We start from the raw sequence: 54798 nt of genomic DNA, 5'->3' as shown, positions 1-54798 counted from the left end.
GGCATGCCGTCGTCCGCGCTCAGCCCGGACGGCACCGACATGGCGCAGTGCCCGGCCAGGTTGGTGGGCAGCGTGCACAGGTCCGAGAGGTACATGGCCAGCGGGTCGTTGACCTTCTCGCCCAGCTTCCACGGGGTGAACGGGCTGGTCGGCGAGACCAGCACGTCGACGGTCCGGTAGGCCTTGTCGAAGTCCTGCGCGATCAGGTTGCGGACCTTGTTGGCCTGACCGTAGTAGGCGTCGTAGTACCCGGCCGACAGCGCGTAGGTGCCGATCATGATGCGGCGCTTGACCTCCGGGCCCAGCCCGGCCTCACGGGTCATGGACATGACCTGCTCGGCCGAGCGCGAGCCGTCGTCGCCGACGCGCAGGCCGTACCGCATGGCGTCGAAGCGCGCCAGGTTCGACGACACCTCCGACGGCAGGATCAGGTAGTAGGCGGGCAGCGCGAATTCGAAGTGCGGGCAGGACACCTCGATCACCTCGGCGCCCAGTTCCTTCAGCTGCGCGACCGCGGCGTCGAAGGAGGCGATGACGCCCGGCTGGTAGCTGTCGGAGTGAAGTTCCTTCACCACACCGACTTTCAGGCCCGTCAGGTCTCCCTTGGCGCCCGCGCGAGCAGCGGCGACCACCGGCGGCACCGGCACATTGCGGGAGGTGGAGTCCTTCGGGTCGTAGCCCGCGATCACCTCGTGCAGCAGCGCGGTGTCCAGCACGGTGCGGCCACACGGCCCACCCTGGTCCAGCGAGGACGCGCAGGCGACCAGGCCGAAACGGGACACGGTGCCATAGGTCGGCTTGGTGCCGACGGTCGCGGTGACCGCGGCCGGCTGGCGGATGGAACCGCCGGTGTCGGTGCCGATGGCCAGCGGCGCCTGATACGAGGCGAGCGCCGCGGCGGAGCCACCCCCCGAACCGCCCGGAATCCGGTCGGTGTCCCAGGGATTGCGGGTCGGGCCGTACGCCGAGTTCTCGGTGGACGAACCCATGGCGAACTCGTCCATGTTCGTCTTGCCGAGGATCGGGATGCCCGCCTCGCGCAGCTTGGTGGTGAGCGTCGCGTCGTACGGCGACACCCAGCCCTCCAGGATCTTCGACCCGCAGGTGGTCGGCATGTCCGTGGTGGTGAAAACGTCCTTGAGCGCCAAGGGAACACCGGCCAGCGCCGAGACCACCTTGCCGCCGGCGACCTGACGATCCACCTCGGCGGCGGTCAGCAGCGCCTGCTCGCCGGCCACGTGCAGGAAGGCGTTGATCTCCCCGTCGACCTCGGCGATGCGCTGGATGTGGGCCTCGGTGACCTCGACCGAGGAGACCTCGCGCGTGTGGATCTTGTCCGCGAGTTCGGCCGCGGACAGCTTGGTCAGGTCTGTCATTCGCCCTCTCCCAGAATCTGCGGAACCATGAACCGCTGCTCGTCGACGGCCGGCGCCATGGCGAGCGCCTGCTCCGGAGTCAGGCAGGGCTGCTCCGCGTCCGGGCGCGTCACATTGGTCTCCGGATTCGGGGATGCGGTGGCGGGCACGTCCGCGGCGGCGACCTGCGAGATCTGTGCGACGTGGGTCAGGATGGAATCCAGCTGACCGGCGTACAGATCGAGTTCGTCGTCCGTCAAAGCGAGCCGGGACAGCCGGGCGAGGTGAGCGACCTCGTCCCTGGAGATGGCGGGCACCGCGGGACCCCTTTCGGCATGGTTCGAGCTTGGTGATTGGCCATTCGACAGCCTAGTGGGTCGCCCCGAGCCAGCGGTCGCAGGTGTGCGCCAGACCTGGCACCATCAATGTGTAACCGATGGGTAAGTGGCCCGCGTCACAGGGAATGGTTCGATTCGATAACCAGCTCTCGAGGGTGTAAGTATTGCGGGACTCGGGTACCCGTCCGAAAGTTTCGGTCGCACAGTAAAGAAAGGAAGGCACGTGTCTTATCTGCTTCGCGTGCAACTTCCGGATCGCCCAGGGAGTCTCGGGTCGCTGGCATTGGCGCTGGGTTCCGTCGGCGCGGACATCCTCTCGCTGGATGTCGTCGAACGCGGCGACGGCTTCGCGATCGACGACATCGTGGTGGAGGTGCCCTCGGGCGCATTGCCCGACACCCTCATCACCGCGGCCGAATCCCTGCACGATGTGCAGGTCGATTCGCTGCGCCCGTACTCCGGGATGTTGGACACCCACCGCGAACTCGAGCTCATCGATCAGGTCGCCAATGCGCGCGACGATCGTTTGCAGGTGCTGGTCGACGGCGTGCCGCGGGTGCTGCGGGTGGGCTGGTCGACCGTGATCGACATGGGCCCGCAGGGCGCGTACCGCGTGGTTGGCTCGCAGAGCGCCCCGTCGACCCAGGCGGCGTCGGCGCCGTGGATGCCGCTGGAGAAGCCGACGGTCCTCGACGGCGAGGCCGACTGGCTGCCGCAGCTGTGGAAGGACATGGACACCAAGCTGGCCGCGGCGCCGCTCGGCAATACCGGCAAGGTGCTGCTGCTGGGACGTCCGGGTGGTCCGGATTTCCGGCCGTCGGAGGTCGCGCGGCTCGGCTACCTGGCCGGCATCGTCGCCACCGTGCTCGGCTGAGCCGCACCACCTTTCTCGCACCGCGTTTCACGCCCCCTCCGGAGATCCGGTGGGGGCGTTCTCGTCTGCCCGGCCGCTGTTCACCGTGCCGTATCTACGTACGAACTTAGTAGATTCACAGGATTTACCTACTATTCATCTACGTAGAAGACCTACGGTCTTACTTAGTAGATAAGTCACCGACGTGACCAGAACCGGCAAGCAGATCAGCAATGACGCCATGCAGAGAGGCAGGACGCCATGCCGCAAGCCCATCGATCACGCCCGACCCTCCGACGCGCAACCCTCGTCCTGACCCCCGTGGCCGGACTGGCCGCAGCCCTGCTCGCAGCCGGGCCCGCCACCGCCGAATCCCAGTCCCGCGGCACCATTTCGCCCGGCGCCTCCGATTCGGCCGGACCCCGATCCGGCGGCGGCCGGGGCACCATCACCCACGGCGACGACCCTACCGGCATCCACGCGAGCGACCCCTTCGGCTACCGCCACTCGGACATGAATCCCGTTCTGCAGAACCAGCATCCGCGCTCCCCAGGCAAAGTCCCCGCCCCTTCGCCGCAGCCGTTCGACACCGGGGCGGGCAACTCGTCCGTCTGGACGCCGTCGTGGAACGCCGACGGCTCCGGCTACACGGTATGCCCCCCGCTAGCCAACTACTGCTGACCCCGCACCGAGCCACGGGAGCCCTCATGCCGAAACCCGCGACACCCCCGCCGACAACCACCAGCACCCGTCGCCTCGGGCGCGTGGCCGCCGCGCCCCTGGCAGCGGCGGCGCTGGCGGTCGCCGGTCTTCCGCTAGCCGCGGCCGCCGAGGCCGAACCGAGCGAGCGCAAGTCGCGCGCCGGCGCCGGATGTCTCTGGGCGGGAACGACCCACCCGCAGGACAGCACCGTGGTCGCGGGCGGCACCACCTTCCGCTGCGGAACCCAGTCGGGCGCGCCGTACTGGTTCGCCGGGGCCGCCACCGATCGGCCGAGCACGGTTCCGGCCCCGGGCGCGACCGCCAGCCCGGTCGGCCAATTCAGCGCCGGCGCAAGACAACCCGGCACCAGCTACACCGACTACTGCGTCGGCAACCAGCTCATCCCGGGCACCGACGATGTGTACCAGGTGGTCCGCCTCCCCGGCGACGTCATGCTCTGGAAGGCCGCACACCCGATCTCGCAGTGGGACTTCGACAGCGCCCGCCCCGCCCCGACCTGGCGCACCGCGTCGCTCTGCATCGACGGCGTCCTGACCTGAGCGGGTGCAGCCCGCAATCCCGGCGCGTTCGCGGACGAAATCCACCGTCCGAGATCGCGGCCCGAACATACCGGGATGACAGACACTTCCGTCGCCGCTTCCCCGGGGCATCGCCCGCGCACCCGTCGCGGGCCCGCGAGGTTGGCCGGTTCGACCGCGTGACGGTCGAGCCGGTCCGCCGCGGCCGGTCGGTGAGTCCGCCGCCGCCCTTTGCCCAATCGACGATGCCGGGCGTCCGGCCCGGCCAGGTCAGCGTGCCGCAGCGATCTCCAGGCGCATCACCGTGAGCTGCAGGCCCGAGTCGGTGCGCCAATCTCGTTCCGGGGCATGGGCGAAGCCGAGCCGGTCGTACATGCGCCTGGCGTCCTGCATGGTCGGCATGGTGGTGAGCACCACCGCGTCGAAACCTTCGGTGCGGGCGGTATCGATCACCCGCCCCATGAGGGCGGTCCCGATTCCCAGCCCGCGGGCCCCCTTGGACACCGCGAGCATCCGGAACTCCAACTCCCCCGGCCGCGCGATATCCGCGAACGGCGTGCCGGGCCGGGCCATGGTCAGCGAGCCCAGGAGCTCGCCGTCGCGGACCGCCACCACAATCTCGGCCGCCGCCGCCCGGGTGGCCGTATCCGCCAGCTCCTCGACATAGGGGCTGCGCGGATTCACGTGCCCCTCACCGACATACACCTCGACGGTCAGCTCACCGATGGCCGGGTAATCCCCGGACTCGGCCACCCGAATCTCCACGCGGCCGTCCCGTGACCGCTCACTGCGCACATTCATCACCACAACTCCATCCTCAATACCGCCCCGCCGCACGCGATTGCCTTTACCGATCGCCCAGCCCGGGCGACGGTGTCGGCGAGCTCCCCGGCAAGGGGGCCCGGCGGATTCGCGCACCCCTCACCGGCATACACCACGACGATCAAGTCGCCGATGGCCGGGTAGTCCCCGGACTCGGCCGCCCGAATCTCCACGCCCCCGACCGCATTGCCGGTCGCCCCCGCACCGGGCGCGTACGCGGTTGCACGAGGCGCCGCGCCGGTGCGAATCGATCTCTAGGACACCGCCTCCGGGCTCTCGGACTCCGGTTCCGGGACTTCCGACACCGCCTCCGGGCCGCCCTCGAGCAGTTTCACGAAACCTGCCTCGTCGAGGATGGGGACACCCAGTTCCTCGGCCTTGGCGGCCTTCGAGCCGGGTGCGTCGCCGATCACCACGAAAGCGGTCTTCTTGGAGACGGATCCGGCCGCCTTGCCGCCGCGGACGAGGATGGCCTCCTTGGCGCCGTCGCGGGTGAAGCTCTCCAGCGACCCGGTCACCACGATGGACAGGCCCTCCAGGTTGCGCTCGATGGACTCGTCGCGCTCGTCCTCCATCCGGACGCCGGCGGCGGTCCACTTGTCGACGATCTCGAGATGCCAGGGCACCGTGAACCATTCGGTGACCGCGGCGGCAATGGTGGGGCCGACGCCGTCGGTGGCGGCCAGTTCCTCGGCCGAGGCCTCCCGGATGCGGTCCATGCTGCCGAACGCGGTGGCCAGGGCCCGGGCCGCGGTGGGACCGGCATGGCGGATGGAGAGCGCGACCAGCACGCGCCACAGCGGGCGGTCCTTGGCGGACTCCAGGTTCTCCAGCAGGCATTTGCCATTGGCCGACAGGGTGCCGCTCTTATTGGTGAACAGCGTGGTGGTGAGCAGCCTGTCCTCGTCGAGGGAGAACAGGTCGCCCTCGTCGGCGATGGCGCCCGACTTCAGCAGGTCGATGGCGGCCTCGTAGCCCAGCGCCTCGATATCGAACGCGCCGCGCCCGGCCACGTGGAATACCCGCTCCCGCAGCTGCGCCGGACAGTACTGCTGGTTGGGGCACCGGATGTCGGCGTCGCCCTCCTTGGCCGGGGCCAGCTCGGTGCCGCACTCGGGGCAGTGCGTGGGCATCACGAATTCCCGCTCGCTGCCGTCGCGGGCATCCACCACCGGGCCGAGCACCTCCGGAATCACGTCCCCGGCCTTGCGGATGGTGACGGTGTCGCCGATGAGCACGCCCTTGCGCTGCACCTCGGAGGCATTGTGCAGGGTGGCCATGGCGACGGTGGAGCCCGCCACGGTGACCGGCTGCATGACCGCGAACGGCGTAACCCGGCCGGTGCGACCGACATTCACCTGAATGTCGAGCAGCTTGGTGGTGGCCTCCTCCGGCGGGTACTTGTAGGCGATGGCCCAGCGCGGCGCGCGCGAGGTGGAGCCCAGGCGGCGCTGCAGGCTGAACTCGTCGACCTTGATGACCTGGCCGTCGATCTCGTGCTCGATATCGTGGCGGTGCTCGCCCCAGTAGTTGATGCGGTCGACCACCGCGTCCGCGCCCTGCACCCGGATCGTGTGCGCCGACACCGGCAGACCCCAGGAGGCCAGCGCGCGGTAGGCCTCGAACTGTGATTCCGGCGCGAAGCCCGCCAGCCGGCCGAAGCCGTGGCAGATCATGCGCAGCCGCCGCCGCGCCGTCACCGCTGGATCCTTCTGCCGCAGCGACCCGGCGGCGGTATTGCGCGGATTCGCGTACGGCGCTTTGCCTTCCGCGACGATGGCGGCGTTGAGCGACTCGAAGTCGGCCAGCGTCATGAACGCCTCGCCTCGCACCTCCAGGAGCTTCGGCACCGGGAACTCGTCGCTGTGGATGAGCTCGTGCGGAATGTCCTCGATGGTGCGGGCATTGAGGGTGACGTCCTCACCGGTGCGGCCGTCGCCGCGGGTGGCGCCGCGCACCAGCTTGCCGTCCTCGTAGACGAGGTTGAGGGCGACGCCGTCGATCTTCACCTCGCACACGTAGTGCAGATCGGTGCCGGCATCGGCCTCCACCTTGGCGATCCACTGCCGCATCTCGTCCTCGTTGAAGACGTTGTCCAGCGAGTACATCCGCTCCAGGTGATCCACGGGCTGGAATTCGGTGGTGAAGCCGCCGCCGACCAGCTGGGTGGGCGAATCCGGGGTGCGCAGATCCGGATGCGCCTCCTCGAGCGCTACCAGGCGGTTGAACAGCTCGTCGAACTCGCCGTCGGAAATGATCGGCGCGTCCCGCACGTAGTAGCGGAACTGGTGGCCGCGAACCTCCTCCGCCAGCCGCTGCCACTCGACGCGCTCGTCCCCGCTCGCCGCGGTGATCTCCATGCCCGATTCGCTCACACCAGGCACTCTATCCCGCCCCGCCGACAGGTTCGATCACCATTCCCGCACGTCGCACGCCTGATGCGAGGTATTTCCGGCCTCGGGAACACGCCCGCAACCGGCCGGGTTCCACTCGGTATGGACCTCGCCAAGGCAGTCGATTTCGCGCGCTCCCACCGCAAGTCGGTGCTCACCACGATTCGCCGCGACACCCGCCCGCAGCTCTCCAATGTGCTGCACTGGGCCGGCGAGGACGGCATCATCCGGATCTCCATCACCGCCGACCGTGCCAAGTACCACAATCTGGTCCGGGAGCCGTGGGCAGCGCTGCACATGAGCAGCGACGACTTCTGGTCGTACGCGGTCATCGAAGGCGAGGCCGAGGTCTCCCCCGTCGCCGCCGATCCCGGCGACGCCACGGTCGACGAATTGGTCGCCTACTATCGCGCCCTCAGCGGCGAGCACCCCGACTGGGACGACTACCGCCGCGCCATGGTCGCCGACCGCCGCGCCGTCGTCCGTCTCGCTCCCGCCCGCGCCTACGGTCTGCTCCGCTGAGGTTCGCGCACTGCTCCGCTGCGGTTCGTGCACACCGGCATTCGGCCGCGGCGCGGTCCGTGCCGGTCGCCCCGGTTTCGAACCCGGATATCGCGAAAGTTGCCCTCCGGGTGCCGCCCTCGCGGAATGCCCGAATAAGGTGAGTCGCATTTCCGACCCGCGACCGGCAGGATGTCCAGGGTGTTGCGTAGTTTTCAGGTGTCGAATCATCGGTCCCTCGCCGAACCGCAGGAACTGCGGCTGACCCGGGGTAGCGGGCCGGTCGCCACACCGGTCACCGCCGTCTACGGGACGGCCGCCACCGGCAAGACGGGCCTCATCGACGCGCTCGATCGCATGCGCGACGCCGTACTGAATTCGGTCACCGGGTGGGATCCCTACTCCGGTCCGGTTCGGACGCCGCACCTCGGATTCTCCGATCGCCCTTCGGAATTCGTGGCGAACTTCGTCGCCGAGGGATGCCCGTACACCTACGGGTTCCGGCTCGACAATGCCGACGTGGCCGCGGAATGGCTGCACTCGCATCCGCACAATCGCAAACGCGTGGTGTTCGAGCGTGCCGGCGACGACATCCGCATCGGGCCCATGTTCGAGGCCGCGCGCTACGGACTGGGTGCCGTGGTGCCGCTGGTGCGCCCGAATGCCTTGCTGCTCAGCCTGTCCGGGCAGCTGTACGCCGAGCCGCTGGTCCCGGCCTACCGCTGGTTCCAGTCGCTGCTGGAAGTGCAGTGCGGGCAGCCGGATCCGCAGGAGGTCGCGCATCGGGTGGGCTCGCACATCTCGCGCTCGACCGACCATGCGGTGCGGCTGCTGACCCTGCTGCGCTCCGCCGACCTCGGCATCACCGATCTACTGCTGCCGTCCGACGACCCCATGTACGCCGACTACCTGCGTGACCTGGACACCGATATCGCCTCCACCACAAAGGAAATCGAGTCCTGCACGGTCTCGGCGAACTACGCCGAGGAGATGTTCCTCGAGCACGGCATCACCGTCACCCTCTTGCAGCGCGAACTGGCCAACCTCTATGCCGCCCGGGACGCGCTGTACTCCCGCATGGTGGCCCGCCGCGGCGTCGGCCTGGGCCTCACCCACGAGGGCATCGAAACCGCCTTCGACATCACCGACGAGTCCAGCGCCACCCTGGCCATGCTGCGCCTGCTGCCGCCCATGCTCGACGCTCTCGACACCGGCGGCGTGCTGGCGGTGGACGATATCGACGCCGCCCTCACCCCCGAGACGGCCGACAGCCTCATCCAGCTGTTCCAGAATCCCGAAACCAATACCCAGGGCGCGCAATTGGTCTTCACCACCGCCAACCGCACCCTGATCGACCGCGGCAACGGCCGCTCCCAGTCCAAGCGCACCACGGTCTGGCAGCTGCGCCGCCACAACGGCATCTCCGAACTCACCGCCCACTAGCCGCACCGGTCGTCACCCGGCCCCGGCCGGGCATGAACTCCACGCCGCCTAGCATGGAGTTCATGCTCCTGCAGCTCATGTTCGTCCTGCTGATCGGCGGCGCACTGGCCGCGGCCCTGGTGTACTACCGCCGCGGCAACGGCGGCGGCTCACGAGCCTTCCCCGGCGACCCGCTCGCCGCCTCCTGGAACGCCTCCCCCGCCGGCCTCGAATCCGGCACCCTCCACGTCACCGGCGTCAGCCCCCGCCCCGACGACCTCGGCGAGCAGTACGTCACCATCTCCGGCAGCATCTCCGGCCCCACCGTGTTCGCCCATGAGGTCTACGGCCGCTTCGCCTGGGACGTCGGCAACTGGCCCTCCATCGGCGACCAGATCCCCGTCACCTACCCCTCCGGCAAGCCCGACAAATGGCAACTCGACCACCCCGGCGCCCGCCCCTACTTCGGCTCCAAACGCCCGAAGAACCAGGGCTGAACGCACCTCGGTTCCCGTTCCACGCCGCACGCCGGGGGTAGGCCGGACTACCTCGTATCTCGAATGAAATCCGGCCTCGCAACCAAGTTCGATTTGGCCGGCGGGGCTCAGCGGCGGATGGCGGCGATGGTGCCGATGCGGGGGTCGAGGGGGGTGGTGGGGCGGGGTAGGTGGGCGGTCATGTCGTTCCAGGTGCGGAGTTCGGTGGTCCAGCCGATGGTGTTGAGCCAGTGTTCGATGTCGGGGTCCTGGGTGGGGGTGGGTCGGGGCGGTGGTGGGGCGTCGTCGCCGGAGACGAGGCGGCGTAGGTCGCGGTACCGAGGGGCTTCGCGGTCGATGAGCATGCGGCCTGCGCCGAAACGGCTTCCGGGGGCGGACAGTTCGGTGAGGGTCAGGACTACCTGGCGGTTCCAGTCCCGGTCGAGGTAGCCGAGGGAGCCCTCGTCGACCCAGCAGGTCGGGACGGTTGGGTCGAAGTCGGTGTCGAGCAGGCTTTTTCGCCAGTTCTCGCGGAGGTCGGCGATGACTACGTGGCGGTGGCACGTGGGGGTGGCGGCGGTGGCCGCCAGGACCGGTTCCTTGAAGGCGAAGAGTTCGGGTAGGTCGATCTCGTAGATGTGCAGGGCGGGTGGGAGGTCGAGGCGGTAGGCGCGGGTGTCCAGACCCGCACCCAGGAGGACGATCTGGCCGCAGCCGGCCTCGATCGCCTCGTGGAATCGTTCGTCGACGAGGCGCACGCCGATGGTGCGGCCGTCGTAGAACTGGTCGGCCAGGGCTTCCATCCGCGCCCAGCGTTCGGGGTCGAAGCCTTTGCGGGCCGCGGCGACGAAGTCCTTCGCCTGCGGGTCGTCGTAGAGACGATCGTCGCGTTCGGATTCCCGCGCCCGGATGATGGCGACCCCGATGGCGGTCACGGCTACGCCGTCAACCGGCACTGTCGCTGCTGTCTCGGTCATGTCCTGCTCCCCACTGCGCAAAGTAACTTGCCGACCGGCTAGGTATCTGCCGGTGACGGAGACGCTAGGCTTTCCCTTGCCGGTCGTCAAGCAAAAGGGGCCGGTCGTCAAGAGAACAAGCGTGGGGGTACCGAGGGAAGGACTCGATGGACGGGCGTCGCAGTGATACGCGGGAGCGGATTCGGTCCGTCGCCATGGAGCTGTTCTCCGAGCGCGGCTATGAGAAGACCTCGCTGCGCGAGATCGCCGAGCGCCTGGGCGTCACGAAAGCCGCTCTCTACTACCACTTCCGGACCAAGGAAGACATTGTCGCCAGCCTGTCGGAGGATCTGCGCGGCGGCGTCGACGAGATCGTGCAGTGGGCCGAGGCCACGCCGCCGGGGCCGGATCGGGCCCGCGAGATCGTGATTCGCTACGGCGCGCTGCTGCACAGCCTCGGCAAGGACATGATCCGGTTCTGGCACGAGAACCAGCCCGCGTTCCGGGACCTCGGCTTCGGTACCAGCCTGCGCTACCAGTTCCGGGTGCTGGCCGACCTCATGACCGCGCCGAGCACGGAGCCGCTGGCCACCTTTCACGCCCGGCAGGCACTGCTGGCCATCAGCTGGAGCCTGTCCATGATGGGCGATCTGGAGCTCTCCGACGAGGAGAGCAACCAGGCGGCGGTGGCGATCGCGCTGGACATCCTGACCCGGATGTGAGCCGCGCCGCCGGAACACCCTGCGGCACAGCGTCACACTGCCACCCGGCCTTCACTCGAAGGTGAGCGACTCCGGCTCCTCGGCGTAGGCGCGCGCGGTCTCGGCGGCCAGGCTCAGCGCGCGGCGCGCCCAGGACAGCGGGGCACCGGCCAGGCCGCAGGCCGGGGCGACCAGAACCTGCTCGGCCAGCAGGCGCCGCGGGAAACCGAGCCGATCCATCAGGCGCACACCGGGTTCCGCGATATCGCGCCAGGTGACGGGCGCGGCCGGGGCGGTGGTGGGCACCAGCCCGAGCACCAGATGCTTTCCGCTGTCCAGCAATTCGCCGATCCGGTCGAGGTCGGGGGTGCCGATGGAGGCCATGTCGAAGCCGACCGCGGCCGCCCCGCTCTTGCGCAGGAACCCCAGGGCGGGCCGGTCGGCGCAGGTGTGCACCAGCATCGGCACGGACTGGCTGCCCGCGACGATGTCCAGGATGTGCAGCGCCTCGGGTTCGGGCATGGCGCGCACCGTGTTCAGGACGCTCACGCCCTTCAGTGTGCCGTTCAGCACGGCCGTCAGGTCCGGCTCGTCGATCTGGAGTACGACCTGCGCGCCCAGCCGCTTGCCCACCTCCGCCACATGATTCGCGATGCCCTCGGCCAGCGACTCCGAAAGATCGCGCAGCGCACCGGAATCGGTCAGCACGCGATGCCCACCCGGCAGCTCCACCTCCGCGGCCACCGACAGCGGCCCGGCCACCTGCACCTTCACCGGATGGCCGGAGCCCGCGAAACCGCCGGTCTCCCAGGCCTCTTCGAGCGCGTCCAGATCGGTGCGCAGCAGATCGTGGGCCCGTCGCGCGACCGCGCCCGGCCGCGCCGCCAGCCGATATCCCCGCGTGGTGCTGTCGAACTGCATGTCCACCAGCAGGCCCGACACCCGTCCGACCACGTCCGCGCCCACACCCCGGCCGGGCAGTTCGACGAGATGCGGCAGCTGTCCCAGCTCCCCCACCACGGTCGCCGCCGCCTCCCGCGGATCGGTCCCGGGCCAGGAGCCCACGCCGGTCGCGATGCCGCCGCGCAGTACCGCCGTGTTCGTGTCGTCAGTCATCCCAGCCATCCCGTATCACCCGGCCGTCCGTTCCGAAAACCCCTCGTACCAACCGAACTCGTGACCTCCACGTCGACCCGGCCACCCGGCGTCCGCTCGCCCCGTTTCAGAGGCGTCGACGAACTCCCGCCCGGACCGAACCGGATCGCGTGCGAGCCGTCGCGCACTGCGCGGCGAAGCGGGCTGCCGAGCCGCGCGAGGTCACTCGTCGGCATCGCCGCGTTCGGTGCGGCTGCTCGAATTCGTGTACCAATCCCAGCAGGTCACGTTGACGAACCAGTCCCAGGTTTTGCCCGCCCGCTCGGCCGCGTCGCCGGGCCCGGTCGCGGGGCGGCCGCGCTCGGCATACGGTGTGACCTTGACGACCACGCCGGCCCGTGCCCGACTGCGGCCGGCGCCGTGCGCCGCGTCCGTTTTCCCGTCCGGGCCGGGTTGCGGCTCGCCGGGCCGGAATTCGCCGGTGTCGGTGCGGGCGATCTGCTCCGGCGCGGCGCTGCCCGCGGCGTTCCGGCCGAGCCTGGCCCGCCCCGGCGCGCGGCGCGGGCGCAGGCGCAGTGGCTGCGGCATTCCGGTGCGCCAGACGACCCGGGAGGTCGATCGAATCTGCGCCGCTACATATGATTTCGCGCGTCCGCGCGTGTGGCGGTCGCTCACCGGGCGCTATCCGAGACCAGTTCGCTTGCGTACGAATGAGGTTCGCGTTCGGTGCCGGAGATGGTGCCGCTGCCCAGCACCTCGTCCCCCGCCGGGTCGGGGCGGTAGAGGACCACGGCCTGGCCGCGGGCCACACCGGTGAGCGGTGCGCGCAGCCGCACCACCAGACCGCCGTCAACGGCCTCGGCGACGGCCGGGGCGATGCCGCCGTGGGCACGCACCTGGGCCACGCATTCCACGGGGCCGGAAGGACTTTCACCCGAGGTCCAGATGGCGCGGTCGGCGCGCACCGTCCATACCTCGAGGTCCTTGGCCGAGCCCACGTGCACGGTGCCGGTGTCCGGGTCGATGCCGGTTACATAGCGCGGCTTGCCGTCGGCGGCAGGGCCGGGCAGGCCCAGGCCCTTGCGCTGGCCGATGGTGAAGCCGTGCACGCCCTCATGGTCGGCGAGCTTGGTGCCGTCGGCGTCGAGCACCGCGCCGGGGCGGATGCCGATCTTGGCGCCCAGGAAGGCCTGGGTGTCGCCGGAGGGGATGAAGCAGATGTCGTGGCTGTCGGGCTTGCCGGCCACCGCCAGCCCGCGCTCGGCGGCCTCGGCGCGGATCTGCGGCTTCGGGGTGTCGCCGACCGGGAACATGGCGCGCGAAAGCTGTTCGGCGGTAAGGACGGCCAGCACGTAGGACTGGTCCTTGTCCTCGTCCACGGCCCGGCGCAGCACGCCGTCCGCGAGCCGCGCGTAGTGCCCGGTGACGACGGCGTCGAAGCCCAGGGCCACCGCGCGGTCGGCCAGCGCCGAGAACTTGATCTTCTCGTTGCAGCGCAGGCACGGGTTGGGGGTCTCACCGGCGGCGTACGCGGCGACGAAGTCGTCGATCACGTCCTCCTTGAACCGGTCGGCGAAATCCCAGACGTAGAACGGGATTCCGAGCACGTCGGCCGCCCGCCGGGCGTCACCGGCGTCCTCCTTGGAGCAGCAGCCGCGCGATCCGGTGCGCAGCGTGCCCGGGTTCGCCGACAGCGCCAGGTGCACGCCGACCACCTCGTGTCCGGCGTCCACCGCGCGGGCGGCCGCCACGGCGGAATCCACGCCACCACTCATCGCGGCAAGTACTCGCATCTAGAAGCCTCCCTTCGCTCCGGCCAGTCCGGCCGCCTTCGCCCGTTCCACCACCTGCGGCAGCACTGCCAGCAGGGCATCGATATCGGCGTCGGTCGAATTGTGTCCCAATGAGAATCGCAGGGATCCGCGCGCCAGCGCCGGTTCCACGCCCATGGCCAGCAGCACATGGGAGGGTCCGGCCACACCGGCATTGCACGCGGATCCGGTCGAGCATTCGATCCCGGCGGCGTCCAGCAGCATGAGCAGCGAGTCGCCCTCGCAGCCGGGGAACGTGAAGTGGGCGTTGCCCGGCATGCGCTGCGCGCCGGTCGCCCCGTTGAGCACCGCGTTCGGCACGACGGCGCGCACGCCCTCGATGAGCCGGTCCCGCAGCCGCTCCAGGTCCATCGCGCGCACGGCCAGGCCGGCCACGGTCTCGCGAATCGCGGCGGCCAGGCCGGCCGCCGCGGGTACGTCCGAGGTGCCCGAGCGCAGATCCCGCTCGTGCCCGCCGCCGTGCAGCAGCGGCACCGCGGGCACCTGCCGCCCCAGCAGCAGCACGCCCGCGCCGTGCGGCCCGCCGACCTTGTGCCCGGCGAAGCTGGCCGCGGCCAGCCCGCTGGCGGCGAAGTCGATGGGCAGCTGCGCCGCGGCCTGCACCGCGTCGCTGTGCATGGGCACGTCGAATTCCTGTGCCACCGCGGCCAATTCCTGGATCGGCTGGATGGTGCCGACCTCGTTGTTGGCCCACATGACGCTCACCAGTGCCGTCTCGGCGGCGTACTCGGCCAGCGCGTCGCGCAGCGTGCGCGGCGAGACGATGCCCTGGGCATCGCACTCCAGCCACGTGATGCGCGCGCCCTCGTGCTGCTCGAGCCACTCCACGGTGTCCAGCACCGCGTGATGCTCCACCGCGCTCACCAGGATCCGGTTCCGCCGCGGATCGGCGTCACGCCGCGCCCAGTAGATGCCCTTGACGGCGAGATTGTCGCTCTCGGTCCCGCCCGAGGTGAAGATCACCTCCGACGGCCGCGCCCCCAGCCCCGCCGCGATCGACTCCCGCGCCTCCTCCAGCACCCGCCGGGCGGCCCGCCCGGACCCGTGCAATGACGACGCGTTCCCCGTCATCCCCAGCGCAGCACACATCGCCTCGACAGCGACCGGGAACATGGGTGTCGTGGCCGCGTGATCGAGGTAGACCGTCTGGGCACCGACCGGACCCGGGAAAGCCGACTTCATGACCGTCCAAGGATAGCCGCCACCGTCGAGACGATATTCCCGCCATGCCCGCAGCAGCTCCCGCCCCCATCGTCGCGACCACCGCGCCCGCACGCTCCGCCTCCACTCCCGACGCCGGCCTCCCGCCGCCGACCGCCCTGCTCGAGTCCTCCATCAAGGCCACGAATCGGCGACGGGCCGGGTTCGCCCGCGTCCCGCCCGGTCCGTTGGTTCACCCGTGCGGCCGGGTGCGGAACGGCCCGCCGGGGCGGACCGGCGGGCCGTTGCGGTCGTGTGATCCGAATCGGATCAGCCCAGGTTCGGCAGTTCACGCACGCCGTGGGCCTTGGCGGCATCCAGCTTCTGCGGGTTCTCGTCCAGCAGCTTCAGGATGGTCGGGGCGATCTGGGTGGTCTGCACGGCGTCGGTCACGACCGTCTTCTTGGCGCCCGGGCCGGAGACGATCAGCGGGACATTGCGGTCGGCCGGGTTCGCGCCGCCGTGTTCGGCGATCTTGCCCTTGCCACCGGTGTAGACGGTGCCGACCTGTGCGACGCCGACCAGGTCGGGGTGGCGGGGGTCGTTCTCCGGGGCGCCCAGGTACGAGGCGGCGTCGGCGCCGGCGTGCACCTCGGTCAGGCCGGACTTGGTGTACGCCTTCGGGTTTCCGCTGATGTCGTTGCCGGTGCCGTTGTTGGCCAGCAGCCACTGCTTGGCGAAATCGGCGGCGGCCTGCGAACGGTCGTTCAGCCACAGCAGCATGGCGTCGTCGTTCACGCTGAAGGCGACCAGGTCCTTGGTGGCCTCGGGGTGCTTGGCCTTCCAGGCGGCGTTGAGGGCGGTCATGATCGGGCCGTCGTCGATGCGGGTCAGGTCGCTCGGCTTGGTGGGCGACTGGCCGTGCTTGGCGGAGACGATGACGGTGGTGTTCTTGTCCTCGCCCTTGGTCTTCAGCTCGCCGAGCAGCTTGCCCAGCTGGCCGTCGACGTAGTCGAGCGCACCGGACAGCAGCGCGCCGGGGGTCACGCCGTCGGCCTGGTAGCCACCGGTCATGCCGTCGGAGGTCGGCAGCTTCTGCGCGACGGAGACGGTCTGGAAGTTCATGCCGAAGACGGCCGGCTCACCGACCTGCTTGGTGTGGCCGTGGTCGTAGCCGTCGATCTCGTTGAGGACGGCCTGCACCTTGTAGCCGTCGTACTGCTGGGTGGACTTGTCGTCCTTGGTCCAGTCCTGGCCCGCGATCGGGGAATTGGAGTTGATCTCGGGGGTGAAGAGGTCGTCGATGGCGTTGCCGGCCTTGCCCTCGAGGATCGAGTAGGCGGGGTGCTTGTCCGACCAGGCGGTCAGCTTGCCCGCGGCGTGCAGGACGTCGAAGACCGAGTTCACCTGGAGGTACTGGCTCGGGTAGACCGGCTTGCAGGTGGCCGGGTCGACCGGCATGGCCGCCGGGTTCAGCAGGGAAGCCGGGTTGCCCGTCATGCCCAGGATGCTGCCCGGCAGGCCCGCCAGGCCCTGGCCGGCATCGATCGAGTTCTGGTTCTTGTCCATCGCCTCGGTCATCGCGACCTCGGCGCCCTTCGGGGTGTGGGCGCAGTCGGTGGTGCCGGCGGGCAGCAGGTCGCGATTGAAGGTGTCGTCGTAGTAGACGCCCGACTGTCCCGCGGTGGCGCCGGTGAACTGCGCGACCATGCCCGGGAAGGAGTCCGACGGGTTGGTGGTCTGCGCGTTGGTGTACTCGGCGCCGTTGTTCGCCAGCGAGGCCAGCGCGGAGTTCGGGTGCTGCTTGACGTACCACGCCAGGTCCGCCTGGTGCATTCCGTCGATCGAGATCAGCAGCACGTGGTCGGCGTCCTTGCCCTGACCGGTCTTGCCGCCGGGGGCGGCATGGGCGATACCGGCGCCGGTACAGACCAGCGCCACCGCACCGGCGGCAGCGGCGACCCGAATGCTCTTGCGGGACATGAATTCCTCCTGATCACGCGACACCGAACTCTGGTGTCACGGCGTTTTGCGGATGAAGTGATCGAAAGACAGCGGTCAGGCGTCGTAACCGGTTGCGGCAGTGCGTACTTGGCCGACATAGACCGAGGAGTGGTTGTAGGCGAGGATGGCCTGCCGCCAGCCCGCGGCGGTGGCCAGATCGCCGCCGGCGGCACACAGGTAGCGGCCCGCGGCCAGCGCGGCGTCGTCGATATTGTCCGGGTTGCCCGACAGGTCGCCGGTGGCAACGGGTTTGGCGGCCTCGAGCGCATCGGCGAGGGCGCGATAGTCGGCACCGGCGCGAACGCCCCAGTGCTTCCAGGTGTCCGGGATGAATTGGAACGGGCCCATGGCGCGGGCGTAGACGGTGCGTCCGGCCCGGGCGGTCGAGGCGGGATCGAGGATGACGGCATTGCCGCCCGTGCCGTTGAGGGCCACACCGCGGATCGGCGGCTGCACCAGGCCGTCGGCCGCGATGGTGGCGCCGCCGAAACGGGCGTGATCGCTTTCCACGCGGGCGATCCCCGCCAGCGTGGTCCAGCCGAGGTGGCAGCCGGGCTGGGCCTTCGCCAGCACGACCGTGGCGTATCCGTACGCCTCCAGCGCGCGGAGCGGGATGCCGTCCTTGTCGGCCCGTGGGCGAGCCCACTCGCGGAGCTGGTCGAGCTTGTTGTCCATCGCGTCGAGCCGGATTTTCGGGATCGGGCCGCCGGAGCCCGGAGGAGCGGGTTCCGGCGCCCGGCCCGGCCCTGCGGCACACCCGGCCACGGTGAGCGCGACCGCGGCGATGAACAGGGGCAACCGAGCCCCGCCCAGGCCCCGGCCACCCGTGCCGGGCACGTACGAATTCGTCATGGTTCCGCGAAATTCACTGGTGCGAACAAGGTTTCGTTCCGTACGCCTAGCCGCACGGGTGAGGGGCGGGCGGGGGTACCGGCGTTTTGGATGCCGGGGGCGTGGCCGGCTTCGAGGTCGCGGGCACCGGGGGCTTCGAGGTCGCGGGCACGGGCGGCTTCGGCGCCGGGGCGGCCGGTGGCACGGGCTGCGGCTTCGCGGTCGGCGGATGCGCGAGGGTCGCGGATGCCAGCGGCTGCATCGGATTCCGCGGCGGCGTTGCGATGCAGTGGGGCGAGGTCGGCGGCGGGGCGGTCGTCGTCACCGGGGCGGGCGTCACCGCGGGCGTGGTCGTCACGGGAACCGTGGTCGTCACCGGCGATGTCGTCGTGGGTGCCGTGGTCGTCACCGGCGATGTCGTCGTGGGTGCCGTGGTCGTGGCGGCCACCGGAACCGTCGTCGTTGTCGACGGGGGCGTGGTGACCGGAGCCGTGGTGGTGACCGGAGTTGTGGTGGTGACCGGAATCGTGGTGGTGGACGGGACGGCAGTGGTCGTCGTCGAGGGGTCGGTGGTCACCGTGACCGTCGTTGTGGTGGTGGCAGGGTCCGATGTGGGAGTCACCGACTGCGAAACGGTTTGCCCCGGATCGGAAGACTGATCCGCCTGGAACGAGAGGGTCGCGCTCGCGTCGATGGAGAGGCTGGGCGCGGCGGTCGCGGTCGGCGTGTCCGTGGTCGTGACCGGCGTATCCGTGGTCGTGGCGGGGGCGCTGGTGGTGGTATCCGGGGTGGTGGTGTCCTGGGCGGGATCCGTTGTCGCGGACGCGGGTTCGGTGCCCGGATCGGTCGCGGCGATCGGGTCGCCCGTGGCGTCGGGTGTGGAGCCGTCGGTGGGGACCGGAACGTCGCTCGGGGTCAGTGAGCTGTCGGCGAGACCGATCTCCGGCGTGGTCGACCCGGACTGCGCGGCCGTCAGATCGGCGTAGCTCTGCGAATCCGGCGCCTTCGCCGCTTCGGTCGACGCGGCACTGGTCGCCGCCGGATCGGTCCCGTGCGTTTCGGCCGCGGCGACCACGCCGACGACGAGGCTCGCCAGCGCGGCGCCGGCCGCCACCTTCGGCAGATGGCGGCGGACAGGACGCGACGCGATCAGGCGAGCCATCAGCTGCCATTTCCCCGGGGCCTCGGCGAGCTCTCCCGGGGCCTCGGCGAGCTCTCCCGGGGCCTCGATGAATTCGGTCGGCACCGCATCGACGGCATCGACGGCACCGGCATTCGGCTCGATGGCCGGTTCGGGCGTGTCCGATTCGTCCCGATCGGGTTCGTTGCTGTCCAAGGTTGTCCCCACTGTGGATTCTTTCTCCGCGATAAGTCGCCGCACCAGCGCCCGTGCGGAGGATGAACTGGATGGCCACCGGGGCCGAAATTCAAAACTCGTTATGAAACGGCTTTCTGGCGACCAAGACTGTGCAATGCACTCGGACAGCACGCAACTCAGCCCCGCACTGCGCACCACAAACCACCGGTGCCCCGCAACACAGCAGCGACAACGTGGCCGAGATCAGGCAGAAATCTTTGCGCAACAGGGGAATCGAGCACTACCGGCGGGATGGATCAACCAATCGGTACGTCGAAGGACGCAGCAGCACCCGTCGGCTGGGAAAAAGACAGCTACCACCGATCAGGCGCGCCGAGTCGCCCCCCGGCGGTTCCGCTGGAGATCACCAAATTCGTTGTGACAAAACAGGTTTCACACCGAACTCGGCACCAGAACGCGAGCTGATCGATTGACCGAGCGACACAAATTGTCACACCTTCCGTCCGAACGCCCACACCCATCGCCCGCACAACCAGGCAACGCGAGATATGAGCTTCGGAGCTCTGTTCACGTTTTTGCCCCATTACCCAAATTTCAATGAACAAACGGTGCATGAAAGGTGTCGGAAAACCGTTGGCATCAGCGAATATTCATGTTGCGAACGCTGTGATCTTTCCGACAGTGCGCCGTTTCGGCCCGTCGGGTAAAAGTTCTTCAGCGAATCCGATTCACACCGCTCGGCCGCGCAAGGCTTCGTAGGACGTTCGATAGAGAGGCTGGCCGTGCAGATCGCCGCACCGCTCCCCCACCCAGGCCAGTCGGTGTTTCCTCCGATCCCGCCCACCCAGGTCCGCCGCGGCGCCGGCCGGCTCTCGTGGGTCTGCGAGCGACCCGAGATCGGCGGATATCTCCGCCGGCAACGTGAGGCGCTGGGATTGACCCAGGAGGAGGTGGCCCTGGCCGCGTCGACCACGCTGTCGTCCCTGCGGAAGTGGGAGGCGGGCCTGCGCAACCCGAGCACCGAAGGTCTGGCGGCCTGGTGCCGCGCGCTGAATCCACCGGACTGGATGCTGCGCAAGATCGTGTCGCTCGCGCTCGGTGACATGGATACGCTGCGCACGGAACCCTGGCCCCGGACCATCGGCCGCGAGGATCTCGCTCATCTCGAATCGTTCTCCGGGCCCGCCTTTTTCATCAGATTCCCGCATTTGGATGTCGTCGCCGCCAACGGACCCGCGCGCCAACTGATTCCGAGCTTGACGCCGGCCGACCTCGGTCCGGCCCGGCCGGTCAACCTGGTCGAATGGATCATGACCGACGCCGCACGAGAACTGCTGGTCAACTGGCGCTACGTCGCCGTTCGCGTGATCCATGCCCTGCGGGTCATGGGTCCCGGCACCGTTCCGCAGCAGCGCCTCGACGAGATCTTCAACGCCTGCCATTCCCGATCGCCGAAGGACTTCAAACGATTCTTCGCCACCGACCCGGTCGAGGACGAACAGGGCGGCGACGCACTATTGGTGCGAAACCTGGAGCAGGGCACGGTCGATCGGTATACCTACCGATCCTTGCGCCCGACCCAGCCGATGCGCCCGTACGACGTCGTCCACCTGATCCGGAGCACCGCATTGCGCGATGCGGGCGCGTAGGCCGCACCGGATCGACCACACCGAACACGTTCCCGCCGCCCCCATCCCGGGGGTTCCGATCGTGCCAGACTGCGGACCACACGTGCCGATCTCGGACACCGGTGGTGCAGCGCCGGGCCGGGTGCACCAGAATTCGGTGCGGCCGACACCGACTCGCGGACCGGCCCTGGTTTTCAACGCGGTCGACCGCACACGCACCGGTACATGGGCAATGGGGTGGTGTGCGGCGCGGCCGCGACCGATCCACACGAAAGGTCGATACGTGCCCAAGCACCTGATCACAGTGGCGTCGATTGCGCTGGCGGCGGTGGCCCTCACGGGCTGCGGCAGCCACCACAGCAGTCCGCTCACCCCGCCGACTTCGACGACCTCGGTACCGGTTTTCGGCGGCGGTCAGATACCGGATGTGATCGATGTGCCGACCACCACCCCGTCCACGAGCAAGGCCCGGTGATGGCCGGGCGGTGACCTCGACCGGTTGCCGGCCGCGCCGGAGGCGACGCTCACGCCCATACAGCCGAGCCTCTGCGCGGAGAGCGCCGGGCCCTGGGCGCCGAGTTCGCTTGTCCCCATGCGAAGTCCGTTTCGGGGCACGCGAATCCGGCAGCACCTGATGAGCCACAATGGCTCGCTCCGCTCGGTCGCGGCGATACTAGCAATGGTAGAATTCGTGTCGCTGATATGCTTGGAGTCTGTAGCTAGATAACTTTACGGCCGATACGATAAGTCGATGACGATTCAGAAGACGCCATGACGATCCAGCAACGGCGGGAGCGGGAACGGGCGGCCAGGCGTCAGCTGATCATCGACACCGCACGCAGACTCGCCGAGGACGATGGCTGGGCCGCGGTGACCACGCGCCGGCTGGCCGATTGCATCGAGTACAGCCAGCCCGTGCTCTACAGCCATTTCACGAGCATGGAAGCCATCGTGGCGGCGGTGGCCGTGCAGGGCTTCGCCGAGCTGGCCGACGATCTGCACGCCACGAGTGCGGGGCGCGAGACCCCCGGGCAGCGCCTGGGCGCCCTTGCCACCGCCTATGTCGAATTCGGGTTGTCCCAGCCGGCGCTCTACGACGCCATGTTCGTCCAGGCCACCGATCTCGCCTTCGGCAGCGCCGAGGCGCCCGAGCAGTTGCGCCGCGCCTTCGACGAAATGCGCTCGGCGATCAGGGCATCCCCCGGCGACATCGATCCGGACGCCGACACCGACACCGAGGTGTTCTGGGCCGCCCTGCACGGCCTGGTGACGCTGGCGCGCAGTCACCGCCTGCGCACCGCGTCCATCGGCGTCCACCTGACGGTGCTGCTGGAGCGTTTCACCAACCTCGGAATCCACCGACCCTGAATCCGTGGCGGGATCCGTGGTCGGCACGGATGTCGCCGGACCGGCCGAAACTTAGCGTTATCGGCATGACGAACACCGCCACCACCACCGAGATCAACGTCAGCCTCGAGGCTGCCGACCCCGCCGCCACCGCGGCCGCCTATGAAGCCGCCTTCGGCCTCGGCGCCCGGCTGGCCTTCCGTCCCGCCACCGCCCCGGCGGAAGGCTTCCGCGGATTCATGCTGTCGCTGGTCGTCACCCAGCCCGGCACCGCCGACAACCTCATCGCCAGCGCGCTGCAGAACGGATTCACCATCCTGAAGCCGGCCAAGAAGAGCCTCTGGGGCTACGGCGCCGTCATCCAGGGCCCGGACGGCACCGTCTGGAAGGTCACCACCTCCCAGAAGAAGAACACCGGCCCCGCGACCCGCGAGGTCGACAGCGTCGTCCTGCTGCTCGGGGTCGAGAACGTGAAGGCCAGCAAGCAGTTCTACCTCGACCGCGGCCTCACCGTCTCGAAGAGCTTCGGCAGCAAGTACGTCGAGTTCGCGCTCCCCGACTCCCCCGTCAAGCTCGCCATGTACCCCCTCGCGGCCGCCGCCAAGGACGCCGGCGTGCCGCCGACCGGCTCGGGCCCGCACGGAATCGTGGTCGGCGGCGCCACCGCCTCGTTCGTCGACCCGGACGGCTTCGAATGGGAAGCAGCCGCGAATCGCCCGTGACGCCTTCGGGTTAGCGATCGGCCGGGCGGTCGCGACTAGGATTACCGCGGCCTGTCCGAGAGCACCGTCCGACCCGATCGGACATTCGTGTGAAGGAATTCGCCATGCCGTATGTTGTTGACTTCGTGAACGTCTCGGCCGAGGGACTGGAGTCGTCGCCGGTCGCACCCGCGCTCGCCGGATTGCGGGCGAACGAGGCCCGGTACTTCAAGAACAAGTACGACCATGTCTTCACGGTGGAGCCCGCGGAGAACGCCCAGCAGACCATCGAGTGGGTGAACCGGATCCTCGCGGAGGAGCGGTCCCTCGTCATCTCCTCGAAGCCCCTCGAGGCGACGGCCTTCCAGGTCGAGGACATTCGAATCGCCTACGTGTTCTACCAGAACGGCCTGTCGATCAATGTGATGTACACCGTCGACGACGCCAAGAAACGAGCGGTCGGGTTCAAGCTCTCCGACGGGATGGAAGTCCCCGCGGAGCTCGCCTCGCAATTCAAGTTCGCGCGGCAGAAGTCGAAGCTGGCCGGCACCATTCGCGGCTCGTACTTCGTCATCAAGGGCGAGTACTGACCCCGGTGGGCCTTACCGCCCCGCAGCCGACGAAGACCTGCGGGACGGTTCGGCCACTGCCCGATCAGCCGAACGGGTACTGACCGGCGCCGGCGTAGCCGGTGCCACCCATACCGATGATGTCGGTGAGCAGCACGAGCATTCCCTGCCCGATCGACAACGCGTCGTTGCCGATCGTTCCGAGGTTCTGCGCAAACGTCTGCATGTCCACCTCCGCTGTCGGTCGATCCGAATGGTGCGCACGGGAACGTAGCCAATCCGGGTCACCACCGGCAAGTCCGGTGTGGCGCGATCTGCCGCACCCGGATGCTCCGAAATCTGTTCTCTGCCAACAACATTGCCCAGCCTCAGCGGACGCGACAACGCGACACGCCGACATTCGGACAATCAGGGCCACAGCAGACTCACAGGACCGCGCGCGCCCCGAACGCGGCTAGGTCACCGAATCGAGGGACGAGAAGACCACCACGTTGGACTCGTAACTCTTGGCAGCCTGGTCGAACTGGCCGCCACAGGTGACCACCTGCAGCGTCGCGCCGCCGCGGGGACCGAAGACGAGCTGGTCGGGAAACTGGGATTTCAGGTACATGCGGACATCGGTGACCTTGAAGTGCGCGGTCTTGCCATCCGCGCGCTTCACATCGATCATGTCGCCCGGCTTCACCTTCTTCAGATAGAAGAAGACGCCGGTGCCCTTGTAGGAGTCGACGTGGCCGAGGATGACCGCCGAGCCCTGCTCGCCCGGCGCGGGACCCTGCTGATACCAGCCGGCCTGCAGGTAGTCGGTAGGCACCTGGACCGAGCCATCGGCATTGAGCCCCACCGCGATCAGCGACCCCGAGGCCTTGATCGAGGCGATGTCGAACGACACCGGAGTGGACCGGCTGATCGCGGCCGCCGTCTTCACCCCGGAGGCGGACGCGGCCGCGGTGGTCGTGCTCGCGGCCGAATGGCTCGCGCCGGAGGACGAACAACCGGTCACCAGGGCCAGGATGATCGCCACCACGGCGACGAGCGCACCACGCAGTGGTCTACGGATTCTCAACGCGCCCAAGGTATTTCCCTTCGCGGTGCTCACTGCGCACTCACCTGGGCAGCCATGCCGCCCGCGCCGGTTTCGGGCGCGCCCTTGGGAATCACGTAGCCGCCCGGCGGAACCTGATCGGTGACCGCCGTGCCGCCCGGGATGCCGGTGGTCGCACCGACCGGAATCGCCATGCCGTACACCGTGTCCGCACCGGCCGCGGCGGCTCCGGCCGTCACCAGATCGATGCCGCCCAGTGCGCTACCGCCGATGTCGGTGTTCCCGCCGGCCTGTACTCCGCCACCGGCATTGCCACCGATCTGCGTACCGCCACCGACCTGCACACCACCGTTGGCATCCCCGCCGATCTGCGTACCGCCGCCAACCTGCACACCACCGTTGGCATCCCCGCCGATCTGCGTACCGCCGCCGACCTGGACGCCACCGTTGGCATTGCCACCGGTCTGGACGCCGCCGCCGACCTGCACACCGCCATTCGCGTCACCGCCAACCTGGGTGCCGCCGCCGACCTGCACGCCACCGTTCGCGTCACCGCCAACCTGCGTACCGCCACCGGCCTGCACGCCACCGTTGGCATCCCCGCCGGTCTGCGTACCGCCACCGGCCTGCACACCACCGTTGGCATCCCCACCGGTCTGCGTACCGCCACCGACCTGCACGCCACCGTTGGCATTGCCACCGGTCTGCGTACCGCCACCGACCTGCACGCCACCGTTGGCATTGCCACCGGTCTGCGTACCGCCACCGACCTGCACACCGCCATTCGCGTCACCGCCAACCTGCGTACCGCCACCGACCTGCACGCCACCACCGGCATTGCCACCGGTCTGCGTGCCGCCACCGACCTGCACACCACCACCGGCATTCGCGCCGGCGCTCGGCTGGACGGACGCACCGGCATTGCCGCCGCCTCCGCCTTGGACGCCGACGCCCACGTTCACCCCGCCGGGTCCGATGCCGACGTCCACACCGAGGCCCGCGCCCGGGGCGGGCTGTGTCGTCGCGGTCGGGTCCGCGCCGGCCAGCGGCGCCCACAGTGCGACTGCGGCCGCGGCGATCACCATGACCGGGAATGTCCTAGCCGACATTTTCGAATTCGCTTCCAGACGTTGTTGTTCGGTTGCCTTCCCGTCGAACAGACGGGTTGGTGTGTTACCGACAAGTCGCCCCTGACCGCGAGAACTATGCCGTTTCAGGCGCATTTGAAACTGGACGCCTGCTCAAGCCCCTAATGCACCGAGCCCCCACCCGAAGCCCCTAATTTGCTCCACTCCACCGACCGTGCCGATGGTATTCCGGTAGGGCGGACAACCGCCCGTGGAACGGTGACGGGTCAGCGGGCGGCATGCTGGGACGTGGTCTCCCACGCGAATCCGTCCGGATCGGTGAAGGTCGCAGCGCCGCCGACCACAAGGCGGTGAGACCCGCTGCCGTCGGAGGAGACCCCGGCGTCCTTGGCCAGGGCGCGACGCTTGTACAGGGCCAGCTTCACCGGGCTCGAGCCGGTGTCGAACTCCACGTACATCGGCCCGAAGCTCTTGGCCACCGGCAGCCCGTGATCGACATAGAAGCGCTTGCTCGCGCCGATGTTCTCCACACCCAGCAGCAGCACCATGGAGTCGAAACGCTTGGCCGCCGGACCGCTGTTCTTCTTCGAGGAGGTCGCGACCTTCCAGATCGCGCCGTCCGGGGCCTGGACCACGCCGCCGTAACCCCACATCGACTTGGCCGCGGGCTTGAGCGCGGTCGCGCCCGCCGCCAGCGCGGCATCGAGATAGGCGTCGGCGTCGGCCGGCTGTGCCACCGTCAGCGAGAGCGTGTACCCGCGGAATCCAGTGCTGGGCTCCTGGGTGGCCCGGAAGCCCAGCAGCTGCGAGTCCAGCCCGAACGCGGTGGAGTAGAAGGCGGCCGCGGCGTCGATGTCCGCGACGTCGAGGGTGATGTGCTCGAGGGAAGTCATGCCGGCAACGCTACGGTCGCGCCACTGACCAGCGCTTCTCGATTCCTGATCAGTCCCGGGCCACTCGCGGGCGAGTCACTCCCCGGCGGTCGCCCGCGGTGCCTCCGCACGTCGGACCGCACCCGTGCCGACGGCCTCGAGGTGCTGGGAGCCGTGGATGACGTCGGTGAAGGCGCGGGCGACGGTGTCGCCCTCCAGGGTCTGTTCGCAGCGGCGGGCCAGCTCGTGGCGGTCGGTGCCGGGGAGCAGCTGCGGCTGCAGAGCGATCTCGGCCACGACGCCCTTGGAGCGCAGGACGCGGCGGAACGAGTCGGCCAGCGAGTCGATGCCGACGAAGCCGGGGATCGTGGACAGGTCGCCGGCGCGGTCGAGGTAGCGCAGGCGGATGGGCTGCACCGGGGTCTCGGAGTCGATGGCGGCCTGGAACAGGGCGGGACGCAGGCTGCCGTGGGCGCGGCCGCACCAGGTGGTGCCCTCGGGGAAGAAGGTGACGCGCTCGCCGGCGCGCAGGCGGTCGGCCATGGTCGTGATGACCGACGGCAGCTGCCGCAGGCGTTCGCGCTCGATCGGGATGACACGGACCCGCTTGGCGATATCGCCGAGCATCGGCCACTCGACCAGGTCGGCGCGGGCCACGAAGGACATGGGCTCGACCGCGGTGAGGGCCACGATGTCGGTCCAGCCGGTGTGGCGGGCCGCGATCAGCACACCGCCCTCGCGACGGTCCTCGGGGGCGCGGTTGTCGACGATGCGGACGCGAATTCCGCAGCAGGCCAGCAGGGCTCGCGCATAGCGGCGCTGCAGCCCGGCGCGACGGCGGCGCGGGGTGGCGTAGTGCGCGATCGGGAAGCTCAGCAGGACCCCGGCGATGCCGGCGATCCGGGCGGCCACCCGCAGCGTGCCCGCCTCAGCGGGAGCGTCGACACACGAAGGGCCGCAGGGACTGTGGGGCATCCAGGCGTGGGCGGAGGCCTCGGCCGGCGGGCACGAGAGCGATCCGGTCTCCGGGGAGAGCAGTGCGGGCATCATGGGGCATCACCGGGCATCCAGGCTGTTGGCCGCGCTCTGCAGGCGCTCCAGGTAGCGGGTGTTGATGGTCTCGAGGCCGAGCAGGGCGACGAAGTCGGCGACCGCGAAGTCCGGGTCGTGGGCGGGCTCGCCGCAGATCTGCGCGCCCAGGCGTAGGTAGCCGCTCAGCAGCGGGGGTAGCTTGGGGCGGGCGGGAGCCGCCAGCTCGTCGAGGGTGCGGCCGTCCACCACCACCGGGTTGTAGGGGCGCACATGGCGTTCCGTCTCCAGCGCGTGCTTGCGCAGCAGCATGTCGCGCACGCCGCGCACGTTCACGCCGGGCTCGTCCTCGGGCGTCATCCGCATCGGCACCGACACGCAGCCCATCACCCAGTCGTATCCGGTGAGCTGGATGTAGTGCAGGATGCCCGCCCACATCAGCGTCAGCACCGAACCGTTGCGGTGATCGGGCACCACGCAGGCGCGGCCCATCTCCACGATCCGGTGACCGACGGGATCCAGTGCGGCCAAGTCGAATTCGGTGGCGGTGTAGTACCCGCCGGCGGCGGTCACCTTGTCCGGGGGCAGCATGCGGTAGCAGCCGACGAACTGCTCGGTGAGCTCGTCGCGCACCAGCAGGTGATCGCAGTGGTCGTCGAAACGGTCGGCGTCCAGGCCGGTTCCGTTGTCGGGAATGGTGAAGCCCGGCTCATTGGCGAACACCTGGTAGCGCAGCCGCTGTGCGGCCTCGCGGTGCTCGGCATCGGAGGAGACGACCAGGGAGTACTGGGACCGTCCGGTGGTGCGGGGCGCTTCCGGGGCGGGCTTCGACGCGGCTGCCAGCAGGCTGGAATTCGACGCTGCCATGGTGGTCATGGGCTTGATCAAGCCAGTCCCAGACTGCCTTGGAGCGACCGCCGGATTACCTGCCGATGCCAGTCCGGTGAACGCGACGCAGACCGCACCGGGAGTTCATCCGACCGCCTCGCAACGTTCTCTACCAGGACAAATGCTCGTATCCCGCCGGGGTACCGGCGGCTCTGGAAGGCCGCGCGGCGAGCCCGGAAGACGTTGCGGCGAGCCCGGACCCGCGTCCGCGAGCGGTCGGCAACGCGGAAGAAATCAGCCTACGCTCCCCGGGTGAGCCTCGCATCGCGGGGGTCCGGGTCCGGAACGAGGGAGGGTCAGTTCCGGAAGAGCAGGGCGGAATCGCCGAATTCGTGCCAGAGATACCCGGAGTCGAGCGCCACCCGGTACGCCTCCCGCACCACCGCCCCGCCCGCCACGGATTCGAGCAGATGCAGATGCGAGGCGCCCGGCGCGTGCCAGCCGGTGATCAGCCCGTCCACCGCCCGCGCGGGACGATCCCCGTCGAGCACCAACTCGGTCCAACCGGCCATCGGATGCACCAGACCGTCTGCGGCGGTGGCGGTTTCGAGCGCCCGGGTGACCGTGGTGCCCACCGCCACCACCCGCCCGCCCGCCGCATGCGTGGCATTGACCAGCCGCGCCGTCATCTCCGGCACCGCGAACCGCTCCGGACTCGGCGGCTCCCCGGACTCCGGCGACGAAACCCCGGTGTGCAGCGTGATCGGCGCGAACCCCATCCCGCCCGCCACCAGCTCGGTCACCAGCGCCTCGGTGAAAGGCCGCCCTGCACTGGGCATTTCGGCACTGCCCGGCTCGAGCCCGAAGACCGTCCGATAGTAGGCGGCCGACCACCGCCCCGTGAGGTAGGAGTAGGAGATCGGGCGGCCATACCGTGCGAGCAGCGCCCGCACATCAGCCCCCGCTCTCTCGACCCCGTCGCCGTGGCCCACGGCGGCAGCGCCCCGGACCCCAACGGCAGCTGGATTCCCGACGGCATCATCATCGGACGCGGCTTCGACGTCCGCGACCCACAGGCGGTCGCTGCCGCGCAGCCAACGGGTGCGCACGGTGGCGATGTGACCGGCCGGAAGGGTAATGCGCGCACCGGGTTTCAGCGCCCGGCCGTGCCACGGCACGCCCCCGGGGTCGCGCAGCTCGACCACCCAGCCCCCGTCGCCGAGCCAGGTCGAGAAGTGCAGCACCGCGGCCGCATCGCCGTACCGTGTGTCGACCGCGGCGCTGAGCATGGCCGAATTGTTCACCACCACAAGGTCTCCGGCGCGCAGGAATCTCGGTAGCTCGCGGAACCGCGCGTGAGCGACCGTCCCGGCGTCGCAGACGAGCATCCGGACCTCGTCACGCGCCAGGCCGCGCGCCTCGGGCGGGCTGGTCGCCGAAAGCTGGTCGGGCAGCGTGAACGCGAGCTCCTCCATATCGAGGGTCATGACGCCACCGACAGTTCGGACGCGAGGTAGCGGCCGCTCGGCGGGCGCGACTCGAGCAGGTGCAGCAGTGCGGGCACAACGGTTTCCGGCTCGGGGCGATCGGAGATGTCCTCGCCCGGGAAGGCGGCCTGGTGCATCTCGGTGCGCATGTCGCCGGGATCGAAGCTGTAGATGCGCAGCTGGGGATTCTCGGCGGCGAGCACGTTGGTGAGCTGGTCCAGTGCGGCCTTGGAGGCCCCGTAGCCGCCCCAGCCCTGGTAACCGCCGACGGCGGCGTCGGAGCTGATGTCCACCACCACGCCGTCGGAGGCCCGGAGTGCGGTCAGGGTGAGCTGCAGAATCGCTAGGGGTGCAATCACATTGGTGTCGAGGACGGTGGCGAGTTCGTCCAGCGGGTAACGGTCCAGGGTCGGGAGCGGGCTCGGGCCCAGTGCGCTGGCGTTGTTGAGCACCAGGTCCAGCCGGCCGGGGCCGACGGCCTCGGCGATGCGCTCGCGCACCGCCGGGTCGGCGACATCCCCCGCGATGGCGTGCGCGCCGGTCGCGGCCCGCACTCGGTCGAGCCGATCCGCGCCGCGAGCGACGAGGATCAGCTCCCAATTCCGTTCGGCGAGCGCGACCGCGACCGCCCGGCCGAAGCCCGCCGACGCCCCGGTGATCAGGGCCCTTTTCGTTTTTTCAGGCATACAGCCATCGTGAAACCTGAACCTCTGTTCAGGTCAACAGCTTTTCGCCGACGGCGAAGAACCGCCCGGTCAGGCGTTCTCCCGGGCGAAGCTGCGGGAGGCGACCAGGATCAGCAGCAGCGAGACCACGATGGTGACGGCAGTGCCGACATAGACCTCGTGCGCCCCGAAGTCACCGCGGAACAGCGCCCGCGCCGCGTCCACGGTGTGCGAGAACGGATTCACCTTCGCGAGGTCCTGCAGCCACTTCGGTCCCACCGTCATCGGCAGCAGGATGCCCGACAGCAGCATGATCGGCACCGAGACCGAGTTCAGCAGCGAGGCCAGGGTGTCCTCGGAGCGCGCCCACAGGCCCAGCGCGTAGGACGCGGACGCCAAGCCCGCACCCATGACCGCGATCAGCAGCAGCGACAGCACCAGGCCGACCGGATTCGGCCGCAGCCCGAAGACCGCCGTGGCGACGCCGACCAGCACCAGGGCCTGCACCAGCAGCACCGTCATGTCCTTGAGCACCCGGCCCAGCAGCAGCGCGCCGCGCGAGGCGGGAGTCACCCGTTGCCGTTCGATCACGCCCGCGCGCCATTCGGCCACGATGCCGAAGCCGACGAACAATGCTCCGAACAAACCGATCTGGATGACCAGCGCCGGGGTGAGGATCTTCCACGGATCCGCGCCCGGGCCCAGTGACGGGGCGATGCCCTTCACCAGGGGACCGAACAGGACCAGGTAGATGATCGGCTGCATCAGGCCGATGATCACCCAGACCGGATTGCGCAGGTTGGCCCGGACCTGGGACCAGTAGATCAGTCCGGTGTCGCGCAGGAATGTCATGACCGGTCTCCTTCCCGGAGCGAACGCCCGGTGAGCGTGAGGAACACATCGTCGAGGCTGGGACGCTTGACCGTGAGCGAGCCGGGCGTGATGCCCTTGTCGCCGAGCGCCTGCAGCAGCGGAACCACCGCGGCGTCACCGTGTTCGACGGTGAGATGCACGAGACTCTTTCCGGCATGGCCGTTCTCGTGCCCTTCGGTGCGCAGCCGGGAGCGCAGTTCGAGCGCCTCGGCGGCGACCTCCAAGGCCAGATCGGCGCTACCGGAAGCGATTTCGAGGCTGATCACGTCGCCGGAGATGCGCCGCTTCAGCTCGTCGGGGGTGCCTTCGGCGACGATGGTGCCGTGGTCCATCACCAGGATGCGATCGCAGAGCGCGTCCGCCTCCTCCAGATAGTGGGTGGTGAGCACGACGGTGGTGCCTTCGTCGCGCAGCCGCCGGATGTGGTCCCACAGGTTGGCCCGGCTCTGCGGATCCAGCCCGGTGGTGGGTTCGTCGAGGTAGATGAGCGTGGGCCGGTGCACGAGACCGAGCGCGATGTCCACCCGCCGGCGCTGCCCGCCGGAGAGCTGCCCGCACCGGCGGCGTTCCAGCCCGTCGAATTCGAGCGCCTTGGCCAGGTCGGCCGCATTGCGCCTGGCCTCGGTCTTGGACAGCCCGAAAAGCCTTGCCTGCAGGATCAATTCGTCCTCGACCAGTTCGGTCTCGTTGGTCGATCCGCCCTGCGGCACATAGCCGATGCGGGCGCGCACCGTCCGCGGCTCGGCGCGCAGGTCGGCGCCGACCACGGTGGCCTCGCCCGCGGTGGGCGCCAGCAGCGTCGAGATCATCCGCAGGGTGGTGGTCTTGCCCGCCCCGTTGGGGCCGAGCAGTCCGATGATCTCGCCGTAGCGCACGTCGAAGTCGATACCCGTGACCGCTTGCACGTCACCGGTTTTGGTCTTGAAGGTCCGGGCCAGCCCACGGACCCGGATGACCGGGTCGGTGGGTGCGCCGCGGACGGGTGATGTCGTTTCCACGCCTCAACGGTAGAAACGACCCACCCGTATAGTCAAGCTTGACTATTAAAACTTGAGTACTTTGGCGGGAACGGCGACACTACTTCACCGGAGGCGGGACCGGGGCCCCGCCCATGGTCCCCGACCAGGCATCCAGCTCCCCGCTCTCGATCCGCCGCAGGGTCCGGCGCGACCACTCCAGATCCGCACGCACATGTGCCGCAGCAAGATTGATCGCATCGGCGACATGATGCGGCTCCGCCTCCCGCGGATCCCCGCTCCCGGCCAGAATCCGCTCCTCCTCGCGCTCGAGATAGACCAGATTCGACTCGAACTGCAGGATCCGGCTGCGCAGCGCCGCAATCACATCCGCCTTCGGCGCGTGCGGAAACAGCGACACCGTCGCGAAATACGGATGCTTGAGCTGGTCGGCCGCGAACAGCGACTCGCGCAGCATCTCGCCGAATTCCTTCTCCCCCTCCGAGGTCAGCCGATACGTGCGCCGCTCCGGCCGCGCCCCCTCCTGCCCGACACCCTCCACCGAGATGAGGCCGTCCCGCTCCAGCGTGTTCAGCGCCCCGTACACCGAGCCGGGCTTCACATTGGCCCAGTCGTCGGCATGCCAGGACAGCAATTCGCGGCGCACGTCGTAGCCGTGCACGGGCTGGAGCAGGCGCACCACCGCCAGCACCAGCAATCGAGTTGTAGGAACAGCCATAGTCGCAGGTTAACCTTGCCCCACAACGGGAACGAGCCGCCCGGCGCTATCGCCGGGCGGCTCGTTTCGTTCGTGCGGTCAGGCCGCTACCGGCGACTTCTCCGGAGTCTTTGCGGCCGAGGCCTTTTCGACCTCGTTGAAGCCGGGCCGGCCGCTGCCGATGAAGGCGACCAGCCACGACGCCACCGCGGCGAAGCGGTTGCGGAAGCCGACCAGGTAGTAGATGTGCACCGCGAGCCAGGCCACCCAGGCGATGAGGCCGGTGAACTTGATCTTGTCGTTCAGCTTGGTGACCGCGCTGAAGCGGCTGATCACCGCCATCGAGCCCTTGTCCCAGTACTTGAACGCGGTGGCCGCGGGCTTCTTGCCGCGGATGATGTCGGCGACGTGGCGGCCCTCCTGCATGGCCACCGGGGACTGGCCGGGGTAGCCGTTGAGGTAGGTCATGTCACCGATGGCGAAGATGTCGGCGTGGCCGCCCACGGTGCAGTCGGCGTTGATGAGCAGGCGGCCGGCGCGGTCGGTCTCGCAGCCGGTGGCCTCGGCCAGCACCTGGGCGAAGCCGCCGGCCTGCACGCCCGCCGACCACACCACGGTCTCGGCGGCGATGCGGCGCTCCACGCCGTCCTTGCTCTTGACGGTGACCTTGCCGTCCTCGATATCGGTCACGAAGGTGTCGACCAGCACCTCGACGCCGCTGCGCTCCAGCGACTCCTTGGCGTATTCCGACAGCCCGCCGCCGAAGGGCGGCAGCACCACGCCCGCGCCCTCCACCAGGGTGACGGTGTCCTCCTGGTGGTAATACCTCTTCGCGAGCTCCTTCAACTGACCGGCGACCTCGACGCCGGTCGCGCCCGCACCGACCACCACGAAGCTCAGCAACCGGCGGCGGGTCTCGGGGTCGGCATCCTTGGCCTGCTCGAAGACGCGCTGGATCTGCGCGCGCAGGTTGCGGGCGTCGTCGATGGTCTTGAGCGAGAACGTCTTGTCCGCGAAGTCGTCACGGCCGAAGTACGACTGGCTGGCGCCGGTGGCGGCGATGAGCTTGCCGTACCGGATCCGGCGCGGACCCTCGGCTGTCTCATAGGTGAGTACCGCATCGGCGGCGTCGATGGCGGTGACCTTGCCCAGCCGCACCTCGCCGTTCTTGTGGTTGCGCAGGATATTGGCCATGGGAGGCGCGATCTCGTCCGAAGCCAGCACACCCGTCGCGACCTGATAGAGGAGTGGCTGGAAGAGGTGCTCGGGCGTACCCGAGATCAGGACGTAACGGACACCCGACTTGTTCAACTGCTTCGCAGCGGCGAGACCACCGAAGCCCGATCCGACGATGACGACATCGGCGGTTTCGATACCCGCCTCCACGTGTTGCATGACTGCTCCCTTCCGTCATGACTAACCGTGATTCGGAACGCGGTTGTTCCAGCCGTCAGGGCGCATAATCAAGATGACTCTTATCTACGTTGATCATGAATTGGAGAATGCCGTGGAGCTGCGCCAACTGGCCTACTTCGTGGCGGTCTGTGAGGAGCTGAGCTTCAGCCGGGCCGCGAGCCGATGCTTCATCTCGCAGTCGGCTATCAGTCATCAGATCGCCCGGCTGGAACGCGACCTCGGCGTGAACCTCTTCGAACGGTCCACACGCTCGGTCGTCCCGACCGACGCGACCACTCGGCTACTTCCCCTTGCGAAGCAAATGCTCAGCCTGGAATCGGCCATTCGCGCAGCTGTGCGGGCCTCCGGGCCGCGCATTCGCTTGGCGGCCAATATGAGCTTTGCAACTAGATCGCTGTCCGCCATCGCGGGCGCGCGCGAGGCGCACCCGGGCGCGGAGATCGAATTCGTCATCAAGCCCTTCCGGCAGCGCATCCAGGCGGTGGCCGACGGCGACTGTGACCTTGCCCTCATCCGGGGCAGCGTGGACCAGCCGGGGCTGACCGTCGAGAAGCTCTGGGACGAGGATCCGGTCATCGCCACCTCCACCGCGCACCCGCTCGTCATGCGCGGCGGCGATGTCACCCTCGCGGAATTGGGTGCCTATCCCCTGCTGCTCCCGCCCGAGTCGGAGCAGGTGCTGCTCCACAACGTGGTGCGGGCCGCCTTCGCCGACCTCCCCACCGGGCCGGTCTTCGGCCCGCCCATCCCACCGGACCACACCGCCACCATGGAACTCATCAACCGGCCCGACGCCTGGACCATCCTCTACGCCGACAGCCAGACCGAGGGCATCGCCACCCTGCGGCTCACGGGGCACCCGCTGCGCATCCCGGTCTCGGCCGTCACCCGCAGCGAGGGCCGCACCTCCCCCATCGTGACCACCCTGCTGGCGGCGCTGCACTGCGCGTGACGCACCGCCTCTAACCGGGATGCGCGGCGGCGAACTCGGCGAGACCGGCCGCGAAGGACTCGAACATCGGAGTCAGCATCGACCGCACGAACCGCGCCTCGACCGGAGCGAGCGCCGGTGCCGGATCCAGATGGACCTGCCAGGTCAGGGTGCAGTGCCCGGCGTCGATCGGCGTGAACGAGATGTCCTCGATCATGCGGCGGGCCAGGGGAATCGACATGGCGTCCGCGCCGAAGGTGAAGCGCGCGGCCGGTTCCCAGGCCAGGAAGCGTTCCCGCACGGTGATCCAGCGCAGGTGGATGTCGCGGATCGCCCCCGCGGCACGGGCATTCGAGTACCAGGTGGTGGCGCGATAGCCGTTCGCCCACTCGGTCTGTCCCTCCCCCGCGGCGAGGATCTCGAAGGTGCGCGCCGCCGAGGCCGCCACCGTGCGCTCGCTGTGCAGGTGCAGGCGCATGGCTTCGATATCGCCGAGTTCGCTCGGGCGCAGTGCGAACATCATTTCGACCCCACCAGACGCCTGGTCACGCGGATGGTGGTGCGGCGGGGCAGGATTCGCGGCAGACCCGACGAGACCGCATTGGCGGTGCCGGACACGGTGCTCGGCGGCGGGTTGCGGCGATCCAGGGCCCGCAGGGCGGTGGCCACCACCTGCTGTGGCGTCTGCCGGCTGCCGACACTCGCCGCTTCGCCTGCCACATCGAAGAATTCGGTGTCGGTCGCGCCCGGGCAGACCGCCAGCGCGGTGACGCCCGACCCCTCCAGTTCGCCCCACAGCGCCTCGGTGAAGGAGAGCACGAAGGCCTTGGTCGCGCCGTAGACGGCCATGAACGGAATCGGCTGGAAGGCCGCTGTCGAGGCGATATTGACGATCACCCCGCGATCGCGGGTCACCATGGCCGGCAGTGCGGCGTGGGTCAGCTCGGCCAGCGCGGCCACATTCACCGCGATCTCCTCGCGAACCTTCCCGGCCGCATGGTCGGCCAGCGCGCCGTGGGTGGCGAAACCCGCGTTGTTGATCAGGATGCCGACGGGATGCAGCGGATCGGCGCAGACCTCGGCGACCCGGGCCACACCGGCCGGATCCGCGAGGTCCGCGGCGAGTACGCGCACCGAAACCCCGTGCGCGGCTTCCAATTCCTTCGCCAGGTCCCGCAGCCGCGGCTCGCGCCGGGCCACCAGGATCAGATCGCAGCCGCGGGCGGCCAGGGCGGTGGCGAAGGCCGCGCCGATACCGCTGCTCGCGCCGGTGACGACCGCGGTCGCCGGATACCACTCGGTCATTTCTCCTCCTAGGTGAACAGATGTTCAGCTATGTATACTTAACAGCTGTTCAGTCATCTCTGTCAAGGAGGACTTCGTGCCGGGTACCCGACAGCGCCGAACCCGCGGCGAAGGCGAGCGGCTGCGCGCCGAACTCGTCGCCGCAGCCATCGACCTGCTGCTCGAACCACAGCCGCTGCCCGCGCCGTCACTGCGCGCCATCGCCCGCGCCTGCGGCGTCGCACCCAGCGCCGTCTACATGCACTTCGCCTCCCAGGACGCGCTGAACTACGCGGTGATCGCCGAGCTGTTCGGCCGGCTGCGCGCCGACCTCGACGCCGCCGACCCGGAAGCCGCGAGCCCCGCCGAACGGCTCGATGCCCTGCTCGGCGCCTACCTGACCTGGGCCGAAAACCACCCGGGCGCATACCAATTGCTGTTCGAGCGGCCCGATCCGCTCGACGCCGAGGGCGAGGGCCCCGGCCTGGATCTGCTCGACCGCCTCGCCCGGCTGCTGCCCGATACCGGCCCGCAGGCGCCCGGCACCGACCCGCAGGCCCGCCACGCCACCGCTCTGCGCATCTGGTGCGCCGTGCACGGGGTGGCCTCCCTGCGCATCCACAAACCGAGCGCACCGTGGGCCGCGACCGCCCGCGCCGACGCCCGGGCACTGGTGGCCGGCCTCGCCGGACTCCCCGCCGGCACCTGACTACCGCGCGAAAGCCGCGGCGGCCGAATACCGCCGACACACCCGGCGGAACCGATCCCCGCCTCCATCGGCATGGTGGTCCAGCGCGACGCGCAGCGACGGCGGGCGGCCCGCGAACGGTATCGGCCGCAGTAGATTTCGGCCGCCCCGATCAGGCCAACGCCGTCGCGACCGCGAGATGCAACCGCAGGTCCGCGGGCTGCTCGTCCCCGACGGCCCCCACGATCTCCTCCATCGACCGCATGAACGCCCAGGCGCGCGCCCGATCGGCGCGGACGGCCAATCCCGCGGCGGTCCGCTCGACCATCGCCCGGGCATGGTCGGGCGCCGGATCGCTCTGCACCTGAATCATGATCAGGAATCCGGCATCGAACGCCGCCTCCCCCAGATACGCCTTCGGGTCGATGAGCAGCCACGGCTCCCGTTCCGCCGCAACGATATTCCCCAGATGGGTATCCCGATTCACCACCAGCAGCGGCCCGTCCGGAACCGCCAGCTCACCACACCGCTCCGCCGCCCGATCCAGCAGCCGAGCCGGAATCACCTCGGCGACACCGTCTTCCGGCTCGAGGAACATCCCCTCCCACCCCGCCACCATCCGGGCGGCAGCCGGCAACTCGGGAAAGCCCGCCGGAACCGCTACCGGCTCCCGCCGCAGCCTGCGGTACAACCCGCACGCCTGCTCGACCTTGGCGATGCTCTCCGGCCGCCCTTCGAGACTCGGGAACCCGGGCTGATACAGCAGTTCCGTCCCCGGCCGCGCCCACTCGAGCAGCATCGCCCCCGTCCCCGGATCGAACTCCAACAACCGCACCGCGCCATCGCCGCCGTAGAGGTACAGGCCGGTCGGCTCCCCATAGTTCTCCTCGTCGACCACCGGCACCTTGAGCACCGCGACCGACCCGTCGGCCCGCCGCACCGGCGCTACCCACGAATGTGTCCCACCCCCGAAACTCTCCCCGATGACCTCCAGCCCCCAAGCCGCGCACAATGTGTCCACCACCCCGGGCAGCGCGGCCAGCCACAGCGGCCCCCGTTCCCCGAAACTCCCCGCGATGGTCTCCGCCACATTCGGCGGCAACGAGATCGGCATCAGTCCATCCTGCCGGACCGTTGCCGGTGCGCGGCCACCCTGGTTCTGGTGGCACAGGTGGTTCCGCAGTACTTCTGACGTTGCCGCCGCCCGGTGTCGATGAAGAAGCGGCCGCAGTCGGTGGCGGCGCACCGGCCCCACGCGCATCGGCACGACACTCGCCACCGACGGCTACATCCCTTCGGCGGATGTCGGCGAGCGGCTCCCGCACGCCTGGCTAGCCGACGGCCGCTCCACACTCGATCTGGTCGGGCCCGGCCACGTCCTCCTCACCGGATCCCAACTCCCCCAATCCCTCCGCGACCGCTGCGGGCTCTCCTCCACCACCGCTCTGCTCATCCGCCCCGACGGCCACATCGCCGCCCGCCTCTACGGCTGAGCCCTCGGCCGGCTCCTCGTCGGCGGTTTGGGCCTGCTCGGGCGGCGCACCAGCAGGTGGCTCCGTGGCGATGGGCTGGGCAGTTTCGGGAACCGGCGTCTCATGCACGGTGCGCCACAGGTAGGTTCGTCCGTCCGTCACCAGGACCGCCGTCACCGTGCGTCTGCCGGTCTTCACCGCACCGATGCGGTTCTCCGCGTCGAAGCGGACCACGATCAGCTGCCCACTGCGGGCGATCTCCGCGACCTCGGAGACCTCGATCTCCACCCCCGAGAGCACATTCCGGGCCGACCAGATCCCCGCCAGGAACGTCTCCCGATCCACCGCCTGCCCGGTCGTGACCACCGAGGTGAAGCCCCCGTCGAGCGCGCCGGAAATCCGGTCGAACACCTTCGGCGGCGCATCCGAACCCAACCACTCGGCCAGATCGAAATGTAAGGCCGCGACGATATCGGTCAGCTCGACATCGTCTGCCGCACCGGCCTTCTCCGGCGCGACCGGCTCAGCCCGCCGACGCCGAGGATCGAATCGCCCAAGCACCGTGCCACTTTACGACGAACACCCATCTCACCCGAGTCGGAGCCCCTGGTACCTGGGAGCCCCTGATACCTTGGGCACGAACGCAAACTGTCCCCCGGCCGTGCGGGCCGGGGGACAGTCGATGCGGGTTACCGCAGGGGTGTTCAGCCCTTGTGAGCCTTCACGGCCTCGGTCAGCTGCGGGGCGACGTTGAACAGGTCGCCGACGATGCCGTAGTCCGAGATCTCGAAGATCGGGGCCTCTTCGTCCTTGTTGACGGCCACGATGGTCTTCGAGGTCTGCATGCCGGCGCGGTGCTGGATGGCGCCGGAGATGCCGAGGGCGATGTACAGCTGCGGGGAGACCGTCTTACCGGTCTGACCGACCTGGAACTGGCCCGGGTAGTAGCCGGAGTCGACGGCGGCACGGGACGCACCGACGGCGGCACCGAGGGCGTCGGCCAGCGGCTCGACGACCTTGCCGAAGTTGTCGGCGGAACCGACACCACGGCCACCGGAGACCACGATCGCGGCCTCGGTGAGCTCGGGGCGGTCGCCGCCCACGTTCGGCTCACGCGAGACGACCTTGACGACGCCCTCTTCCTGCGCGGGCAGCTCGACGGCGACCTTCTCGCCGGCGGCGGCCTGCGGGGCGGCCTCGATGGCGCCCGGGCGCACCGAGATCACCGGCACGTCGCCGGTGGCCTTGGCGTCCACGGTGAACGCGCCACCGAAGATGGAGTGCTGCACCGAGCCGTCACCGTTCACGGTGATGGCGTCGATGAGCAGACCGGAACCGATGCGGGCGGCCAGGCGACCCGACACCTCCTTGCCCTCCGCGGTGGCGGCGACCAGGATCGCGGCCGGGGCGGCGGACTCGGACAGGCCGGCGAGCACGTCGACCTTGGGGGTGACGAGGAAGCCCTCGGCGTCGTCGCCCTCGGCGACGTAGATCTTCTCGGCGCCGGCGGCGGCCAGGGCGTCACCCAGCTTGTCGGCGGTGCCGGCCGGGCCGACCACGACGGCGGCCGGGGTGCCGAGCGAGCGGGCGGCGGTGAGGAGTTCGGTGGTCACCTTCTTGGGCGCACCGTCAGCGTGCTCCACGAGCACCAGAACTTCTGCCATTTTTCTATCTCCTGAAAGTCGTTGGGCTCGGGGGCTTTAGATGATCTTCTGGCCGACCAGGTAGGTGGCGATCTGGTTGCCGCCCTCGCCCTCGTCGACGATCTTCTCGCCCGCCGTGCGCGCCGGCTTCGGGGTCACACCGGTCACCTGGGTGCCGGCGTTCGCAACGCCCACGGTCTCCGGGTCGACGCCCAGATCCGCCAGGGTGAAGGTCTGAACTTCCTTCTTCTTGGCGGCCATGATGCCCTTGAAGGACGGGAAGCGCGGCTCGTTGATCTTCTCGGTGACCGAGACGATGGCCGGAAGAGTGGCCTCGAGCTTGAACACGCCCTCGTCGGTCTCCCGCTCGCCGGCGATGCGCTCACCGTCGACGGTCAGCTTGCGCAGGTGGGTCAGCTGCGGCAGGCCCAGGTACTCGGCGATGATGGCCGGAACGGCGCCGGCGCGACCGTCGGTGGCCTCGTTGCCCGCGATGACCAGCTCGATGCCCTCGATCTGGCCCAGCGCGGCGGCCAGGATGTAGGCGGTCTGCACGGCGTCGGAGCCGTGGATGGCCGGGTCGTTGATGTGGATGGCCTTGTCCGCGCCCATGGACAGGGCCTTGCGGATGGCCTCGGTGGCCCGATCGGGGCCTGCGGCCAGCACGGTGACCTCGCCGCCCTGCGCCTCCTTGATCAACAGCGCCTCCTCGACGGCGCGCTCGTTGATCTCATCGAGGATGGCGTCGGCGGCCTCGCGGTCGAGCGTGAAGTCCCCACTGGAGAGCTTGCGCTCGGACCAGGTGTCGGGAACCTGCTTGATCAGTACGACGATGTTCGGCATGGGTCTTCGTCGACCTCCTGTTCTGGTGGCACTGGGGGTGGCGGTCGCACGAGTTCGTCACGTACGTCCACAAGTAGCTCGTCCGGGAGATTACCCTACGTTAAGTTACTCGTGGGTAACTTAGGGTGTGAGTTTCTGCATCGGTTGATCCGGTCGCGGGTGTGATATGGACAACCGCTAACGTCGGAGCAATGAGCGAGGCCGTGAGTCCTGTTGAAAACCCCACCGATCCCTTGCCTTTGACCGGTGAGCGGACGGTGCCCGGCATCGCCGAGGAGAACTACTGGTTCCGGCGGCACGAGATCGCCTACGTGCGCATGCTGGAGCACTGCACGGGCAAGGCCGTGCTCGAGGCCGGCAGCGGAGAAGGCTACGGCGCCAATATGATCGCCGACGTCGCCGCGCAGGTCACCGGCCTGGACTACGACGACAGCGCGGTCGCGCACGTGCGCGCCAAGTATCCGCGGGTGCGGATGGTGCAGGGCAATCTGGCCGCGCTGCCGCTCGACGACGCCTCGGTCGACATCGTGGTGAACTTCCAAGTGATCGAGCATCTTTGGGACCAGGCGCAGTTCCTGCGCGAATGCCTGCGGGTGCTGCGGCCCGGCGGCAAGCTGCTGATCTCCACCCCCAATCGGATCACCTTCTCCCCCGGGCGCGATACGCCGCTCAACCCTTTCCACACGCGTGAGCTGAATGCCGCCGAGATGACCGAACTTCTCGTCGAGGCCGGTTTCACCGTGGAACTGATGGCCGGCATCTTCCATGGGCCCGAACTCGTAGCGCTGGACGCGAAGTGGGGCGGGTCGATCATCGACGCGCAGATCGAGCGGGCGCTGGCGGGCGAGCCGTGGCCGGCGGAGCTGGCGGCGGACGTGGCCGCGGTGCGCATCGACGATTTCGAACTGGTCGCCGACACCGAGCGGGATATCGACGCCAGCCTGGATCTGCTGGCCATCGCGGTGAAGCCGTGACGGACCAGCTTTCCCCGGTGCCGGGCCAGTTCACGCTGGTCCTGCACTCACATCTGCCGTGGCTGGCCCACCACGGGCGCTGGCCGGTCGGCGAGGAGTGGCTGTACCAGTCGTGGGCGGCGTCCTACCTGCCCGTGGCGAAGGTGTTGAGAACCCTTGCGGCCGAGGGCCGTTCGCACCTGATCAGCCTGGGGATCACGCCGGTGCTGGCGGCGCAGCTGGATGATCCGCACTGCCTGAAGGGCATGCACCACTGGCTGGGCAACTGGCGGCTGCGCGCCGACGAGGCGTCCATGGCGGGCAATACCGCGCTCGGCGGGCACGAACACCGGCTCGCCGCAACGGCTCTCGACGATTTCGAGACGCGCTGGATGCACGGAGCCTCGCCGGTGTGGCGCGAGCTCATCGACGCCGAGGCCATCGAATTGCTGGGCGGGCCGCTGTCGCATCCGTTCCAGCCGCTGCTGGATCCGCGGCTGCGCGAGTACGAACTGACCGAGGGGCTGGCGGACGCGCGGGCCCGATGGGGGCACACGCCCTCCGGCATCTGGGCCCCCGAGTGCGGGTTCACGCCCGGGATGGAACGGACCTACGACAAGGTCGGCATCTCGCACTTCATGGTGGACGGTCCCGCGCTGCGCGGCGACACCACGCTCGGGCGGCCGGTGTGGGATTCGGATGTGGTGGCCTTCGGCCGCGACCTGACGGTCAGCTACCGGGTGTGGTCGCCGAAATCCGGGTACCCGGGGCAGCCCTTCTACCGTGATTTCCATCACTACGATCACGCCACCGGACTGAAACCGGCCCGCGTCACCGGCAAGACCGTCGCGGGCCCCGACAAGGCCCCCTACGATCCCGAACTCGCCGCCGCGGCCATCGAGAAGGACGTCGCGGACTTCGTGGCGACGGTGCGGGAGCGGCTGATCTCGGAGTCGGAACGGATCGGCCGCCCGGCCCTGGTGGTGGCCGCGTTCGACACCGAACTGTTCGGGCACTGGTGGCACGAGGGCCCGCAATGGCTCGAACAGGTGCTGCGCGCACTGCCCGAGGCGGGGGTCACCGTCGGCACGCTCGCCGATGCGCGGGCCCGTGGCTACGTGGGCGAACGCGTCGAATTGGCCGACTCCTCCTGGGGTTCGGGCAAGGACTGGCGGGTGTGGGCCGGGGACCAGGTCGCCGATCTGGTCGAGCTCAACGCCGAGGTGGTGCGGCTGGCCCTGGACACCCTCGACAAGATGCGGGTGGACGCCGGATCGATGCACAACGACCGATTCGGGCTCCGCGACACGGTTGCCGACCAGCTGCTGCGGGAGGCGATCCTCGCCGTCTCGAGCGACTGGGCATTCATGGTGTCCAAGGATTCCGCGGCCGGATACGCGCGTGACCGCGCCCACGAACACGCCCACGCCGTGCGCGAGATCGCCGCGGCGGTGGCGGCCGGGCAACTCGCCAAAGCGGGGCAGTTGGCGGCAGGATGGTACGCGGCCGACGGACTCTTCCCCGCGCTCGATGCGCGCAGGCTCGGCCCCGCTTCAGAAGGACCCGCATGAAGATCTTGATGGTGTCGTGGGAGTACCCACCCGTCGTAGTCGGTGGGCTGGGCCGCCACGTGCATCACCTTGCCGTCGAACTGGCCGCCGCCGGGCACGAAGTCGTCGTGCTGGCGCGCCGTCCGATGGGCACCGACGCCACCACCCACCCGACGCACTCCTTCATCGAGGAGGGCGTGCTGGTGGTGGCGGTCGCCGAGGATCCGCCGGCCTTCGATTTCGGCGAGGACATGCTGGCCTGGACGCTGGCCATGGGCCACGCCATGGTGCGGGCCGGCATCGCGCTGAACAAACCCGGCATCGGCGAGGGCTGGACACCGGACGTGGTGCACGCGCACGACTGGCTGGTCGCGCACCCGGCCATCACGCTGGCCGAGTATTACGACGTGCCACTGGTTTCCACCATTCACGCGACCGAGGCGGGCCGGCACAGCGGCTGGGTGTCGGGACGGGTGAATCGGCAGGTGCACTCGGTGGAGTGGTGGCTGGCGCACGAATCCGACGCGCTCATCACCTGTTCGGAGTCCATGAAGGACGAGGTGCACCGGCTCTACGGCGCCGAACGGGTGCCGATGACGGTGATCCGCAACGGTATCGACGTGGGCGCGTGGACCTTCCGTGAGCGCGCGCCCCGCTCCGGTCCGCCGCGGCTGCTGTACGTGGGCCGGCTGGAATACGAGAAGGGCATCCAGGACGCGATTGCCGCGCTGCCGCGCATCCGCAAGGCGCACCCGGGCACGACCCTGACGGTGGCCGGTATCGGCACCCAATTCGATTGGCTGCGTGAGCGGGCCCGCGCGCACCGGGTGGCGCGGGCGGTCAACTTCGTCGGCAAGCTCGACCACACCGATCTGCTCGGCTGGCTGCACAGCGCCGATGCCATCGTGCTGCCCAGCCGCTACGAGCCCTTCGGCATCGTCGCACTGGAGGCGGCAGCCGCGGGCACCCCGCTGGTCACCTCCACCGCCGGTGGGCTCGGCGACCTGGTCACCGACGGCGTCACCGGCGCCTCGTTCGAACCGGCCGACGTGAACGGCGTTGCGGACGCGGTGATCTCGGTGCTGGACGACCCCGCCGCCGCCCAGGATCGCGCCTGGTCCGCTCGCGAGCGGCTGACCGCCGACTTCGCCTGGGACGTGGTCGCCCAGGAGACCGCCCTGGTCTACCAGTCGGCCAAGCGCCGGGTCCGGACACCGCTGGGCCGTCCAGTGATCGCGGAACGCCCGCTCCCCGAACGCGACCCGAACCAGCCGTACTGAGCCCCTCGGCTCGAATTCACCTGGGACATCCCTGCGCCCCGAATTGGAACGAGTTCTAATTCGGGGTCAGCGGACGCTCGCCCCCGGCAGCGGGTCAGTCGAACGGGCAGCCCGGATTCGGCGCATCCTCGGACAGTGGACTGCCCGCGGGCAGGACGTAGAGCACATCGAGGATCTGTGGCTCGGTGCCCAGATTCCGCTCGAGATGCACATTCCCCGCCCCGGCCCGCTCCACGAACGTGGTACCCGGCCCGCCGGTCTGATCCACCGCGCAGTCCGACCCGTAATGGCTCAGCTCCCCCTGCCGCACCAGCGCGTACAACGTCCCATCGTGGTAATGCCACCCGGTGGAACCGCCTGGCGCCACGGTGATTTCGCGCAGAATGTAGTCCATACCGCCGATGGTGGTCTGCGAGAGGATCACCGCGCTGATGCCGCTGGACGGCGTCGCATGAGCATTCGCGGCGAGCGATCCCACCAGCGCGACGGACGCCACACCGGTCAGCACAGCTCGAAATCCGGGAGTCACCGGCCCACGGTATCGCGCCCCACGACGGCCCGCAGAACGAAATGCCTTAGGCGTCCATCTTTTTGAGGGCCTTCTGGACCGTCAGGAAGGTCCGGGTGGTGATGTCCTTGCCGTAGGCCTTCCCGACGACGGCCATGAAACTCGTGGTGCTGGGGTCGGTGTTGTCGATGACCGAGAGCAGGGCGCGGCAGGGCTTGTCGAAGCGGACGAGGCGGACGGTGGATTCGCCCTCGGGGAATTCGGGCAGGGACTTCGGGATGTCGCGGACGAAGGTGACCGTCAGGTAGGTCTCGCGGCCGTGGGTGAGGCCGGCGAAGGGGTCGGAGTCGACGAGGGCCTGGAGCTGGGCGTGGGTCCGGATCAGGGTGCCGCCGGGAATGCCCAGTTCGGAGTTGAGGGCCTGCTGGATCTTGGCTTCCAGGGCCGCGACATCCGAGTCGTCGGAACGGAAGACGACATTGCCGCTGGTGAGCAGGGTGCTCACCTTCTCGAAGCCGAGGCCCTCGAAGACGCCGCGCAGCTTCTCACTGCGCATATTGGGGTTGGTGGGCATGATCCCGCGCAGAAAGGCGGCGTAGCGGTGCATGCGCCTGAACGTACCGGGCGGGCATGACAAAGGCCGGGCATCGCGGCCCGGCCTCGGTGCGCTGATCTATCAGGCGGTGATTTGTCAGGACGCGGTGGCGCCGCTCTTCTTGCGTTCGATATCGGCGAGGGCGGCCAGGTGGGCGGCGCGCTTCTCGGCGGCGGAGTCCCAGGCGTCCTTGCGGTTCTTGACCACCTTGGCGGGGGCGCCGACGGCGATGGAGTAGTCGGGGACGTCGCCCTTGACCACGGCGTGGGCGCCGAGCACGCAGCCGCGGCCGACCCGGGTCGAGCGCAGCACGGTGACCTTGGCGGCGATCCAGGTGTCGGGGCCGATGCGCACCGGGGACTTCACGATGCCCTGGTCCTTGATGGGCAGGTTGATGTCGTCGGTGACATGGTCGAAGTCGCAGATGTAGCACCAGTCGGCGACCAGGGTGGATTCGCCGATCTCGATATCGAGGTAGGTGTTGACGACATTGTCCTTGCCGAACACCACCTTGTCGCCGATGCGCAGCGAACCCTCGTGGCAGCGAATGGCATTCCCGTCGCCGATGTGCACCCAGCGGCCGATCTCCAGCCGGCCCAGTTCCGGGGTGGCGTGGATTTCGACCCTGCGGCCCAGGAAGACCATGCCGCGCAACACCACGTGCGGATTGGCCATCTTGAACTTGAACAGCCGGTAGTAGCGCACCAGATACCAGGGCGTGTAGGCGCGATTGGCGAGAACCCACTTGAGGGACGCAGGGGTGAGGAAACGCGCCTGCTCCGGATCACGGCGGCGCGACCCCCGCCAACGCGAGCGCAACGGTGCGCCCCACATGCTCGTCACGAACTACTCCCTGTGTTCACCGGTCGTTTCAACGAGGGTATCCGCCCCCCTCACAGGGCGTGAAAGTAGGCTGTGCTCCGGCTGTAGCGGCCCGGCGAGAAACTACAGACTTCCGTACTGGCAGAAGGGACACCAGCAGGTGCGAAACGGCAGGCGGCGGACCGGACGTGAACGACGCACCCGCACCGGGGCGAAGGTGCTGGCCCTGGCGAGCGCCGGGCTGTTCACGCTGACCGCGTGCGCGTACGGCAGCACCAAGGTCGACGATATCGGCGTAGGCCCGGGCAAGGGGTGGCCGCTGGCCTTCCGCGACGCCCACAACAGCGGGTCGAGTCCGGTCACCGGGTCGCGGAAGCTGGCGCTGAATTGGTCTCGGCCCGTGGGCGGTCCGGTCGCGCAGCCGGTGACCATCGGCGGCGACGGGCAGCTGTACGTCACGACCCGCGCCAATGCCTGCAATATTGCCTCGTTCCAGATGCCGACCGGGCGCAAGCGGTTCTGCAATCCGATGGGTCCCAGCGCCGTCGACGGCGGCTCCGCGGTGGACGGCGTCGGCAATGTGTACGTCGGCGACGACGGCGCGGTGAACTCCTTCAACAATCTCGGGCAGCCGCGCTGGCGCACCCAGGCCGCCGGGACACCGGTGTCGGTGCAGTTCACCGGTGACGGAAATGTCCTGTCGGTGACCCAGTCCGGGCAGGTGGACGTGCTCAGCCGGCAGACCGGCGATCGGCAGGTGTCCACCTTCCAGCTGCTCGGCGAGCCCGACTTCCTCAGCAACCCGTCACTGAGCCGGCCGCCGGACCGGCAGGGCCTGGAGGACTGCGCGACCGGCGGGCCGCAGTGCCCGATCGCGAATGTGTCGGCGGTGGACCAGAAGTCGGGGCGCTTCTACGCGACGGTGTGGAAGCCGGGCGACAAGGCGGCCGCACTGATCGCACTCACCTACGGCGGCAAGGACGTTCACGTCGACTGGACCGCGCAGCTGCTCGAAGAGGGCAGCGCCACCAGCCCGGCGCTGTCGGCCGACGGGTCCACGGTGTACGTCGGCGACAACACCAACCGGCTGATGGCCGTGGACGCCGCCACCGGGCACGCCAAATGGGTGCAGGATCTGGGTTTCCCGGCGCGCGGCGGCATCTCGGTGGCCGACGGGCTGCTGGTCCCCGCCGGCGACGAGGGGCATCTGGTCGCGCTGCGCGACAGGGGGAGCAGCGCCGAGATCGCCTGGGAGCGTAAGGATCTGGAGCTGCGTGGGCGGCCGGTGCAGACGGCGGGCGGGACCGGGTACACGGTCGCGCCGATCGGCGACAAACTGACGCTGGTCACCTTCGACACGAAGACCGGCGCCACGGTGCAGTCGAACGAGCTGCCCGGCGCGGAGGGCACGACCGTGGCCACCGCCGTGGGCGATCAGGGCGAGGTCGTGGTGACCACCCGCATCGGCGAGCTGTTCGTCTTCAAACCCGAGAAGTGACGACGCTTCGAACCCGAGAAGCCATGGCAGCGGGCGAGGTGGATACCGGCAGGGTCGGCGGCAAGTTCACCGATGTGATGGACGATCAATTCGTCGACCTGCTGGACACGACCATGCGCGAGACCTCACCGGTCGCCGGACGGCTCATGGCGATCCTGGCAGAGCGGGGCCGGAAGGGCTGGACCCGGGTCGAGCGGGTGCCGCCGCACCCGTGACGGGCGCGGGCTACCGCAGGGTCAGCGCGAACGCGTCGACATTCGCCGCGACGCGCTGCAGCAGATCGAGCAGCGTGCGGTAATCGTCGGCGCTGAGGCCCTCGGTCGCCGCCGTGCGTTGAATCCCGATGCGCTCCAGCAGTTTCGCGTGCGCGCCGATGCCCTCGAGGGTGAGGGCGTATGCACCCGCGGCATCGCGAACGACCCAGCCGCGGTCGAGCAGTGTGCCGACATATGGTGCGGCCGTGGGGTCCTGGGCGTTCAGGAACGGCGAGAGGGCTACATCGATCCCGGTCGCGTCGAGTGCGCCACCGGAGAGGGTGTGCATGATCTGCCAGTGGCGGCGCAGCAGGCCCTCGGTGGCGAGCAGGGCGGCGAAGTTTTCCTCGAGGGTCTTGTCGATGTGCTTGAACCAGTAGCCGATCGGCTTCGGGGTGTCGGTCATGGCATTATCCATTCAGTTGTCACATTACATATATATGTACTTTAGCAAGTAATTGTACGATGGCAAGGGTGAAGGACAACGACCCCGCGATCGTCGCCATCGAGCGCGCCATGGTGGCCATCCGGCGCAGCCAGACCCGGCGTGCACTCAATAGATTCGCGGCCCGCGGCGGCGGACCGGCCGTCGATCCGACCCTCTTCGGCGTGCTCGACGCGGTCGAGGCGCGCGACGGGGAGGCCACCGTCACCGACATCGCGACCGTGCTGGGCGTGGATCAGCCCCGCGCCAGCCGCCTGGTGGCGCGCGCGGTCACCGAGGGCCTGCTGGAACGTCGCGCCGACCAGCACGACGCGCGCCGCATCCACCTGCACCTGACGCCCGCCGCGCAGACCGCGCTGAACCGCGCCCACGCCAACCGCCAGGCCGTCTTCGCCGAGGCGACCGCGGCCTGGGGCGAGCGCGACCGCACCGAATTCGCCCGGCTGCTCACCAGATTCGTCGCCGACTTCGGCGCCGTCACCGACCGTTAGCGATCAGTCCGGCCGCACCGAATCGAGCAGGGTGGCCGCACGCTCGAGCATGGACATGAGCGCCTCGCGCTCGGCATCGGTGAACTCCGCGGCCAGCGCGCGTTCGACCGGGACCGCCCGCTGGTCGGCGGCGTGCATGACGGCGCGGCCCTCCTCGGTGAGCCGGGTCTCGAGCACATTGCGGTGCCAGGCGTGCGGCGTGCGCTCGATGAGGCCGCGCTCGCGCAGATTGGTGAGCACCGTGTTCATGGTGGGCGGCGTGACGCCGCAGCGCCGGGCCAGCTCGGCCGCCGAAATGCCCGGGTTCTCACTCAGCACGTAGAGGGCCGCGTACTGCGGAATCGTCACGCCCGCGGGCTTGAGGGCGGCGTTCTTCGCACCCATCAGCGCCTGCTCGGCGCGCTTGATGAAGGTCCCCAGGCGTTCTTCGACCGGCATCGACGTCACCCCGGCATGATAGCTCATGCAGTTGTTCGAACCTTGACGATCATTAGAGTTCTAATCTATCTTCGCTCTCGCACTCAGATGTCATCTCTATCCACCGGGATCGAAAGGCACGAACCATGTCCCACCCGATTCACCGCTGGGCCGCGCCCGCGGTGACGGCGGCGCTGCTGCTGGCGTCGGCGGCGTGCAGCACCGGCGACGCGGCGACGCCGGGCGCCGCGCCCGACCCCAACGCACCGGCGCCCGACCGCATCACCACCGCGTACGACCTGCCCGAGCGCGCGTATCCGGAGAGCATCACCGTCGATCCGCGTACCGGCGACGTGTACGCGAGCTCGTTCCTCACCGGCGCGATCTACCGGGCCACGCCGGGCACGACCGCGGCCGAGACCTTCCTGGCCGCGGGCGCGGACGGACGCCGCACCGCCAACGGCGTGAAGGTCGATGCCGCCGGGCGGCTCTGGGTGATCGACCACACGGCGGGAATCACGGTGTACGACACCGGGACTCGCGCCCTGCTCGCCCGCTTCGACGTCCCGGCCGCCGGGCAGCCGTTCGTCAACGATCTGGCCATCACCCCGGACGGCAGCGTCTACGTCACCGACAGCGTGCGGAACGTGGTCTACCGCATCGGACCGGACCAGCTCGCCGACGCGCTCGCGCACGACGGGCACGGCGGCGAACTGCGGGTCTACCTCGACCTCGGCGCGGCCGAGCACCCGGCCGCGCGGAATCCCATGACCCTCAACGGCATTGCCGCCGACGACGCGGGCCGGTATCTGATCGTGGTCGACATGACCAACGGCGACCTCTACCGGGTCTCGACCGGACCGCAGCCGACCGTGCAACGGATCGAGCGCACCGGCGGCGACGCGCTCGACGGCGACGGCCTGGAACTGCGCGGCGACACCCTGTGGGTGGTGCACAACAAGGGGAACGCCGTGTCCCGCTGGCGGCTCGGCGACGACGGCGCGAAAGCCGAACTGCAGCACCGCGTCACCGACCCCGCGCTCGACATCCCCACCTCGATCGTGCACACCGGCGGCCACGCCCTGGTCACGGTCTCCCAGTTCGACAAGAACGGCCCCTACGGCGACGGCGTCCCCGCCGGCTTCCGCATCGTCGAGATCTCCCAACTCTGAAGGAGCACACCGTGACCCACCCCGTCATTCCCGAGAAGTACACCGACCTGCTGACCCGCCCGCTGTTCGCGCACCTGGCCACCCTGAATCCGGACGGCACCCCGCAGGTCACCCCGGTCTGGCAGATCTGGGACGGCGAGTTCCTGCGCTTCACCACGACCACGACTCGCGCCAAGCACCGCAATACGTCTCGCGACCCGCACGTGGCGGTGAGCATCAACGATCCCGAGGCTCCCTACCGCTACCTCGAGGTGCGCGGCGTCATCGAGCGCATCGACGCCGACCCCGAGGGCGAGTTCTTCGACGTCCTGGCGCAGCGGTACGGCCTGGCCTACGACAAGCCGGTCGGCGACCATCCGCACCGCGTCGTCCTCGTCATGCGGCCCACCCACGTCAGCTATCAGGGCTGAAACAGCGCGAGCTACCGGGGCGGAGACGCCGCGTCAGGGCGTGGCGCAGAGGAAAACCGTTGCCGCCCGGCCGATCCGGGTGACGACCAGCGTATGTGGCTGGGAGCCTCGTGGTTTGAGCCGGGCACGGAGCGCATCCGGGTCGATATCGACGCCCCGCGCGAGGATCTCCAACGGACCGCAGTCGCGACGATGCAACTCGGCCCGTAGCGGCTTCTCCCGGAATTCCATCCGATCGAGCACCCGGAACCCCCGCACACCCTCCGGAACCCGGTCACCGGTCAGGTACGCGATGCGCGGATCCAGCTGCCACAGTCCGTGTTTCGCGGCGTAGTGCCGCACCAGCCCCGCACGGACGACCGCCCCGTCCGGGTCGATGATCCACTCCCCCGGCTCACGCTCGGGGATATCGTCCGGGTCGGCATCGGTGAGTGTCCAGGGCGCGGCAGTCGACGAGAGCACCGTCGCACGACGGGTCACACCCGGCTCCGCCAAACCCGGTGACCACAGACAGGCTTCCCGCACCGCCCCGTCGAGCGAGACGACTTCGATCTCCCCCGCCCACCCGAGCTTGTCGAAATCCAGTCCGGGAGCACACTTCACGGCCAGCAGCCGCCCGGCATACGCCGCCAGCAGATCCGGCAACGGCGGCTGCAGCTTCGCCGGATCATGCGTCCGCCGCCCATCCGCCCGCCGCGCCGGATCGGCGATCACGACCTCAGCGGTACTGCACGGCACCAGCGCATCCGCCTTGACCAGCACCACATTTCGCGCCTCCGCCCCGGCGAGCGCCGCAGCGGATACGCTGCCGATCGTCGACGAGGCGCCACGTCCCTGCCCAGCGACGCTTGCCTCCCCGGGGTGGATCGCATCGCCGTCCGAGCGGGAATTCACCAGCGGCACACCGAGATTGTGCCGAGCCATCGCGAGACGTACGTCGTCGAGGTCGCTGCCGATCACGGCGGGGCAGACCTCGGCCAGGGCGGCCAATTCCGCGCCGATGGAGCAGGTGACATCGTGGACCGTACGGCCGGCCAAGCGCTGTGCGCGGTGGCGAGCTACAGCCGACGGGGTGGCCTGCTGGAGGGCGTCGTCGGTGAAGAGCCACTCTCCCACGCCGTCGAGTTTGGCTGTCGCGCGGCGGCGCAGGCGGACCGTTTCCACGAGGGCGGGGGCGTGGTCGCCGTGGTCACGGCGGAGGCGCTCGAGGTCCTTCAGGAGCGAGGCGGGGGTGAGCGCGAAATCGCCTACCTCGGCCAGGGCGGCCGCGCCGGCCGGACTGGCGAGGTAGGCGATGTCAGCGCGAGAGAAAGCGTAGCCCACGGGGATTCGTGGACCGGCCTACTTGGCGGAGGCGCCGGGCTTCACGCCGGTGATCATGGCGTTGTAGAAGAACTGGCGGGGCACCACGTGGCGCAGCACCTTCTCGTCGAGGGCCGAGAACGCCAGCCACGCCTTGTACTGGGCCATGCGGTAGCGCCAGGTCAGCTTCTCGTCCGGGACGGCGGCCTCGAAGGTGCGCACCGGCCAGCCCCACAGGGCGGCGGCGAATTCCTCGGTCTTGGCCTGCACCTCGACGGCGCCGGCGCCGCGGGCCATGCGCTCGAGGTCGGACGGGTCGAAGGTGTGCAGGTCGACGACGGCCTCGAGGGCGGCGGCGCGGGAGGACTCGTCGAGCTCCTCCTGCGGACGGCGCCAGTCGCTGAGGAACGGCAGCTTGGTGATCTCGGTGGTGATCTTCCAGGTGACCTGGCCCAGCTTGCGGGCGTAGAGGTTGCCGATGGTGGTCGGCTCACCCGCGAACACGAACCGGCCGCCCGGCTTCAGCACGCGCAGGCACTCCTTGAGCGCCAGCTCCACATCCGGGATGTGGTGCAGCACGGCGTGGCCCACGACGAGGTCGAAGGTGTCGTCCTCGTAGGGGATGGTCTCGGCGTCGGCGACCCGGCCGTCCACGTCCAGGCCCAGGTTCTGGCCGTTGCGGGTGGCGACCTTGACCATGCCCGGGGACAGATCGGTGACCGACCCGCGCTTGGCGACGCCCGCCTGCATCAGGTTCAGCAGGAAGAAGCCGGTGCCGCAGCCGAGTTCGAGGGCCCGGTCGTAGGGCAGCTCGGCGCTCGGGGCGACGGCGTCGAAGCGGCCGCGCGCGTACTCGATGCAGCGTTCGTCGTAGGAGATGGACCACTTGTCGTCGTAGGTCTCGGCTTCCCAGTCGTGATACAGGACCTGGGCGAGCTTGTTGTCGCTATACGCGGCCTGGACCTCCGCCTCGGTGGCGTGCGGGTTCGGCGCGGGGTCTTCAGGACCAACTGTCATGCAGGGCAGCCTAATGAATACCCCGGTGAACGGTGTTATCGGGCTGCTTAACGGCCGGTGAACCGGGCCGCATCCGGACCGTCGACCAAATAAGAACGTGTTCCAACCTGCTGATCTTCGGTGCCGAACAGATCCGCCCACTCGCGACGCGCCCGATCATGGCCGTGCGTGCCCGCCTCGAACACCCGCTTGGCAGCGGCCAGGGCCGCGCGCGGACCGTCGGTGAACTGCTTCGCCCACCGCAGGGCGGCGGCGAACACGTCGTCGGGCGCGACCACCTCGTCGACCAGCCCGAGCGCCGCGGCCTCCTCCGGATCCACGAACCGGCCGCTGTACACCAGATCCTTGGCGTGCGAGGGGCCGATCAGCAGGCTCAACCGGCGGATACCGGCCAGCGGAATCAGCCCGGCCTTGATCTGCGGCAGGCCCAGCTTCACGTTGTCGCCGATGACGCGGCGGTCCGCGGCCAGGGCCAGCTCCAGCCCCGCGCCGAGGGCGTATCCGCTGATGGCGGCCACGGTCGGCTGCGGCAGCCGGGCCAGGCAGCCCAGCGCCGACTGGAAGTCGCCGGCCATGGCCTGCGCCTGCTCGGGGGTGAGCCGGGCCAGTTCGGCCAGTTCGTCACCGGCGGAGAACACCCGCTCGTCGCCGTAGACCACCACGGCCGCGATCGACGCGTCGGCCGCGATCTCCTCGGCGGCCGCCGCCACCTCCAGCGCCACC

At 69.3% G+C, this 54798-nt stretch carries 61 protein-coding genes (2 of these 61 cut by a window edge); 22 read left to right on the top strand and 39 right to left on the bottom strand.

From position 1 onward, the window contains the following. Nucleotides 1-1376 carry the 5' portion of an Asp-tRNA(Asn)/Glu-tRNA(Gln) amidotransferase subunit GatA gene (gene gatA / locus ACWEKS_RS04410; protein ID WP_452338749.1) on the bottom strand. The gene continues 94 nt to the left of window position 1, outside the view, so 1376 of the gene's 1470 nt are visible here — the first part of the coding sequence; its start codon is at nucleotides 1374-1376; the stop codon falls past the left edge of the window. Continuing rightward, nucleotides 1373-1672, bottom strand: coding sequence for an Asp-tRNA(Asn)/Glu-tRNA(Gln) amidotransferase subunit GatC (gatC, locus tag ACWEKS_RS04405; protein ID WP_354835250.1), 300 nt, complete (start codon nucleotides 1670-1672; stop codon nucleotides 1373-1375). Before gatC ends, gatA begins: the two co-directional genes overlap by 4 nt. Before the next feature lie 244 nt (nucleotides 1673-1916). Between gatC and ACWEKS_RS04400 the strand changes: the two genes are divergently transcribed. The 3 genes from ACWEKS_RS04400 (at nucleotide 1917) to ACWEKS_RS04390 (ending at nucleotide 3808) form a co-directional block, all read left to right on the top strand. After that, entirely contained in the window at nucleotides 1917-2567 is a 651-nt protein-coding gene (locus ACWEKS_RS04400) for an amino acid-binding protein (protein WP_452338748.1), read from the top strand. A 240-nt stretch (nucleotides 2568-2807) separates the two neighbouring features. Further along, nucleotides 2808-3227, top strand: coding sequence for a hypothetical protein (locus ACWEKS_RS04395; RefSeq protein ID WP_452338747.1), 420 nt, complete (start codon nucleotides 2808-2810; stop codon nucleotides 3225-3227). Nucleotides 3228-3253: 26 nt separating this feature from the next. Then, the gene (locus tag ACWEKS_RS04390) at nucleotides 3254-3808 is read left to right on the top strand and encodes a hypothetical protein (RefSeq protein WP_452338746.1); all 555 of its coding nucleotides are present in this window, start codon (nucleotides 3254-3256) and stop codon (nucleotides 3806-3808) included. A 249-nt stretch (nucleotides 3809-4057) separates the two neighbouring features. On the opposite strand, the gene ACWEKS_RS04385 is transcribed toward ACWEKS_RS04390, so the two are convergent. Both ACWEKS_RS04385 and ligA read right to left on the bottom strand, forming a co-directional pair. Next, nucleotides 4058-4588, bottom strand: a complete 531-nt coding sequence (locus tag ACWEKS_RS04385) for a GNAT family N-acetyltransferase (RefSeq protein WP_452338745.1) — start codon at nucleotides 4586-4588, stop codon at nucleotides 4058-4060. Nucleotides 4589-4863: 275 nt separating this feature from the next. After that, entirely contained in the window at nucleotides 4864-6969 is a 2106-nt protein-coding gene (ligA, locus tag ACWEKS_RS04380) for an NAD-dependent DNA ligase LigA (RefSeq protein ID WP_452338781.1), read from the bottom strand. A gap of 135 nt (nucleotides 6970-7104) precedes the next feature. Here ligA and ACWEKS_RS04375 point away from each other — a divergent pair, with 135 nt between their 5' ends. From ACWEKS_RS04375 to ACWEKS_RS04365, 3 genes are all read left to right on the top strand, one after another. Next, nucleotides 7105-7524: a PPOX class F420-dependent oxidoreductase gene (locus ACWEKS_RS04375; protein ID WP_452338744.1), complete on the top strand. Its 420-nt coding sequence runs from the start codon at nucleotides 7105-7107 to the stop codon at nucleotides 7522-7524. 180 nt (nucleotides 7525-7704) lie between these two features. Beyond that, nucleotides 7705-8946, top strand: a complete 1242-nt coding sequence (locus tag ACWEKS_RS04370) for an AAA family ATPase (RefSeq protein WP_452338743.1) — start codon at nucleotides 7705-7707, stop codon at nucleotides 8944-8946. Between the two features lie 62 nt (nucleotides 8947-9008). After that, nucleotides 9009-9422: a hypothetical protein gene (locus ACWEKS_RS04365; RefSeq protein WP_452338742.1), complete on the top strand. Its 414-nt coding sequence runs from the start codon at nucleotides 9009-9011 to the stop codon at nucleotides 9420-9422. Between the two features lie 107 nt (nucleotides 9423-9529). On the opposite strand, the gene ACWEKS_RS04360 is transcribed toward ACWEKS_RS04365, so the two are convergent. Beyond that, nucleotides 9530-10378: an SAM-dependent methyltransferase gene (locus ACWEKS_RS04360; protein ID WP_452338741.1), complete on the bottom strand. Its 849-nt coding sequence runs from the start codon at nucleotides 10376-10378 to the stop codon at nucleotides 9530-9532. A gap of 146 nt (nucleotides 10379-10524) precedes the next feature. Between ACWEKS_RS04360 and ACWEKS_RS04355 the strand changes: the two genes are divergently transcribed. Then, a complete protein-coding gene (locus tag ACWEKS_RS04355; protein ID WP_452338740.1) occupies nucleotides 10525-11079 on the top strand; it encodes a TetR/AcrR family transcriptional regulator in 555 nt (184 codons plus the stop codon). A 51-nt stretch (nucleotides 11080-11130) separates the two neighbouring features. Here the strand turns inward: ACWEKS_RS04355 and ACWEKS_RS04350 are convergent, their stop codons facing one another. The 7 genes from ACWEKS_RS04350 to ACWEKS_RS04320 all read right to left on the bottom strand — a co-directional run bounded on the left by ACWEKS_RS04350 (nucleotide 11131) and on the right by ACWEKS_RS04320 (nucleotide 19308). Next, entirely contained in the window at nucleotides 11131-12174 is a 1044-nt protein-coding gene (locus tag ACWEKS_RS04350; protein WP_452338739.1) for a methionine synthase, read from the bottom strand. A gap of 201 nt (nucleotides 12175-12375) precedes the next feature. Beyond that, complete coding sequence (locus ACWEKS_RS04345; protein WP_452338738.1) at nucleotides 12376-12741, bottom strand: hypothetical protein; 366 nt, start codon at nucleotides 12739-12741, stop codon at nucleotides 12376-12378. 83 nt (nucleotides 12742-12824) lie between these two features. After that, complete coding sequence (mnmA, locus tag ACWEKS_RS04340) at nucleotides 12825-13946, bottom strand: tRNA 2-thiouridine(34) synthase MnmA (protein WP_364613386.1); 1122 nt, start codon at nucleotides 13944-13946, stop codon at nucleotides 12825-12827. Further along, nucleotides 13947-15167, bottom strand: coding sequence for a cysteine desulfurase family protein (locus ACWEKS_RS04335; RefSeq protein WP_452338737.1), 1221 nt, complete (start codon nucleotides 15165-15167; stop codon nucleotides 13947-13949). A 288-nt stretch (nucleotides 15168-15455) separates the two neighbouring features. Further along, on the bottom strand, nucleotides 15456-17108 hold the full coding sequence (locus ACWEKS_RS04330) for an alkaline phosphatase family protein (RefSeq protein ID WP_452338736.1): 1653 nt from the start codon (nucleotides 17106-17108) through the stop codon (nucleotides 15456-15458). Nucleotides 17109-17183: 75 nt separating this feature from the next. Next, entirely contained in the window at nucleotides 17184-17981 is a 798-nt protein-coding gene (locus tag ACWEKS_RS04325; protein WP_452338735.1) for a murein transglycosylase, read from the bottom strand. A 46-nt stretch (nucleotides 17982-18027) separates the two neighbouring features. Further along, on the bottom strand, nucleotides 18028-19308 hold the full coding sequence (locus ACWEKS_RS04320; protein ID WP_452338734.1) for a hypothetical protein: 1281 nt from the start codon (nucleotides 19306-19308) through the stop codon (nucleotides 18028-18030). A 791-nt stretch (nucleotides 19309-20099) separates the two neighbouring features. Here ACWEKS_RS04320 and ACWEKS_RS04315 point away from each other — a divergent pair. The 5 genes from ACWEKS_RS04315 to ACWEKS_RS04295 all read left to right on the top strand — a co-directional run bounded on the left by ACWEKS_RS04315 (nucleotide 20100) and on the right by ACWEKS_RS04295 (nucleotide 23544). Further along, the gene (locus ACWEKS_RS04315) at nucleotides 20100-20927 is read left to right on the top strand and encodes a helix-turn-helix domain-containing protein (RefSeq protein WP_452338733.1); all 828 of its coding nucleotides are present in this window, start codon (nucleotides 20100-20102) and stop codon (nucleotides 20925-20927) included. Nucleotides 20928-21189: 262 nt separating this feature from the next. Further along, nucleotides 21190-21381, top strand: coding sequence for a hypothetical protein (locus ACWEKS_RS04310; RefSeq protein WP_452338732.1), 192 nt, complete (start codon nucleotides 21190-21192; stop codon nucleotides 21379-21381). Between the two features lie 296 nt (nucleotides 21382-21677). Next, complete coding sequence (locus ACWEKS_RS04305; RefSeq protein WP_452338731.1) at nucleotides 21678-22274, top strand: TetR/AcrR family transcriptional regulator; 597 nt, start codon at nucleotides 21678-21680, stop codon at nucleotides 22272-22274. A gap of 65 nt (nucleotides 22275-22339) precedes the next feature. Continuing rightward, nucleotides 22340-22975, top strand: a complete 636-nt coding sequence (locus ACWEKS_RS04300; protein ID WP_452338730.1) for a glyoxalase — start codon at nucleotides 22340-22342, stop codon at nucleotides 22973-22975. 104 nt (nucleotides 22976-23079) lie between these two features. Then, nucleotides 23080-23544, top strand: a complete 465-nt coding sequence (locus ACWEKS_RS04295) for a phage tail protein (protein WP_452338729.1) — start codon at nucleotides 23080-23082, stop codon at nucleotides 23542-23544. A 64-nt stretch (nucleotides 23545-23608) separates the two neighbouring features. Here ACWEKS_RS04295 and ACWEKS_RS04290 read toward each other — a convergent pair whose 3' ends face one another. The 12 genes from ACWEKS_RS04290 to ACWEKS_RS04235 all read right to left on the bottom strand — a co-directional run bounded on the left by ACWEKS_RS04290 (nucleotide 23609) and on the right by ACWEKS_RS04235 (nucleotide 34479). Further along, nucleotides 23609-23749, bottom strand: a complete 141-nt coding sequence (locus ACWEKS_RS04290; protein ID WP_452338728.1) for a hypothetical protein — start codon at nucleotides 23747-23749, stop codon at nucleotides 23609-23611. 228 nt (nucleotides 23750-23977) lie between these two features. Continuing rightward, on the bottom strand, nucleotides 23978-24622 hold the full coding sequence (locus tag ACWEKS_RS04285) for a class F sortase (protein ID WP_452338727.1): 645 nt from the start codon (nucleotides 24620-24622) through the stop codon (nucleotides 23978-23980). Continuing rightward, nucleotides 24619-25677: a hypothetical protein gene (locus ACWEKS_RS04280; protein WP_452338726.1), complete on the bottom strand. Its 1059-nt coding sequence runs from the start codon at nucleotides 25675-25677 to the stop codon at nucleotides 24619-24621. Before ACWEKS_RS04280 ends, ACWEKS_RS04285 begins: the two co-directional genes overlap by 4 nt. Nucleotides 25678-25922: 245 nt before the next feature. Beyond that, complete coding sequence (locus ACWEKS_RS04275; RefSeq protein WP_452338725.1) at nucleotides 25923-26549, bottom strand: VOC family protein; 627 nt, start codon at nucleotides 26547-26549, stop codon at nucleotides 25923-25925. 75 nt (nucleotides 26550-26624) lie between these two features. After that, a complete protein-coding gene (locus tag ACWEKS_RS04270; RefSeq protein WP_452338724.1) occupies nucleotides 26625-27578 on the bottom strand; it encodes a lysophospholipid acyltransferase family protein in 954 nt (317 codons plus the stop codon). 6 nt (nucleotides 27579-27584) lie between these two features. Continuing rightward, nucleotides 27585-28433: a GNAT family N-acetyltransferase gene (locus ACWEKS_RS04265; RefSeq protein ID WP_452338723.1), complete on the bottom strand. Its 849-nt coding sequence runs from the start codon at nucleotides 28431-28433 to the stop codon at nucleotides 27585-27587. A 308-nt stretch (nucleotides 28434-28741) separates the two neighbouring features. Beyond that, on the bottom strand, nucleotides 28742-29872 hold the full coding sequence (locus ACWEKS_RS04260; protein WP_452338722.1) for an S-adenosylmethionine:tRNA ribosyltransferase-isomerase: 1131 nt from the start codon (nucleotides 29870-29872) through the stop codon (nucleotides 28742-28744). Then, a complete protein-coding gene (locus ACWEKS_RS04255) occupies nucleotides 29869-30558 on the bottom strand; it encodes an SDR family NAD(P)-dependent oxidoreductase (protein WP_452338721.1) in 690 nt (229 codons plus the stop codon). Before ACWEKS_RS04255 ends, ACWEKS_RS04260 begins: the two co-directional genes overlap by 4 nt. A 69-nt stretch (nucleotides 30559-30627) precedes the next feature. Continuing rightward, entirely contained in the window at nucleotides 30628-31389 is a 762-nt protein-coding gene (locus ACWEKS_RS04250; RefSeq protein WP_452338720.1) for an ABC transporter permease, read from the bottom strand. Continuing rightward, a complete protein-coding gene (locus ACWEKS_RS04245; protein WP_452338719.1) occupies nucleotides 31386-32408 on the bottom strand; it encodes an ABC transporter ATP-binding protein in 1023 nt (340 codons plus the stop codon). Before ACWEKS_RS04245 ends, ACWEKS_RS04250 begins: the two co-directional genes overlap by 4 nt. A 79-nt stretch (nucleotides 32409-32487) precedes the next feature. Further along, complete coding sequence (locus ACWEKS_RS04240) at nucleotides 32488-33105, bottom strand: PadR family transcriptional regulator (protein ID WP_452338718.1); 618 nt, start codon at nucleotides 33103-33105, stop codon at nucleotides 32488-32490. Nucleotides 33106-33183: 78 nt separating this feature from the next. Further along, nucleotides 33184-34479 carry an NAD(P)/FAD-dependent oxidoreductase gene (locus ACWEKS_RS04235; protein ID WP_452338717.1) on the bottom strand — a complete coding sequence of 432 codons (1296 nt, stop codon included), beginning with the start codon at nucleotides 34477-34479 and terminating at the stop codon, nucleotides 33184-33186. Between the two features lie 112 nt (nucleotides 34480-34591). On the opposite strand from ACWEKS_RS04235, the gene ACWEKS_RS04230 reads away from it, so the two are divergent. Next, entirely contained in the window at nucleotides 34592-35452 is an 861-nt protein-coding gene (locus ACWEKS_RS04230) for a LysR family transcriptional regulator (RefSeq protein WP_356997904.1), read from the top strand. 10 nt (nucleotides 35453-35462) lie between these two features. On the opposite strand, the gene ACWEKS_RS04225 is transcribed toward ACWEKS_RS04230, so the two are convergent. After that, a complete protein-coding gene (locus ACWEKS_RS04225; RefSeq protein WP_452338716.1) occupies nucleotides 35463-35954 on the bottom strand; it encodes an SRPBCC family protein in 492 nt (163 codons plus the stop codon). Continuing rightward, nucleotides 35951-36736: an SDR family NAD(P)-dependent oxidoreductase gene (locus tag ACWEKS_RS04220; RefSeq protein ID WP_452338715.1), complete on the bottom strand. Its 786-nt coding sequence runs from the start codon at nucleotides 36734-36736 to the stop codon at nucleotides 35951-35953. Before ACWEKS_RS04220 ends, ACWEKS_RS04225 begins: the two co-directional genes overlap by 4 nt. Before the next feature lie 76 nt (nucleotides 36737-36812). Here ACWEKS_RS04220 and ACWEKS_RS04215 point away from each other — a divergent pair, with 76 nt between their 5' ends. Next, nucleotides 36813-37424: a TetR/AcrR family transcriptional regulator gene (locus ACWEKS_RS04215; RefSeq protein ID WP_452338714.1), complete on the top strand. Its 612-nt coding sequence runs from the start codon at nucleotides 36813-36815 to the stop codon at nucleotides 37422-37424. A gap of 151 nt (nucleotides 37425-37575) precedes the next feature. Here the strand turns inward: ACWEKS_RS04215 and ACWEKS_RS04210 are convergent, their stop codons facing one another. The 5 genes from ACWEKS_RS04210 to ACWEKS_RS04190 form a co-directional block, all read right to left on the bottom strand. Then, complete coding sequence (locus tag ACWEKS_RS04210; protein WP_452338713.1) at nucleotides 37576-38517, bottom strand: aminoglycoside phosphotransferase family protein; 942 nt, start codon at nucleotides 38515-38517, stop codon at nucleotides 37576-37578. Next, nucleotides 38517-38675 (bottom strand): CGNR zinc finger domain-containing protein, encoded by a 159-nt coding sequence (locus tag ACWEKS_RS04205; RefSeq protein WP_452338712.1) that lies wholly within the window; start codon nucleotides 38673-38675, stop codon nucleotides 38517-38519. The genes ACWEKS_RS04210 and ACWEKS_RS04205 overlap by 1 nt, the downstream gene beginning before the upstream one ends. Nucleotides 38676-38734: 59 nt before the next feature. After that, nucleotides 38735-39436, bottom strand: a complete 702-nt coding sequence (locus tag ACWEKS_RS04200) for a hypothetical protein (RefSeq protein WP_452338711.1) — start codon at nucleotides 39434-39436, stop codon at nucleotides 38735-38737. 143 nt (nucleotides 39437-39579) lie between these two features. Beyond that, the gene (locus tag ACWEKS_RS04195; RefSeq protein ID WP_452338710.1) at nucleotides 39580-40539 is read right to left on the bottom strand and encodes an electron transfer flavoprotein subunit alpha/FixB family protein; all 960 of its coding nucleotides are present in this window, start codon (nucleotides 40537-40539) and stop codon (nucleotides 39580-39582) included. Nucleotides 40540-40575: 36 nt separating this feature from the next. Beyond that, entirely contained in the window at nucleotides 40576-41361 is a 786-nt protein-coding gene (locus tag ACWEKS_RS04190) for an electron transfer flavoprotein subunit beta/FixA family protein (protein WP_452338709.1), read from the bottom strand. Between the two features lie 191 nt (nucleotides 41362-41552). On the opposite strand from ACWEKS_RS04190, the gene ACWEKS_RS04185 reads away from it, so the two are divergent. From ACWEKS_RS04185 to ACWEKS_RS04175, 3 genes are read left to right on the top strand one after another with little or no spacing between them, the layout of a single operon-like run. Further along, nucleotides 41553-42335: a class I SAM-dependent methyltransferase gene (locus ACWEKS_RS04185; protein ID WP_452338708.1), complete on the top strand. Its 783-nt coding sequence runs from the start codon at nucleotides 41553-41555 to the stop codon at nucleotides 42333-42335. After that, on the top strand, nucleotides 42332-43885 hold the full coding sequence (locus ACWEKS_RS04180) for a 1,4-alpha-glucan branching protein domain-containing protein (protein ID WP_452338707.1): 1554 nt from the start codon (nucleotides 42332-42334) through the stop codon (nucleotides 43883-43885). The genes ACWEKS_RS04185 and ACWEKS_RS04180 overlap by 4 nt, the downstream gene beginning before the upstream one ends. After that, nucleotides 43882-45144 carry a glycosyltransferase family 4 protein gene (locus ACWEKS_RS04175; RefSeq protein ID WP_452338706.1) on the top strand — a complete coding sequence of 421 codons (1263 nt, stop codon included), beginning with the start codon at nucleotides 43882-43884 and terminating at the stop codon, nucleotides 45142-45144. The genes ACWEKS_RS04180 and ACWEKS_RS04175 overlap by 4 nt, the downstream gene beginning before the upstream one ends. 94 nt (nucleotides 45145-45238) lie before the next feature. On the opposite strand, the gene ACWEKS_RS04170 is transcribed toward ACWEKS_RS04175, so the two are convergent. The 3 genes from ACWEKS_RS04170 to ACWEKS_RS04160 form a co-directional block, all read right to left on the bottom strand. Next, entirely contained in the window at nucleotides 45239-45673 is a 435-nt protein-coding gene (locus ACWEKS_RS04170) for a cupin (protein WP_452338705.1), read from the bottom strand. Nucleotides 45674-45719: 46 nt separating this feature from the next. Beyond that, complete coding sequence (locus ACWEKS_RS04165; RefSeq protein ID WP_452338704.1) at nucleotides 45720-46259, bottom strand: DUF1697 domain-containing protein; 540 nt, start codon at nucleotides 46257-46259, stop codon at nucleotides 45720-45722. Nucleotides 46260-46343: 84 nt separating this feature from the next. After that, nucleotides 46344-47090 carry an acyltransferase gene (locus tag ACWEKS_RS04160; protein WP_379382245.1) on the bottom strand — a complete coding sequence of 249 codons (747 nt, stop codon included), beginning with the start codon at nucleotides 47088-47090 and terminating at the stop codon, nucleotides 46344-46346. Between the two features lie 139 nt (nucleotides 47091-47229). Between ACWEKS_RS04160 and ACWEKS_RS04155 the strand changes: the two genes are divergently transcribed. Continuing rightward, on the top strand, nucleotides 47230-48567 hold the full coding sequence (locus tag ACWEKS_RS04155; protein ID WP_452338703.1) for an outer membrane protein assembly factor BamB family protein: 1338 nt from the start codon (nucleotides 47230-47232) through the stop codon (nucleotides 48565-48567). After that, nucleotides 48564-48782: a hypothetical protein gene (locus tag ACWEKS_RS04150; RefSeq protein WP_452338702.1), complete on the top strand. Its 219-nt coding sequence runs from the start codon at nucleotides 48564-48566 to the stop codon at nucleotides 48780-48782. Before ACWEKS_RS04155 ends, ACWEKS_RS04150 begins: the two co-directional genes overlap by 4 nt. Nucleotides 48783-48792: 10 nt before the next feature. On the opposite strand, the gene ACWEKS_RS04145 is transcribed toward ACWEKS_RS04150, so the two are convergent. After that, on the bottom strand, nucleotides 48793-49227 hold the full coding sequence (locus tag ACWEKS_RS04145) for a hypothetical protein (protein ID WP_452338701.1): 435 nt from the start codon (nucleotides 49225-49227) through the stop codon (nucleotides 48793-48795). A gap of 68 nt (nucleotides 49228-49295) precedes the next feature. Here ACWEKS_RS04145 and ACWEKS_RS04140 point away from each other — a divergent pair, with 68 nt between their 5' ends. Next, complete coding sequence (locus ACWEKS_RS04140; protein ID WP_452338700.1) at nucleotides 49296-49757, top strand: MarR family winged helix-turn-helix transcriptional regulator; 462 nt, start codon at nucleotides 49296-49298, stop codon at nucleotides 49755-49757. A gap of 3 nt (nucleotides 49758-49760) precedes the next feature. On the opposite strand, the gene ACWEKS_RS04135 is transcribed toward ACWEKS_RS04140, so the two are convergent. Then, nucleotides 49761-50222: a MarR family winged helix-turn-helix transcriptional regulator gene (locus tag ACWEKS_RS04135; protein ID WP_452338699.1), complete on the bottom strand. Its 462-nt coding sequence runs from the start codon at nucleotides 50220-50222 to the stop codon at nucleotides 49761-49763. 98 nt (nucleotides 50223-50320) lie between these two features. Here ACWEKS_RS04135 and ACWEKS_RS04130 point away from each other — a divergent pair, with 98 nt between their 5' ends. Beyond that, nucleotides 50321-51346 (top strand): SMP-30/gluconolactonase/LRE family protein, encoded by a 1026-nt coding sequence (locus ACWEKS_RS04130; RefSeq protein ID WP_452338698.1) that lies wholly within the window; start codon nucleotides 50321-50323, stop codon nucleotides 51344-51346. Nucleotides 51347-51357: 11 nt separating this feature from the next. Continuing rightward, on the top strand, nucleotides 51358-51756 hold the full coding sequence (locus tag ACWEKS_RS04125; RefSeq protein WP_452338697.1) for a PPOX class F420-dependent oxidoreductase: 399 nt from the start codon (nucleotides 51358-51360) through the stop codon (nucleotides 51754-51756). Between the two features lie 33 nt (nucleotides 51757-51789). Here ACWEKS_RS04125 and ACWEKS_RS04120 read toward each other — a convergent pair whose 3' ends face one another. The 3 genes in view from ACWEKS_RS04120 to ACWEKS_RS04110 are tightly spaced (at most 47 nt apart) and all read right to left on the bottom strand, a layout consistent with a single transcriptional unit that may run on beyond the window. After that, on the bottom strand, nucleotides 51790-53079 hold the full coding sequence (locus ACWEKS_RS04120; protein WP_452338696.1) for a THUMP-like domain-containing protein: 1290 nt from the start codon (nucleotides 53077-53079) through the stop codon (nucleotides 51790-51792). An 18-nt stretch (nucleotides 53080-53097) separates the two neighbouring features. Further along, nucleotides 53098-54075 (bottom strand): class I SAM-dependent methyltransferase, encoded by a 978-nt coding sequence (locus ACWEKS_RS04115; protein ID WP_402769586.1) that lies wholly within the window; start codon nucleotides 54073-54075, stop codon nucleotides 53098-53100. Between the two features lie 47 nt (nucleotides 54076-54122). After that, nucleotides 54123-54798, bottom strand: partial view of an enoyl-CoA hydratase-related protein gene (locus tag ACWEKS_RS04110; protein WP_452338695.1) — the 3' portion only. It continues 92 nt past the right edge of the window; 676 of the gene's 768 nt are visible here — the last part of the coding sequence; its start codon lies off the right edge, out of view; its stop codon occupies nucleotides 54123-54125.

This window comes from Nocardia sp. NPDC004711, assembly GCF_053601595.1.
The sequence above is the reverse complement of the archived record's forward strand: the minus strand, read 5'-3'. Positions and strand labels throughout refer to the sequence as shown.

Excerpts from the sequence above, each read along its gene's own strand:
- ACWEKS_RS04275 (WP_452338725.1), bottom strand. The coding sequence starts at position 26,549 with ATGACTTCCCTCGAGCACATCACCCTCGACGTCGCGGACATCGACGCC.
- ACWEKS_RS04365 (WP_452338742.1), top strand. The coding sequence starts at position 9,009 with ATGCTCCTGCAGCTCATGTTCGTCCTGCTGATCGGCGGCGCACTGGCC.
- ACWEKS_RS04190 (WP_452338709.1), bottom strand. The coding sequence starts at position 41,361 with ATGCCGAACATCGTCGTACTGATCAAGCAGGTTCCCGACACCTGGTCC.
- ACWEKS_RS04345 (WP_452338738.1), bottom strand. The coding sequence starts at position 12,741 with ATGCCGCAGCCACTGCGCCTGCGCCCGCGCCGCGCGCCGGGGCGGGCC.
- ACWEKS_RS04295 (WP_452338729.1), top strand. The coding sequence starts at position 23,080 with ATGCCGTATGTTGTTGACTTCGTGAACGTCTCGGCCGAGGGACTGGAG.
- ACWEKS_RS04135 (WP_452338699.1), bottom strand. The coding sequence starts at position 50,222 with ATGAGCTATCATGCCGGGGTGACGTCGATGCCGGTCGAAGAACGCCTG.
- ACWEKS_RS04360 (WP_452338741.1), bottom strand. The coding sequence starts at position 10,378 with ATGACCGAGACAGCAGCGACAGTGCCGGTTGACGGCGTAGCCGTGACC.
- ACWEKS_RS04270 (WP_452338724.1), bottom strand. The coding sequence starts at position 27,578 with ATGATGCCCGCACTGCTCTCCCCGGAGACCGGATCGCTCTCGTGCCCG.
- ACWEKS_RS04395 (WP_452338747.1), top strand. The coding sequence starts at position 2,808 with ATGCCGCAAGCCCATCGATCACGCCCGACCCTCCGACGCGCAACCCTC.
- ACWEKS_RS04385 (WP_452338745.1), bottom strand. The coding sequence starts at position 4,588 with ATGAATGTGCGCAGTGAGCGGTCACGGGACGGCCGCGTGGAGATTCGG.
- ACWEKS_RS04350 (WP_452338739.1), bottom strand. The coding sequence starts at position 12,174 with ATGACTGACGACACGAACACGGCGGTACTGCGCGGCGGCATCGCGACC.
- ACWEKS_RS04240 (WP_452338718.1), bottom strand. The coding sequence starts at position 33,105 with ATGGCTGTTCCTACAACTCGATTGCTGGTGCTGGCGGTGGTGCGCCTG.
- ACWEKS_RS04325 (WP_452338735.1), bottom strand. The coding sequence starts at position 17,981 with ATGACGAATTCGTACGTGCCCGGCACGGGTGGCCGGGGCCTGGGCGGG.
- ACWEKS_RS04225 (WP_452338716.1), bottom strand. The coding sequence starts at position 35,954 with ATGATGTTCGCACTGCGCCCGAGCGAACTCGGCGATATCGAAGCCATG.
- ACWEKS_RS04145 (WP_452338701.1), bottom strand. The coding sequence starts at position 49,227 with ATGACCGACACCCCGAAGCCGATCGGCTACTGGTTCAAGCACATCGAC.
- ACWEKS_RS04390 (WP_452338746.1), top strand. The coding sequence starts at position 3,254 with ATGCCGAAACCCGCGACACCCCCGCCGACAACCACCAGCACCCGTCGC.
- ACWEKS_RS04165 (WP_452338704.1), bottom strand. The coding sequence starts at position 46,259 with ATGCACCGCTACGCCGCCTTTCTGCGCGGGATCATGCCCACCAACCCC.
- ACWEKS_RS04175 (WP_452338706.1), top strand. The coding sequence starts at position 43,882 with ATGAAGATCTTGATGGTGTCGTGGGAGTACCCACCCGTCGTAGTCGGT.
- ACWEKS_RS04300 (WP_452338730.1), top strand. The coding sequence starts at position 22,340 with ATGACGAACACCGCCACCACCACCGAGATCAACGTCAGCCTCGAGGCT.
- ACWEKS_RS04260 (WP_452338722.1), bottom strand. The coding sequence starts at position 29,872 with ATGACCCTCGATATGGAGGAGCTCGCGTTCACGCTGCCCGACCAGCTT.
- ACWEKS_RS04130 (WP_452338698.1), top strand. The coding sequence starts at position 50,321 with ATGTCCCACCCGATTCACCGCTGGGCCGCGCCCGCGGTGACGGCGGCG.
- ACWEKS_RS04355 (WP_452338740.1), top strand. The coding sequence starts at position 10,525 with ATGGACGGGCGTCGCAGTGATACGCGGGAGCGGATTCGGTCCGTCGCC.
- ligA (WP_452338781.1), bottom strand. The coding sequence starts at position 6,969 with ATGGAGATCACCGCGGCGAGCGGGGACGAGCGCGTCGAGTGGCAGCGG.
- ACWEKS_RS04255 (WP_452338721.1), bottom strand. The coding sequence starts at position 30,558 with ATGCCTGAAAAAACGAAAAGGGCCCTGATCACCGGGGCGTCGGCGGGC.
- ACWEKS_RS04330 (WP_452338736.1), bottom strand. The coding sequence starts at position 17,108 with ATGTCCCGCAAGAGCATTCGGGTCGCCGCTGCCGCCGGTGCGGTGGCG.
- ACWEKS_RS04250 (WP_452338720.1), bottom strand. The coding sequence starts at position 31,389 with ATGACATTCCTGCGCGACACCGGACTGATCTACTGGTCCCAGGTCCGG.
- ACWEKS_RS04290 (WP_452338728.1), bottom strand. The coding sequence starts at position 23,749 with ATGCAGACGTTTGCGCAGAACCTCGGAACGATCGGCAACGACGCGTTG.
- ACWEKS_RS04305 (WP_452338731.1), top strand. The coding sequence starts at position 21,678 with ATGACGATCCAGCAACGGCGGGAGCGGGAACGGGCGGCCAGGCGTCAG.
- ACWEKS_RS04335 (WP_452338737.1), bottom strand. The coding sequence starts at position 15,167 with ATGAAGTCGGCTTTCCCGGGTCCGGTCGGTGCCCAGACGGTCTACCTC.
- mnmA (WP_364613386.1), bottom strand. The coding sequence starts at position 13,946 with ATGCGAGTACTTGCCGCGATGAGTGGTGGCGTGGATTCCGCCGTGGCG.
- ACWEKS_RS04210 (WP_452338713.1), bottom strand. The coding sequence starts at position 38,517 with ATGCCGATCTCGTTGCCGCCGAATGTGGCGGAGACCATCGCGGGGAGT.
- ACWEKS_RS04195 (WP_452338710.1), bottom strand. The coding sequence starts at position 40,539 with ATGGCAGAAGTTCTGGTGCTCGTGGAGCACGCTGACGGTGCGCCCAAG.
- ACWEKS_RS04115 (WP_402769586.1), bottom strand. The coding sequence starts at position 54,075 with ATGACAGTTGGTCCTGAAGACCCCGCGCCGAACCCGCACGCCACCGAG.
- ACWEKS_RS04235 (WP_452338717.1), bottom strand. The coding sequence starts at position 34,479 with ATGCAACACGTGGAGGCGGGTATCGAAACCGCCGATGTCGTCATCGTC.
- ACWEKS_RS04375 (WP_452338744.1), top strand. The coding sequence starts at position 7,105 with ATGGACCTCGCCAAGGCAGTCGATTTCGCGCGCTCCCACCGCAAGTCG.
- ACWEKS_RS04265 (WP_452338723.1), bottom strand. The coding sequence starts at position 28,433 with ATGACCACCATGGCAGCGTCGAATTCCAGCCTGCTGGCAGCCGCGTCG.
- ACWEKS_RS04280 (WP_452338726.1), bottom strand. The coding sequence starts at position 25,677 with ATGTCGGCTAGGACATTCCCGGTCATGGTGATCGCCGCGGCCGCAGTC.
- ACWEKS_RS04185 (WP_452338708.1), top strand. The coding sequence starts at position 41,553 with ATGAGCGAGGCCGTGAGTCCTGTTGAAAACCCCACCGATCCCTTGCCT.
- ACWEKS_RS04220 (WP_452338715.1), bottom strand. The coding sequence starts at position 36,736 with ATGACCGAGTGGTATCCGGCGACCGCGGTCGTCACCGGCGCGAGCAGC.